At 70.9% G+C, this 57,671-nt stretch carries 42 protein-coding genes and 1 pseudogene (2 of these 43 running past the window's edge); 15 read left to right on the top strand and 28 right to left on the bottom strand.

Features of this window, described 5'->3' with window-relative positions; all coding sequences use genetic code 11:
• The 3 genes from treS to K3769_RS20385 form a co-directional block, all read right to left on the bottom strand.
• Positions 1-517, bottom strand: the start of a protein-coding gene (gene treS / locus K3769_RS20395; RefSeq protein WP_267027834.1) for a maltose alpha-D-glucosyltransferase. The gene continues 1,217 nt to the left of window position 1, outside the view; 517 of the gene's 1,734 nt are visible here — the first part of the coding sequence; it begins with the start codon at positions 515-517; its stop codon lies off the left edge, out of view.
• Positions 514-2,562, bottom strand: coding sequence for an alpha-1,4-glucan--maltose-1-phosphate maltosyltransferase (locus K3769_RS20390; RefSeq protein WP_267027833.1), 2,049 nt, complete (start codon positions 2,560-2,562; stop codon positions 514-516). Before K3769_RS20390 ends, treS begins: the two co-directional genes overlap by 4 nt.
• Before the next feature lie 69 nt (positions 2,563-2,631).
• Complete coding sequence (locus tag K3769_RS20385) at positions 2,632-2,922, bottom strand: DUF5133 domain-containing protein (protein ID WP_267031466.1); 291 nt, start codon at positions 2,920-2,922, stop codon at positions 2,632-2,634.
• A gap of 311 nt (positions 2,923-3,233) precedes the next feature.
• Between K3769_RS20385 and K3769_RS20380 the strand changes: the two genes are divergently transcribed.
• Positions 3,234-3,746: a pep a2 gene (locus tag K3769_RS20380; RefSeq protein WP_267027832.1), complete on the top strand. Its 513-nt coding sequence runs from the start codon at positions 3,234-3,236 to the stop codon at positions 3,744-3,746.
• Between the two features lie 118 nt (positions 3,747-3,864).
• Here K3769_RS20380 and K3769_RS20375 read toward each other — a convergent pair whose 3' ends face one another.
• The 5 genes and pseudogenes from K3769_RS20375 to K3769_RS20355 all read right to left on the bottom strand — a co-directional run bounded on the left by K3769_RS20375 (position 3,865) and on the right by K3769_RS20355 (position 12,904).
• Positions 3,865-6,876: a glycosyl hydrolase gene (locus K3769_RS20375; RefSeq protein ID WP_267027831.1), complete on the bottom strand. Its 3,012-nt coding sequence runs from the start codon at positions 6,874-6,876 to the stop codon at positions 3,865-3,867.
• 193 nt (positions 6,877-7,069) lie between these two features.
• Positions 7,070-7,678: a hypothetical protein gene (locus tag K3769_RS20370; protein ID WP_267027830.1), complete on the bottom strand. Its 609-nt coding sequence runs from the start codon at positions 7,676-7,678 to the stop codon at positions 7,070-7,072.
• Between the two features lie 61 nt (positions 7,679-7,739).
• Positions 7,740-9,653 (bottom strand): AMP-dependent synthetase/ligase, encoded by a 1,914-nt coding sequence (locus K3769_RS20365; protein ID WP_267027829.1) that lies wholly within the window; start codon positions 9,651-9,653, stop codon positions 7,740-7,742.
• A 129-nt stretch (positions 9,654-9,782) separates the two neighbouring features.
• Positions 9,783-10,628 (bottom strand): annotated as a pseudogene (locus K3769_RS20360) (ThuA domain-containing protein); the annotation flags it as partial.
• Between the two features lie 35 nt (positions 10,629-10,663).
• Positions 10,664-12,904 carry a pectate lyase-like domain-containing protein gene (locus tag K3769_RS20355; protein ID WP_435369366.1) on the bottom strand — a complete coding sequence of 747 codons (2,241 nt, stop codon included), beginning with the start codon at positions 12,902-12,904 and terminating at the stop codon, positions 10,664-10,666.
• Positions 12,905-13,202: 298 nt separating this feature from the next.
• Here K3769_RS20355 and K3769_RS20350 point away from each other — a divergent pair, with 298 nt between their 5' ends.
• Positions 13,203-14,045: an alpha/beta fold hydrolase gene (locus tag K3769_RS20350; protein WP_267027828.1), complete on the top strand. Its 843-nt coding sequence runs from the start codon at positions 13,203-13,205 to the stop codon at positions 14,043-14,045.
• Positions 14,046-14,063: 18 nt separating this feature from the next.
• On the opposite strand, the gene K3769_RS20345 is transcribed toward K3769_RS20350, so the two are convergent.
• Positions 14,064-14,858 carry an NPP1 family protein gene (locus K3769_RS20345; RefSeq protein WP_372514994.1) on the bottom strand — a complete coding sequence of 265 codons (795 nt, stop codon included), beginning with the start codon at positions 14,856-14,858 and terminating at the stop codon, positions 14,064-14,066.
• A gap of 201 nt (positions 14,859-15,059) precedes the next feature.
• Between K3769_RS20345 and K3769_RS20340 the strand changes: the two genes are divergently transcribed.
• Together K3769_RS20340 and K3769_RS20335 are read left to right on the top strand one after the other, a co-directional pair.
• A complete protein-coding gene (locus K3769_RS20340) occupies positions 15,060-16,856 on the top strand; it encodes a phospholipid carrier-dependent glycosyltransferase (RefSeq protein ID WP_372514992.1) in 1,797 nt (598 codons plus the stop codon).
• Positions 16,857-17,020: 164 nt separating this feature from the next.
• A complete protein-coding gene (locus K3769_RS20335) occupies positions 17,021-17,665 on the top strand; it encodes a DUF6629 family protein (RefSeq protein WP_267031462.1) in 645 nt (214 codons plus the stop codon).
• Between the two features lie 61 nt (positions 17,666-17,726).
• On the opposite strand, the gene K3769_RS20330 is transcribed toward K3769_RS20335, so the two are convergent.
• From K3769_RS20330 to K3769_RS20310, 5 genes are all read right to left on the bottom strand, one after another.
• On the bottom strand, positions 17,727-18,731 hold the full coding sequence (locus K3769_RS20330; RefSeq protein WP_267027827.1) for a helix-turn-helix transcriptional regulator: 1,005 nt from the start codon (positions 18,729-18,731) through the stop codon (positions 17,727-17,729).
• Positions 18,732-18,854: 123 nt separating this feature from the next.
• Complete coding sequence (locus K3769_RS20325; RefSeq protein WP_267027826.1) at positions 18,855-22,712, bottom strand: S8 family serine peptidase; 3,858 nt, start codon at positions 22,710-22,712, stop codon at positions 18,855-18,857.
• Between the two features lie 145 nt (positions 22,713-22,857).
• Complete coding sequence (locus K3769_RS20320; RefSeq protein ID WP_267027825.1) at positions 22,858-23,808, bottom strand: TauD/TfdA dioxygenase family protein; 951 nt, start codon at positions 23,806-23,808, stop codon at positions 22,858-22,860.
• A gap of 130 nt (positions 23,809-23,938) precedes the next feature.
• Complete coding sequence (locus K3769_RS20315; RefSeq protein ID WP_267027824.1) at positions 23,939-24,412, bottom strand: carboxymuconolactone decarboxylase family protein; 474 nt, start codon at positions 24,410-24,412, stop codon at positions 23,939-23,941.
• A gap of 139 nt (positions 24,413-24,551) precedes the next feature.
• Positions 24,552-24,992, bottom strand: coding sequence for a MarR family winged helix-turn-helix transcriptional regulator (locus K3769_RS20310; protein ID WP_267031461.1), 441 nt, complete (start codon positions 24,990-24,992; stop codon positions 24,552-24,554).
• 251 nt (positions 24,993-25,243) lie between these two features.
• On the opposite strand from K3769_RS20310, the gene K3769_RS20305 reads away from it, so the two are divergent.
• Positions 25,244-26,212, top strand: coding sequence for an alpha/beta hydrolase (locus K3769_RS20305; protein WP_267027823.1), 969 nt, complete (start codon positions 25,244-25,246; stop codon positions 26,210-26,212).
• A 188-nt stretch (positions 26,213-26,400) separates the two neighbouring features.
• On the top strand, positions 26,401-26,898 hold the full coding sequence (locus K3769_RS20300; protein WP_372514991.1) for a MarR family winged helix-turn-helix transcriptional regulator: 498 nt from the start codon (positions 26,401-26,403) through the stop codon (positions 26,896-26,898).
• 6 nt (positions 26,899-26,904) lie between these two features.
• On the opposite strand, the gene K3769_RS20295 is transcribed toward K3769_RS20300, so the two are convergent.
• From K3769_RS20295 to K3769_RS20275, 5 genes are all read right to left on the bottom strand, one after another.
• Positions 26,905-28,659 (bottom strand): PP2C family protein-serine/threonine phosphatase, encoded by a 1,755-nt coding sequence (locus K3769_RS20295; protein ID WP_267027821.1) that lies wholly within the window; start codon positions 28,657-28,659, stop codon positions 26,905-26,907.
• A 151-nt stretch (positions 28,660-28,810) separates the two neighbouring features.
• Positions 28,811-29,194 (bottom strand): STAS domain-containing protein, encoded by a 384-nt coding sequence (locus tag K3769_RS20290; RefSeq protein WP_267027820.1) that lies wholly within the window; start codon positions 29,192-29,194, stop codon positions 28,811-28,813.
• Between the two features lie 239 nt (positions 29,195-29,433).
• Entirely contained in the window at positions 29,434-31,833 is a 2,400-nt protein-coding gene (locus K3769_RS20285; RefSeq protein WP_267031460.1) for a SpoIIE family protein phosphatase, read from the bottom strand.
• 178 nt (positions 31,834-32,011) lie between these two features.
• Positions 32,012-36,289 carry a HAMP domain-containing protein gene (locus K3769_RS20280; protein ID WP_267027819.1) on the bottom strand — a complete coding sequence of 1,426 codons (4,278 nt, stop codon included), beginning with the start codon at positions 36,287-36,289 and terminating at the stop codon, positions 32,012-32,014.
• Positions 36,290-36,755: 466 nt separating this feature from the next.
• Complete coding sequence (locus K3769_RS20275) at positions 36,756-37,634, bottom strand: SigB/SigF/SigG family RNA polymerase sigma factor (protein WP_267027818.1); 879 nt, start codon at positions 37,632-37,634, stop codon at positions 36,756-36,758.
• A 494-nt stretch (positions 37,635-38,128) separates the two neighbouring features.
• Between K3769_RS20275 and K3769_RS20270 the strand changes: the two genes are divergently transcribed.
• The 5 genes from K3769_RS20270 (at position 38,129) to K3769_RS20250 (ending at position 41,948) form a co-directional block, all read left to right on the top strand.
• Complete coding sequence (locus K3769_RS20270) at positions 38,129-38,992, top strand: SigB/SigF/SigG family RNA polymerase sigma factor (protein WP_267031459.1); 864 nt, start codon at positions 38,129-38,131, stop codon at positions 38,990-38,992.
• Positions 38,993-39,087: 95 nt separating this feature from the next.
• Positions 39,088-39,366, top strand: a complete 279-nt coding sequence (locus K3769_RS20265) for a DUF5133 domain-containing protein (RefSeq protein WP_267027817.1) — start codon at positions 39,088-39,090, stop codon at positions 39,364-39,366.
• 192 nt (positions 39,367-39,558) lie between these two features.
• Positions 39,559-40,503 carry a sensor histidine kinase gene (locus K3769_RS20260; protein WP_267027816.1) on the top strand — a complete coding sequence of 315 codons (945 nt, stop codon included), beginning with the start codon at positions 39,559-39,561 and terminating at the stop codon, positions 40,501-40,503.
• A gap of 359 nt (positions 40,504-40,862) precedes the next feature.
• Entirely contained in the window at positions 40,863-41,234 is a 372-nt protein-coding gene (locus K3769_RS20255; RefSeq protein ID WP_267027815.1) for a PRC-barrel domain containing protein, read from the top strand.
• A 231-nt stretch (positions 41,235-41,465) separates the two neighbouring features.
• The gene (locus K3769_RS20250; protein WP_308216375.1) at positions 41,466-41,948 is read left to right on the top strand and encodes an ATP-binding protein; all 483 of its coding nucleotides are present in this window, start codon (positions 41,466-41,468) and stop codon (positions 41,946-41,948) included.
• Between the two features lie 91 nt (positions 41,949-42,039).
• Here the strand turns inward: K3769_RS20250 and K3769_RS20245 are convergent, their stop codons facing one another.
• Entirely contained in the window at positions 42,040-42,474 is a 435-nt protein-coding gene (locus K3769_RS20245) for an ATP-binding protein (RefSeq protein ID WP_267027814.1), read from the bottom strand.
• A 287-nt stretch (positions 42,475-42,761) separates the two neighbouring features.
• Here K3769_RS20245 and K3769_RS20240 point away from each other — a divergent pair, with 287 nt between their 5' ends.
• The gene (locus K3769_RS20240; RefSeq protein WP_267027813.1) at positions 42,762-42,938 is read left to right on the top strand and encodes a hypothetical protein; all 177 of its coding nucleotides are present in this window, start codon (positions 42,762-42,764) and stop codon (positions 42,936-42,938) included.
• Positions 42,939-43,037: 99 nt separating this feature from the next.
• On the opposite strand, the gene K3769_RS20235 is transcribed toward K3769_RS20240, so the two are convergent.
• From K3769_RS20235 to K3769_RS20210, 6 genes are all read right to left on the bottom strand, one after another.
• Complete coding sequence (locus K3769_RS20235) at positions 43,038-44,780, bottom strand: dolichyl-phosphate-mannose--protein mannosyltransferase (protein WP_372514990.1); 1,743 nt, start codon at positions 44,778-44,780, stop codon at positions 43,038-43,040.
• A gap of 45 nt (positions 44,781-44,825) precedes the next feature.
• Positions 44,826-46,880, bottom strand: coding sequence for a glycoside hydrolase (locus K3769_RS20230; protein WP_267027812.1), 2,055 nt, complete (start codon positions 46,878-46,880; stop codon positions 44,826-44,828).
• Positions 46,881-46,964: 84 nt separating this feature from the next.
• On the bottom strand, positions 46,965-49,019 hold the full coding sequence (locus K3769_RS20225) for a beta-galactosidase (RefSeq protein ID WP_267027811.1): 2,055 nt from the start codon (positions 49,017-49,019) through the stop codon (positions 46,965-46,967).
• A gap of 94 nt (positions 49,020-49,113) precedes the next feature.
• The gene (locus K3769_RS20220) at positions 49,114-50,454 is read right to left on the bottom strand and encodes an ABC transporter substrate-binding protein (RefSeq protein ID WP_267027810.1); all 1,341 of its coding nucleotides are present in this window, start codon (positions 50,452-50,454) and stop codon (positions 49,114-49,116) included.
• A gap of 80 nt (positions 50,455-50,534) precedes the next feature.
• Complete coding sequence (locus K3769_RS20215; RefSeq protein ID WP_267031456.1) at positions 50,535-51,503, bottom strand: carbohydrate ABC transporter permease; 969 nt, start codon at positions 51,501-51,503, stop codon at positions 50,535-50,537.
• 15 nt (positions 51,504-51,518) lie between these two features.
• Complete coding sequence (locus K3769_RS20210) at positions 51,519-52,445, bottom strand: carbohydrate ABC transporter permease (protein WP_267027809.1); 927 nt, start codon at positions 52,443-52,445, stop codon at positions 51,519-51,521.
• Between the two features lie 208 nt (positions 52,446-52,653).
• Between K3769_RS20210 and K3769_RS20205 the strand changes: the two genes are divergently transcribed.
• Positions 52,654-53,733 carry a LacI family DNA-binding transcriptional regulator gene (locus K3769_RS20205; RefSeq protein WP_372514989.1) on the top strand — a complete coding sequence of 360 codons (1,080 nt, stop codon included), beginning with the start codon at positions 52,654-52,656 and terminating at the stop codon, positions 53,731-53,733.
• A 79-nt stretch (positions 53,734-53,812) separates the two neighbouring features.
• Here the strand turns inward: K3769_RS20205 and K3769_RS20200 are convergent, their stop codons facing one another.
• A complete protein-coding gene (locus K3769_RS20200) occupies positions 53,813-54,178 on the bottom strand; it encodes a DUF6281 family protein (protein ID WP_267027808.1) in 366 nt (121 codons plus the stop codon).
• Positions 54,179-54,398: 220 nt separating this feature from the next.
• Between K3769_RS20200 and K3769_RS20195 the strand changes: the two genes are divergently transcribed.
• Positions 54,399-55,193 carry an aminotransferase class IV gene (locus tag K3769_RS20195; protein ID WP_267027807.1) on the top strand — a complete coding sequence of 265 codons (795 nt, stop codon included), beginning with the start codon at positions 54,399-54,401 and terminating at the stop codon, positions 55,191-55,193.
• Positions 55,194-55,409: 216 nt separating this feature from the next.
• On the opposite strand, the gene K3769_RS20190 is transcribed toward K3769_RS20195, so the two are convergent.
• Positions 55,410-56,891, bottom strand: coding sequence for a hypothetical protein (locus tag K3769_RS20190; protein ID WP_267027806.1), 1,482 nt, complete (start codon positions 56,889-56,891; stop codon positions 55,410-55,412).
• A 201-nt stretch (positions 56,892-57,092) separates the two neighbouring features.
• On the opposite strand from K3769_RS20190, the gene K3769_RS20185 reads away from it, so the two are divergent.
• On the top strand, positions 57,093-57,671 hold the 5' portion of the coding sequence (locus tag K3769_RS20185) for a MarR family winged helix-turn-helix transcriptional regulator (protein WP_267027805.1). The gene runs 486 nt beyond the window's last position; the window shows 579 of its 1,065 coding nt (coding positions 1-579); the start codon lies at positions 57,093-57,095; its stop codon lies beyond the right edge, outside the window.

Raw genomic sequence — 57,671 nt, 5'->3', positions numbered from 1 at the left:
TGGGGTCGAAGGTCCAGTTGGAGGCTTCGGTGTCGACGAAGATGATGCGGGCGTCGGCGTATTGCTGGTCGTCGTCGGCCCACATGTAGTAGTCGCCGTAGGGGCCGGTGGGGTCGTTGCGGGAGGCCTGGAACCAGGGGTGCTGGTCGCTGGTGTGGTTCATGACGAAGTCGATGATGACGCGCATGCCGCGTTGGTGGGCGGCGTCGACGAATTCGACGAAGTCGGCGAGGTCGCCGAATTCGGGGAGGACGGCGGTGTAGTCGGAGACGTCGTAGCCGCCGTCGCGGAGGGGGGATTTGAAGAAGGGGGGCAGCCAGAGGCAGTCGACGCCGAGCCATTGGAGGTAGTCGAGTTTGGCGGTGAGGCCTTTGAGGTCGCCGATGCCGTCGCCGTTGCTGTCCTGGAAGGAGCGGACGAGGACTTCGTAGAAGACGGCGCGTTTGAACCATTCGGGGTCGCGGTCCTTGGCGGGGGTGTCTTCGAACTTGTCTTCGACGGGTTCGTTGACGGTCATGTGGGTGACCCTCCGGTGGGCGGTGAGGACGGTCGCAGGACGGTCAGTACGTGTGCGGCCCGGTCGCCGGGCGTCAGGCGTACGTAGTTGGTCCTGCCCCAGGGGTAGATCTCGCCGGAGAGCTCGTCGCGCACCGGGAGTGAGTCGTGCCAGTCGAGGCCGAGTCGTGGCATGTCCAACGAGACCGTGGCTTCCTGGGTGTGGTGGGGGTCGAGGTTCACGACCACCAGAACCGTGTCGGTGCCCTCGCGTTTGCTGTACGCGATCACGGCGTCGTTGTCGGCCCGGTGGAAGTGGAGGTTGCGGAGCCGGCGCAGCGCGGGGTGGGCCCGCCGGATCCTGTTCAGCGAACCGATGAGCGGAGCGAGGGAGGTGCCCGCCCGTTCGGCTGATTCCCAGTCCCGTGGCCGGAGCTGGTATTTCTCCGAGTCGAGATAGTCCTCGGTGCCGGCCCTCGCCGCGGTGTTCTCGCACAGCTCGTATCCCGCGTACATCCCCCAGGTGGGCGAGAGTGTCGCCGCCAGTACGGCCCGGATCTCGAAAGCGGGCCGGCCGCCGTGCTGCAGGAACTCCGTGAGGATGTCGGGGGTGTTGACGAAGAAGTTGGGCCGCATGTGGGCGGCGGCGTCACCGGAGAGTTCGGTGAGGTATTCGGTGAGTTCCTCTTTGGTGTTGCGCCAGGTGAAATAGGTGTAGGACTGCTGGAAACCGATCGCGCCGAGCGTGTGCATCATCGCCGGGCGGGTGAACGCCTCGGCCAGGAAGATCACATCGGGATCGGTGCGATTGATCTCCCCGATCACTTCCTCCCAGAACATGACCGGTTTCGTATGCGGATTGTCCACGCGGAAGATCCGCACCCCGTGGCCCATCCAGAACCGCAGAATGCCGAGTGTTTCCTCGATCAGGCCCGGCATGTCCTCGTCGAAGGCGATCGGATAGATGTCCTGGTACTTCTTCGGCGGGTTCTCCGCGTATGCGATCGTGCCGTCCGCCCGGTGCTGGAACCATTCCGGGTGCTTCTCCACCCACGGGTGGTCCGGGGAGCACTGGAGGGCGAAATCAAGGGCGACTTCGAGTTTCAGAGCGGTCGCGGTGCGCACGAACGCGTCGAAGTCGTCGATCGTGCCGAGGTCGGGGTGGACGGCGTCGTGCCCGCCCTCCGGTGAGCCGATCGCCCACGGCACCCCGACATCCTCGCGATGTGCCGAGAGGTTGTTGTTGGGGCCTTTCCGGAAGGTCGTGCCGATGGGGTGGATCGGCGGCAGGTAGACGACGTCGAAACCCATGGCGGCGATCGCGGGCAGCCGCCGGGCCGCCGTCTTGAACGTACCGCTGACCGGTGGCTTTCCGGGCTCGACCTCCGCGCCCTCAGAGCGCGGGAAGAACTCGTACCAGGAACCGAAAAGAGCCCGCTCCCGTTCCACCAACAGGGGGAGCGCGGCCGACCGGGTGATCCGTTCCCGCAGCGGGTGGTCGGCGAGTGCCGCGTCCACGTCCGGGGTCAGGGCGGCGGCGAGACGGGCGGACGGGGGCCGGGAATCGTCGCGCAGGGCGTTCGCGGCGGTCAGGACCGCGGCGCGGCCGGCGTCGTGCGGCACTCCGGAGGCGGCCCGCTCGTACAACGCGGCACCCTCCTCCAGGACCAGGCCCACGTCGAGGCCGGCCGGGATCTTTATGCGGGCCGACCGGCGCCAGGCGGAGACGGGGTCCGACCACGCCTCCACCCAGTAGGTCCACTCGCCCACGGCCGTGGGCGTGACGTCGGCGCCCCAGCGGTCCGTACCGGGGGCCAGTTCCCGCAGGGGAGTCCACGGGCCGGTGCGCCCGTCGGGGCCGCGCAGCACGACGTTCGCGCCGACCACGTCATGGCCCTCGCCGAACAGCGTGGCGGTGACCTGGAAGGTCTCACCCACCACCGCCTTCGCGGGGCGGTTGCCGCGGTCGACGGCCGGACGGACATCGACGACGGGGACGCGGCCGATCGGAACGACGGTCGTGCGGCCAACAGGGGGGACGTGGCCGCCGGCCGGGTTCTCGGTCATGTGATTCATCTCCGTCGTCGAGGTCCTTGTCCGGTCCGTGGTCGCCCACGGGGCGAAGGGCATGTGTTCCTAGGTCGCGGGGCTCACCGCGAGTCCGTCGGAATGCCCTGGAATCGCGCCGATCGGCGGGCCGTACCTGGCCCGTTCGCGGCGCCGGGCCGAAGTGGCCGACACATAGCGCTCTGCGGCCTGCACGGCCTCACGTGCGCAGCGTTTGCCCATGAGGACGCAGAGCGTGTAGCCCGTGTCCTCGAAATTGCCTCGCGCGCCATGGTCGGCGGGGGCCGCGAGCATCATGCGTTCCCAGGCCCGGTAGCGCTCCAGCAGCCTGGCGACCTCGTCTTTGGCAGGCAGCAGCATCTCACTGGTCACCTTCCATTCCCTCGGATGCGCACGGTTCGCCCGGTTGTGCGTAAGGACCGTGCACGCGGAGGCGCCGGCCGACTGCTGCGGCCGACACCCTCACTCATGGTGCACGTGCGGCCACCCAACGTCCTGTTGTCGTTTCAACGACATCGGGTCGGCGCTCCGGTTGCACGAATGGAGTACCGCTCGCACGCTGGGAATGACTCAGAAGCGATCACTGCTCACGCTCCGCTGTCGGAGCCCGTCCCGCCGGGGCGAGATGAGGAGCGAGAGCTTCGCCGGTTGCCGGTGAGGAGCCAACGACGATGAAGACCGTAGTCCCCTGCTACTACCACCTCGACGTGGAGGTCAGTCCGGAGCGGGTCGATCAGGTCAGCCGCATTCTGGCCGCCCACCTCCGGTACTGGAACCTGGAGAACCTCGTCGAGCCCGTCTGTCACTGCGCCGAGCTGCTGCTGCGGACGATCGACGCCCACGCGACGGACAAGAACACCACGCTGGAGATGTGGTGGAACGGCCAGCACCTGATCACCGCCATCGCGGACATCGACGGGAAGTCCCACCCGGAGTCCGCGACGCGGGGATGGCTGGCCCGTGTCGCCGCGCTGAGCGACGGCTGGGGGTGCTGTGCCACGGGCGACGGCGGACGGATCGTCTGGTTCTCCCGCCGGGCCCGCGCCATGGAGCGCGCCCCGCTGGTCCCGACCGCACCCGCGCCCAGCCTGCGCGAAGCCCGGCACGCGCCCCGCGAGCTGCCGGTACCGGTCCTGGCGGCGCCGGTGCCCGAAGCGCCGCTCGTGGGTGCGGCGCCCGAGTAGTGACGACACATCGGCCCGCGACCGCCTCCCCCGGTGGTCACGGGCCGGTGTCCTGCCGTACGCGGGGGTCGGGCCGACCGGACGCCGTATACGCGGCCCCGGTCGGCCGTTGACCCGATCAGGCGATCCGGACCTCCCCGTACGGGACCAGTCGCACCGGACCCAGGAGGCCGTACGCCGCCCGGGTCAGGCCGCCGTACACGGCCGGGTCGCTGACCCGCAGGCGGTTGGCGAGCGGGGTGGCCACCTCGACCTCGATGGTGTTCGTACCGCGTTCGAGCAGGCCGCCGAGGTCCACCACGGGGTGGATCTGGTCGACCGGGTCGAGCCGGTGGCCGTTGACCGTGACCCGGCAGGTGTCCGTGACCGAGCCCAGCTCCAGACGTGCGCCGTGCCCGCCGGTCCAGCCGCGGCCGAGCGTGACGGTGGCGCGGTAGCGGCCGATGCCCGAGACGTCCGCCAGTTCGGGGATCTGCGACCAGGGCACCAGCGCGTCCAGTGTCAACTCGTGCTCGACGACGGTGGTCCTGGTCGCCGAGGCCCCGGGCCGCCAGTCCTGCACCCTCAGACGCCATGACGTCAGTTCCATCGGCTCCGGGATGTCCTTCAGCGTGACGCTGACGGCGCGTCCCCTGGAGAGCGAGGTCCGGTACGTGCCCGAGGCCGTGGCCCGGACGGTGAGACCCGCGTCGGTGAAGCGCACCTCCTCGGCCTCGCCGGCGACGGCGTACGGGCGGGAGCCGTTGCGGTCACCGAAGAGCCCCGGCCTGCCGATGGCCACGACGAGGGTCTCCGCGGGCTGAAGGGTGACCCGCACGGTGACCGAGTCGCCGTCCTCGGTGTAGCGGGCGACGCGCTCCGCCTTCCCGGTCCACGGATCCAGCAGGTACGGCACACCCTTGGCCGTGGTGCGGTGCAGGGTGACCTCGTGGTCGATCGCGGCGACCGCCGGCTTGACCGTCTCGGCGTGCTTGCCGTTGCACAGATAGTAGTAGTCGACGCCGTCGGCCACCCGGTGCGCGTTGAGGAGGGTCGACGCACTCGCGTACGTGACGTCGGGCCGCACTCCGAGCGCGGTGAGCGCGTCGCCGACCAGGGTCTTGTCGGTGACCGTGCGGACCAGCGGCCGGGCCAGCAACTCCTTGACCACGGACTGCAGTTCGGCGCTCTCGCCGGTGTCCGGGAGCCCCGGCGGCACCACCGTGTCCCAGGCGCCGAGCAGCACGATCGGCAGTCCGGCCCGGCTGAACCGCAGCAGGGCGCGCGCGTCCCGCAGGGCGAGCGTCACCGTGGACCCGTAGAAGAAGTCGCCCTCGACGAACAGGGCCTTGTACGCGGGGCCGTCCGGTGCGAGCCGTCCCTTGCGCACGACGGCGGAGGGCAGGTCGAGGAGCGGGCCGCTGAGGAACTGGTGGCTCCAGCCGAGGGTGACGCCCGTCGAGGTGAACCAGGACGCGCCGATGCCGGTGGCCGTGTAGCCGGTCTGCCGGAACACCGCCACGTCCGCCTTGGCCCTGCCGGTCTGCAGCACCTGGTGGACCCGGCCGAGGTAGCCGGAGACGTCGGAGACGTGCTTCCAGGTGGGATGTCTGGGACCCCAGGACTCGCCGTACCCGGCCACACCCTTGTACGGGGTGAAGGCCGCGTATCCGGGCCACTTGACGCCGGGGAACTCGGCGTAGGAGAAGCCGTGGACGACCGTCTGGTTGACCCCGGCGGCATAGGCGCCGCCCATGGTGCGCAGGAACCTCTGCCAGGTGGTGCTGTACGCGCCGCCCGCGTAGGCGCCGGCCTCGCACGAGAGCACCGTGTTCCCGGCCATGTCACGGCCGCCGGCCAGGCAGCGGTAGTCGTCGAGGTTCTTGAAGCCCAGTGACTCGCCCTCGGGGATGTCGAGGATCGCGGCCGAGGCGATGGCGTCGGTCTGCAACCCGTAGGGCTGCGACCGCAGTTGCAGACCGAGCGAGTGGGCCCAGGTGCGCAGTGCCGTGACGTGGTGCTTGTTGAAGAGGGTGGAGACCGTCTCCCAGAAGTCGTGCCGGATCTGGCGGGTGACGGCGGCCTCGAAGGCGTACACCTGGTTGCTGTTGTCCAGGACCAGGGCGGGCAGCAGCGGCAGCAGGGAGCGGCCGGTGTGGTCGCGGAACGCGTCGGGCAGGCCCGGTGTCCACTGCAGTCCGTCGGTCTCCAGCTCGATGGAGTCCTCGAAGAGCGCGCCGCCGGAGACCTTCAGCAGTCGGCGGACGGACTTCGTGAGGATGTGCTTCTCCCAGAAGTCGGTCACCGCGCGCGTGCCGGCCGCGCTGAAGTGGTCGACGACGTAGGCGGGCGGGTCGGTGTGCGGTCCGGCCTCCGGGGTCTGGCCCGAGCCGCGTACCCAGTACGAGATCACCACCCAGGTGCCGTCGTCGGGCGCGGTCCAGTCGAGGGCGCCGCCGGTGACGGTGGAGGTGAGGTCGCGCACCGAGTCCAGGTCGAGGCCGGTCTCCTTACGGGTGGAGTTCGCGGTGTTCACCCGGGCCGCCTGCACCAGGAGCAGCCGCCGCGCGGTCACACCCGGCGCGGCCTCGTGCACGGGCTCGGGGACGGGGCCGGAGAACGAGGCGCCCGGAGCCAGGGTGGCCGCTCCGTGGGCCAGTTCCTTGACGGCCGCGTCGCTGTCGGGGGTGATGCCGGGTACGGCGGCGGGCCAGCTGGGCCCGACGGTGAGGTCCACGGTGAGACCGCGACGGGCGGCCTGGCTCAGCGCGGCCTCGACTCCCGCGACCCAGGCGGCGGTTCCCCAGCCGCGGCGGGCCGTGTCCAGGGAGGAGGTGTCGCTGACGCTGTGGTGGACGGCGGCTATCTCGGCACCGCCGAAGCCCGCGTCGGCGATCTGGTCGATCTCCCGTCTGATCTCGTCCGGCTGCACCAGGCCGTCGGGCCACCACCAGCGGAACTTCGGGCGCACCGCGCGGCCCGGGTCGGCGAAACGCGGGGCGGAGGAGCCGGTGGCTCCCGCGGTGGCGGCCGAGGCGCTGCCGGGCGCCGCCCGGTCGAGGACGCCGGCGGCGGCTGCCGTGGCCGCCGCCGCGGCGAGGACGGTACGGCGCGGGAGACCCGCCCGGGGAACTGCGGTGTGGTCGTTCATGGTTCTTGTCCACTCTTGGAGCTCGGAGGGCAGCACAAAGAGGACCCCCTGAAGGGCCCGGGGAGTTGAATCGTTTTAATCGCTGCGACGCTGCGAAAGTAAGTCGCTCGATCAAGAGGCGTCAAGAAGCGCGTACGACACAAATTCTCCCGCGCACGGTCACGAGACGTGGTCGGAGGCGGTCGGCGCAGTCTTAGGACGGATTCCCGCGGCGGATGTCCTCGACCTCGCCGAAGCCGCCCGTCGGGCTCCAGCGCAGGCGCGTGAGCCACTCGGTGGACGATCTCGTGAACAGCAGGTCCTCGGTGCCGGGCACGGACGCGGCCTTCTCCCAGCCGTCGAAGTCCTCGGTCGACTTGGTGTCCCAGGCCGCCAGTTTCCTCGTACCCACCGCCGCGACCGACTCCGTCGGCGGTTCGCCGTCCGCGCAGTACACACCCCAGTCGGCGATCGCCGTGACCGTGTCGCCGAAGGCCTTGAGCGTGATGCTCTGGCAGGCGTCACCCTCCGTCGCGTACACCAGACGGGGCCTGCTCCACGGTCCGCCCGCGGTGTTCTTGTGCTGCTCCATCAGCCCGCGCCCGGCCGCGTAGTACATGCCCACGCGCCCGCCGTCTGACCACGGGATGTCCGCGACGAAGCGGGCGTGCGACGGGGCGGGTGAGGCGCTGCGGGATTCCCCCGTGCCCTCGCCGCCGGCGCCCGCGTCCGTGCTCCCGCAGGCGGCGGTGCAGATCAGGAGCGCCGCCGCTGCCGCCGTCGCCGCCCGGAGCGACCAGTGGGCGCCCTGTACTCGTCGCATGTGTCTCCCCAGGCTCCCGGCTCCCGGCTCCCGGCGCGTGGCACGAGGTGCCGGCGCCGGATCACCCGAAGACGTTGTCCGACTCGTCCCAGCTGAGGGGATCGTTGGCGGGCGCGGGCGGCAGGGCCCGGGGAGTGCGCGACGACGACTGGTACATCGCCTCGATCTCGGCCGCGTACCGCTCCGCGATGGCGTCCCTGCGCAGCTTCATCGATGGCGTGAGCAGCCCGTTGGCCAGGTCGAACGCCTCCGGCAGCACCCGGTACACCCGGATGGACTCCGAGCGCGACACGGTGGAGTTGGCCGCGCCGACGGCACGGTTGATCTCCTCCCGCAGGGCGTGCTCCTCGCGCAGTTCGCGGTCGTGGGCGTCACCCGGCACCGCGTGCACCGAGCGCCAGTGGGCGAGGTACTCGGGGTCGAGGGTGATCAGGGCCCCCACACACGGCCGGTTGTCCCCCACGACGACCGCCTGGTGGACCAGCGGATGGACCCGCAGACGCTCTTCGAGAGCGGCGGGGGCGACACTCTTGCCGCCGCTCGTGATCACGATGTCCTTCTTGCGGCCGGTGATGCTCAGATAGCCCTGTTCGTCGAGCCTGCCGATGTCACCGGTGGCCAGCCAGCCGTTGTACAGCGCGGCCCGGTTGCCCTCCTCGTCGTTGACATAGCCCTGGAACACCGACGGCCCCCGGACGAGGATCTCCCCGTCCTCGGCCACATGGATGTCCGTGTCGGGCAGCGGCTGTCCCACCGTGCCGAACTTCTCCCGGCCGACGGGCTGGGCCGTGATGCCGCCGCTCGTCTCCGTGAGCCCGTAACCGTCGTGCACGAAGATGCCGATGCCCGCGTAGAACAGGGCCAGGTCACGGTTAAGGGGCGAGCCGCCCGAGACGGCCCCGCAGACCCTGCCGCCGAGGGCCGCCCGCAGCTTGCGGTACACCGTCTTCTCGTAGACGGCGTGCTGCAGCCGCAGATCGAGGCCGGGGCCCGCACCGGTGCCCAGCCGCTGCCGCTCGGCCGCCGCCGCGAACTCCTGCGCGGTACGGACGGCACGCTCGAACAGGGCGCCCTTGCCCGCCTCCTCGGCCTTGCGCAGGAAGTTCTTGAACAACTTCTCGAAGACGAACGGCACCGCGTAGACATAGGTGGGCCGGAACGACAGCAGGGAGTCGACCAGTGTCTGCGCGCGCAGATCGGGTTCGTGGCCCATGAGGATCCCGCCGCGCATGCACAGCCCCTGGATCATGAGGCCGTACACGTGTGAGAAGGGCAGGAAGGCCAGGACGGCCGGCTGCTGCCCGGGCGGCGCGGCGGTGTGCCCCCATCCGGCCAGCAGGGTGTCGCACGGGCTCGCCAGGCTGCTGTGGCTCAGTGCGCAGCCCTTGGGATGCCCCGTCGTGCCCGAGGTGTAGGCGATGACGGCCGTCGAGTCCGGCAGCACGATCCGGCGCATCGACTCGACCGTGGTGACCGGCACCGACAGGCCCGCCTCGGCCAGGTCCGCCAGCGCCCCGGCGTCGAGCTGCCAGACGTGCCGCAGGGCGGGCAGCGTGGCGCACACCGAGCCGACCGTCATGATGCCCTGCTCGTCCTCCACCACCACGGCGACGCAGCCCGCGTCCTTGAGGATCCACGCGACCTGCTCGTGCGAGGAGGTCGGGTAGATCGGGACGATCTCGGCGCCCACCGTCCACAGGGCGTAGCTGAGCACCGTCCACTCGTAGCGGGTGCGTGCCATGACGGCCACCCGGTGGCCGGGGAAGATCCCGGCCGCGATGAAGCCCCGTGCCACGTCCACCACCTGGTCCCGCAGCTCGATCGCGGTGACCTGCGACCAGGCTGCGGGAGAGGTGTCGGAGCGGCGTGCCAGTTGTGGCAGGAAGGGATCGCGTTCGGCTGTCTCGAAGAGACTGTCCGCGAGCCCTCCCTGCATCAGGGGCGAGGCCTGTCTGGATACTTCCAAGGGGTGCATGTGCCGCTCCAGAATCTCCTCAGAGCGCCCCTCCGATGGAGTCCGGAATCGAGGGCGTTCGAAATCTAGCCCACGACGGCGGGAGTTGGGTCACGAACGGACGATCGGCCTGTCCTGATCTCGTTGCGCTGCGCCACCGAGCCACTTCAGACCGTCGAGCAGAAAACGGTTCTGGGAGGCACTGGCGAAGGTGGACGACAGCGGGGTGTCCGTCGCGTAGTCCATCGCGTTGTGACCGACGTTCGCGTACAGCATCCGGTACTTCGTGTTGGTCCACAGAACCGGGTAGTAGCCGCTGTACCAGGTCTGGTTCGGATCAGTGCCCACCGGGAAGCTGCTCTGATCGATGGAGGCCAGGATCCTGATGTCCGGATTGCGTCGTAGGTCGTTCGACCAGCTGTACCACTCGTTGACCGGCGACGCGAAGGTGGCGGGCAGGCCGCCGGTGGCGGGGTGGGTGCGGTCCTCCACGCGCAGAGTGGCCGACGTCGGGCCCCAGGTGTTCGACTTGAAATTGCCGCTGCCGAGGAACTGCTGGTGGTACCAGGGCCATTGCTGCGCCTCGGTCGTGAAGGCGCAGACGTGGAAGCCCAGCCAGCCGCCGCCCGCGCGCATGTACCGCTCGAAGCCGGACCGCTGGGCGGCGCTCTGCGGCAGGTCGTCCAGGAAGAGGACGACCTGGTACGCGTCGACGCCCCCGTTGGCCAGCAGGTTCCAGTTGGTGCTCGCCGTGTAGGTGAAGCCGTTCTCGGCGGCCCGGGCGGGGAACCACTGGTTGGCCTCGCGGACGAAGCTGATGTGCGCGGCGTCCCACGTGCCGCTGTAGAGGGCGAGCACCTTGAAGGGGGCCGCCTTCGGTGCCGTGTCCCGGGCCGCGTGGGCGGGTGGCGCCGCCAGTCCCAGCAGGGTGGCCAGCAGCACGAGCAGTTGCAGGGCGATGCGTACCGGTCCGGACGTTCTGATGCCGTCGTTCATGAGGTGCCCCTTCCTGGCGGCTTCCCCGTGTGTGGTCACGGGTAGCTGACGAGATTGGCGACGTTGGTCGCGGAGTTGGACGGGCCGCCGCGGTCGTTGACGACGTGGCGGATCGTGCCGGTGCCGCCGAGCGAGACCGTCACCATGCTGCGGAAGCGCACGTTCGCCGAGTTCGGCGCCTCGATGGCGTGTTCCGCGGTGACGGCCGGGTTCACGTTGAAGTAGCAGTAGCTGCCGAAGCCGTACACCTGGTGGCCGGTCACGGAGTTGGCGACCTTGTAGGCGGCGTAGCCCTGCGTGGAGCCGTTCATCCAGGCCGCCTGGTTGGGCGGGTCGTAGGGCATCTCGTTCTGGTAGAAGTACGTGCGCCCGCCGTTGCCGTTCCAGATCGTCTGGTGCTTCTGGTAGTGCTCGACGAACAGGCCGTACATGGTGACGTCGTCGCCGTTGACCACGAGCCCGGTGTCGGCGGTGTTGGTGTTCCAGCCGACGCCGTTGCCGTGGTCGGCGCGCCAGATCCACAGATGGTCGCCGATGACGTCGTCGCTGTTGACCGTGAGACTGGTGGTGGCCTTGCCGACGGCCGCGCCGCCGACCCGGAAGAACACGTCGTGCAGGGAGCTGGGGTTGCCGCCGTGGTCGGCGGAGGAGCCGCCCGGGCCCATCTCCAGGAGCTGCGCCGAGTTGGTGGTGCCCGCGTCGAAGAGGATCCCGGCGAGCTTGACGCCGTCGACGTCCGCGACCGTCATCGCCGTGACGCCGTTGTCCGGGATGAACGTGGCGAGGCCGAGGCCCAGTACGACGGTGTCGGGGCGGGTCACCTTCAGGGTCTGGTTCAGGTGGTAGACGCCCGGGGTGACCAGCAGGTTCTTGCCCTGCGCGAGGGCGTCGTTCAGCTGTGCCGCGCTCGCGCCGGGCTTGACGACGAAGAAGTCCGACAGGGGCAGCGAGGTGCCCGCCGGGGTGCCGGCCGCCCAGGTGGTGCCGCGTGAGTCGGTGCGTACGGCGGGGACGAACACCTTGTACGCGCCGGCCGAGTCGACGTACAGGAAGGGCTTCTCACGGGAGACGGGTGTGCGGTCGACCGTGGTGTACGGGGGGCTGGGGAAGGTGTTCGCGGGGGCGTTCTGGGCGCCGACGAAGACCATGTTCCAGTTCGAGCCCGTCCAGCTCGACCAGTCGGTGTTCCGCGACAGCCACTGCTGCTGCGAGCCCGACCTGACCTGTCCGTCGATCTTCGTGTCGGCCATGAAGCCGCCGCTCGACCAGCCGCCGTCGTCGAGCTGGAGGTTGCCGCGCAGATGCATCCGGCGGTACGGGGCCGCCTGCGAGACGGCCCAGCGGTCGGTGCCGGAGGTCGGTGTGACGGACAGGTTCTCCGCCGAGCGCCAGAAGTTCTGGGTGGCGTTGCCCTGGAACCAGTCGGCCTCGGCGTGCACCGCGCCCCGGATGGTGACGTCGTCGGGGGAGAGGCCGAGCCCCGCGACCTGGGTGTAGAAGCCGACGTTGGCGTTCGCGTCGTAGGTGCCCGGCTTGAAGAGGAAGGCTTTGCGGGCCGTGCCGAACTGATTGGTCTCCTGCTGGGCGAAGGCCGCGTTCAGGCTGTTCTGGACGGTGGCGGCGGGGGTGGACGGGTCGAACACGGTGACGTTCGGGCCCAGGTCCGGTGTGCCGGGCGGCTGCTGGACGTCCCCGGGGTCGACGCGGAAGGACTGGGCCGCGGAGCCGTTGCAGGTCCACTGCTGGAGCTGGACGCCGTCGGCGGTCGACGCGCTCGGCACGTCGAGGCACTTGCCGCTGTTGCGGTTCACGAAGTGATAGGTCGCCCCGCCCGCGTCGGCGACCGGCTGCCACTGCTGGTTCGTCCCGCCGCCGTACGTCCACAGCTGCACGGGCGCGCCGTCGGCGGCCGAGACGTCGGCGACGTCCCAGCTCTTGGTGGCGTCGGCTCGGTTGTCGACCCGTACCCGTCCGTCGGAGGTGTCGCGCAGCTGCCACTGCTGGGCCTGGCTGCTGTTGCACGCGTACTGCTGGACGGCGGTGCCGTCGGCCGTCCCGGCGCCCCGGGCGTCGACACACTTGCCGCTGCCCGCGTTGACGACGGTGGCCCAGCCGGTGGGGAGGGCTGCGGCGGCCTGTTCGGCCCGTGGCGCGGGCGGGGCCGCGGCCACGGCGCTCGCCGCCGACGCCACCAGGGCGAGGGCGGTGAGCAGGGTGGGTATCCGGCGGCGGCCCGGTGCTCCGGTCGATCTGGTGGATCCGGTCGGTCTGAACACGGATTCTCCTGTGCGTGGGGGGTGGGGGGTGAGAAGACGACATTCACGAACGAGTTCACGGACGTGAACAGTGGGCGCATTCGTGGAATCTCGGCGATCGGTGAACCTAAAGGTCTGAACCAAGCGCGTCAAGATGTGAAGCAAAGACAGTCGGCAACAGCCGGAGATCCGTGAGGAATTGAAGGCGGCACGGTCTCTGGAGGAGCGGTCCGCGGGACCCGTCATTACGATGAAGGAGATCGTCGCGCCGCCCGAGGGCCGGTGTGCGAGGGGGCCGACCGACGTCAGGAGGGCCGCCGTGAGCGCGATCGCGGTGAAGGCCGCCCAACTGCGGAGCGGGCTCGTCCTCCCGTACGCGGAGGCGGGGCGTCCCGAGGGCGCCCCCGTCGTCTTCGTGCACGGCCTCGCGGACTCCTGGTGGGCCTTCGAGCCGCTGCTCCGACAGCTTCCCGCCGCGTTGCGCGGGTACGCCCTCACCCAGCGCGGCCACGGTGACGCGGAACGGCCCGAGGACGGCTACGATCCGCAGGACTTCGCCGCCGACCTGGTGGAATTCCTCGACGCCGTGGGCATCCGCCGGGCCGTCCTGGTCGGCGCGTCGAGCGGCGGTGTGGCCGCGCGGCTGGTCGCGGGCAGTCATCCCGACCGGGTGGCGGGCCTGGTCCTGGCGGGCGTCCCGGCCACCCTCGCCGACAAGCCGGCCGCCCTCGCCCTGGGGGAAAAGGTCAAGGACCTGACCGACCCCGTGCCGCGCGCCTTCGTCGAGGAACTGCTCGCCGGTCTCACGGCCCGCCCGCCGGGGCGCGGACTCCTCGCGACGATCGCCGGGGAGAACCTGAAAGTGCCCGCGCGGGTGTGGCGGGCGACCCTGCGCGGCCTGCTGGAGACGGACCTGGCGGCCACCTTGAAGGGGATCCTCGTCCCCGCGCTCGTGCTCTGGGGCGACGCCGACGGCCTCCTGCCGCGCTCCGACCAGCAGCGGATCCTCGACACGCTCTTCGACGCGCGGCTCGTCGTGTACGAGGGTGCCGGTCACGCCCTGTACTGGGAGCAGCCCGAACGGCTCGTCCAGGACGTCGCGGCCTTCGCCGCCGAGGTGCTGCCCGACCGTCCCGACGGCCGGGCGGCACCTCGTACCTGACGCGCAATCAGACGCCGGTCAGGCGTTGGGGTCGAACGCGATCCCCGACGGCTTCGCCGACGAGAGGTGGGAGTTGAACGTGCTGTCCTTGATACCGAGCGTCGCACTCCCGAAGTTGTACGAGGTGAGGGTGTCGCGCAAGTTGCCCGGGTAGCCGTTCCAGCCGACCAGCGGGGGACGCTGCCAGGTCCCCTTGTGGTTCTCCGGCGGCTCGTCCCCCGCGGTCGCGGCACGGAAGCAGTGCGTGCTGATCCCGTCCTTGTGGTAGACGACCTTGGCGTGGGTGCCGTCCCAGCGGATCGCCGAACGGTTGTGGACCGTGAACGAACCGTGGTTGGACGTCGAGACGTACTGGGCCTCGTTGTTCTGCACCCAGACCACCACGTGCTCCCAGTCGTGCCGGTGCCCGCCGAGACCGCTGCCGGGCAGGGCCTGGTCCTTCTCGAAGTAGGAGCCGTAGACGATCGCGCACCAGCCGTTGTTGCACTTGGAGCGCGAGTAGGTGTTGACGCTGTCCAGGTCGGAGGCGTCCCGGCACTGGCCGTTCAGCGCGCCGCTCGGGTTGAGCCCGCCGTTGACCGACCCGTCGGGGCCGATGGCAGCCGTGGCGTAGCAGCCGTCCGTGTCGTAGTCGTAGGTGGGCTGGAACGTCGAGTCCAGCGCCTCCGCGTTCGCGGGCAGCGCGGGGGGCGGCGCCGCCAGGGCGGTGGACGGGAACACGAGGACCAGAGCCGCGGCGCCCGCCAGCGCGCCGAGCGACTTCCGGCCCAGACGCCGCGATCCGGGGAACTTCGATGCCGGTCTGCCGTTCACAGGTGTCCTCCTCATCGGCCCCGTGCAGGCCAACGCCCTTTGTGACATGTGCAGTTCAGAGTCTGCGGTTCAGAGTCGCGGATTTTCACTCGCGTGCCAAGAGGCCCCAGCGGTCGCGACGGTTACGGAGCGCCCAACACTTGTCGCTCGACCGGCCCAAGAACGTCACACACAAGGAGGGTTGGTGGAAAGCTGTGGCGCATGAGCGCGTCACAGGTCGCCCGCCCGACGGGTGACGGGCCCACCACCCCCGGCCCGCCGGAACCGGCGACCGAGGGCGAACGACCGGGCCGCCGCGGCGGGTTGCCGCGGTGTCTCCGGTCGGCGAGGTGCCGGCGGTGGCTGTACGCGCTGGCCGTCCTCGCGCTCCTCGCCGAGATGGCGGTCGCGATGGTCAGCACGGCCGTCGAGCAGACCCCCACCATCGACGAACCCGTGTACGTGGCCTCGGCCGAGGTGTACCTCAAGGAACGCAGCTTCCGTTACAACCCCGAACACCCGCCCCTGGGCAAGCTGGTCATCGCGTCCGGCCTGGTGTTCACCGACGCGCACCTCGACGCGGACTTCGTCGGAAGCCAGACGGCGCTCGGACGGCACGTCCTGTACGAGTCGGGCAACGACCCCGGCCGGCTGATGCTGTACGCACGCCTACCGGTGATCGTCCTGACGCTGCTGTTCGGGCTGGTCGTCCTCGCCTTCGCCCGCGACCTCACCGGCCCGCCGGGCGGCCTCGTGGCCCTGGCCCTGTACGCGTTCTCCCCGGACGTCATCGCCAACGGCTCGCTGGCCACGCTCGACGTGCCCGCGACCGGGTTCCTGCTCACCGCCCTGTGGCTGCTGTGGCGGGCCCGGCTGCGACCGTACCTCTGCCTCCCGCTCGCCGGCGTGGCCCTGGGCGCGGCGGTGGCCACCAAGATGAGCGTGCTCCCGGTGGTCCCGGTGCTGATGCTGCTGGGCGTCCTGTCGCACTGGCACGCACACCGGACCCAGGAACCCGACGCGCGGCCCCGCACCCAGGAACCCGACGCGCGGCCCCGGCGCCCGGCACTCGACGCCCGCGCCCTGCTCAAACTCCTCCTGTACGGAGCGTCGGCCGCCGTCGGCATGGCGCTGATCGCGGTCGCCGTCGTATGGGCCACCTATCTCGTCGTCGACCCGCGGATGCGCTGGGCGGCGCCCGAGAACGTGCCGGACATCCGCGGGACACGCGGCCGGATCGCGGCCTGGCTGCCGTTCCCCGAGGCCTATCGCGACGGCATGCGCATCCAGTTCGGCTTCGAGTACGACATCTGGAAGGGCTTCCTGTTCGGGCGGCTCTACGAGGGCTCGCTCTGGTACTACCTGCCCGCCGCGCTCCTGGTGAAGACCCCGCTCGGCATGCTCGCACTGTGGACCGCGGGCTCCGTCGCGATCCTCGCCGCACGCCCGCTGCGCCCCGCCGCCCCGTACGTACTCGTCCCCGCCGCCTTGCTCCTGGCCGTCTCCATGCACGGCGCCCGGGATCTCGGCGTGCGCTACGCCGTGTTCATGCCGATGTTCCTCGCGGTCGCCGCCGCCGGAGTCACGCTCTCGCGGTGGCGAGCGGCCCAGTGGGCGACGGCGGCACTGGTCTGCTTCGTGGCGGTCAGCTCGCTGCGCACCTACCCGTACTACCTGCCGTACTCCAACGAGGCGTTCGGCGGCCCGTCGAAGACCCATCTGCGGCTGCACGACTCGAACGTCGACTGGGGCCAGGATCTGGGCCGCCTCGCGGACCACCTCGGCCGGCGCCATCACGGTGAGCGGGTCTGGCTGGTCTACAAGGGCGCCGGCGTGCCCTCGTACTACGGCATCGACGCGTCCGACCCGCTCAAGGCCCCCCTGGGCGAGGTGCACGGACTGCTGGTGGTGTCCGACTCCGCGGTGGCGAAGGCGGACGGGCGGCTGGCCGCACTGCTCGACACCAGCACGCCGATCGACGACGTCGGCCACTCGATCACGGTGTTCCGCCGCCGCTGACACCGACCGCCAGGGACACGAGGCGAGCGGCCCGCGTGGGACCGGACCGCCGTCCAGGTGCCCGAACGGCCCGAACGGCCGTATCGCCCATGATGTTCCGAGGCCCGGGCCGTAGCGTGACCACGACAAGCTCGGATTCCGTGACCCGAACCCCTGGTGGCGCGATGTGCTTCAGTGCGACGGCCGATCTCGTGGCGGGCTGCGGCATCGCCGCCGTCGGCGTGGCCTGCGTGGCGCGGACCCGCACGGCGGCCGACCTGCCGATGGCCGCACTGCCCCTGATCCTGGGCGTGCACCAGATCGTCGAGTCCCTGGTCTGGCGCGCCGGCGGCGGTTCGGGCCCCGCCACCGTGGCGTGGGCGGCGATCGCCCTGCCACTGCTCGCGGTATGGGTGCCGGCGGCCGTGCTGTGCGTGGCGCCGCCGAGCGCGCGGCGACGGCTGACGATCCCGCTCGTCGCGGGACTCCTCACCGCGGCCGTTCTCTCGTACTGCCTCGCCACCCACGGGGTGACGGCGGAGATCCGCGGCCACGCCGTCGGGTACGCCGTCTCCCTGCCCGCCTCGGAGCTGCTCGTGGCGGGCTATCTGCTGGCCACGATCGGCTCGCTCCTGCTCTCCGGCGACCGGCACCTGCGCGTCCTGGGCATCCTGGTGACGGTGGGGGCGGCGACCTGCTGGGTCCTGTGGGAGGCGGAGTTCATCTCGACGTGGTGCGCGTTCGCGGCGGTCTGTTCCTTGGTGATGTACGGCTGGGTGCGGGGGCGGTCCGTGCCGGCCCGCGTCTCCCGGGTGTCCGTCGGACGGTGACGGCGCGCGACGCCCGTGTCCCGCCGGGGCCCACCACCGCGCCCGGTCGGCCGTCCGTCCGTCACAGCCAGCCCCGGCGCGCCGCCTGCCAGGCCAGTTGCATCCGGGTCGCCGCGCCGGCCAGTTCCATCATGCGCTGGATGTGCCGCTGCACCGTGCGGCGGCTCAGGCCCAGTTGGGTGGCCACCGCCTTGTCGGTGACTCCGGCCACCAGCAGGGCGAGCAGCCGCCGGTCGACCGCGGACAGCGGATCGGGGCCGCCGACCCCGTCCGTCCCGGCGACCGCTCCCGCGTCGTCGACGTCCAGCGGGACGGCGTCCTCCCAGTAGCGCTCGAACAGGGCGACGAGAGCGGCGAGCAGATTGCTGTCCCGTACGAGTGCGGCGGTGGGCTCGTCCGGGTTGCCCTGCGGGCCGCCGGGGACCAGCGGGCAGACCGCGATGGCCCGGTCCGCGACCGCGAGCCGCAGCGGCAGATGCGGCACCGCACGGGCGGTCTCCCCGGCGCGCACCCCCGCAACAACGTTGTCAACGGCTCCCTCGTCGTCGAAGAACGCCTTCTCGTACAGCACCCGGTAGCGCACACCGCGCGCCAGTGCCTCGAACTCCGAACTGTTGCTGCCCGACGGCATCGCCACGTACTGGGCCTTGCAGAACCACAGCATCTCGTCCTGGGCGCTGGCCTGGATCTGCCGCAGGTGCTGGCGCAGCGCCTCGGCGCCCGTGATGACCTCGATCAGCTCGCCCGCGTCGCGCCGGCGCATCGTGTCGCGGTACACCTGCAGCAGGCTGGTGGCTTCGGCGCGGGCGAGGTCGAGCGCGTCGGCGTTCCGCTTGAGCCGGGGGATCAGCGCCACGTCCGGGGGAGTGGCCCGGAAGTGCCGGGGCAGCACGTCGGTGTGGCTCGCCATGCCCTTGACGGCCAGCGCGTCGAGCACTGCCTCGGCCTCCGCCGGGCTCAGCCCGGTGCGCGCGGCGACGTCGCCCGCCGATGCCTGGCCGGCCGTCACCAGATGCCGGTAGACGGACTCCTCGGCGTCCGACACCCCTGCAGCCTCCAGCGTCATGGCGCCCTCCCCGAGACCGACCGGTTCACTGATCGGACGACACCGTACTCCACGGGTGTTACAGGCGGTGAGGGTGAGCGGGACGGTTTGCGCCCCGCTCACCCCCGCTGTGCGCCCTGGCGCCTATCCGCGGTGCAGGTAGGCCCGTTGCACGGTCTGCCGCACGGAGTTTCCTGCCGCGTCCCGGGCCGTCACCCTCAGTGTCACGTACGCGTCACCGCGTACCCGTGAAGGCTTCTTGACGGCGGCCTCGAACACGTTGTGCCCGCGGTCCCGCACGGTCGCCCGGATCCAGCTCGCGCCGCCCTCGTACGACGCCTCCACCTGGACGCTCGCCCCGCGCGGTGCGGCCAGTCCGTCCTGGGCGCGGACCGACACTCCCACCGAGTGCGTACGGCCGGGGCGGACGGCGTTGTCCGCGTCGACCGGGACGTCGTAGTCGAGCTGGAGCAGCGGCAAGGCCGTCGCCGCGCCCGTGCTGCCCGAGCGGAACGACCAGGACGTCTCGGTGCCGGTCCCGTACACCCACTCCGGCGACACCCGCGAGGTCGTGAGGTCCAGCCGGTAGCCGGCCGCACCGGACGGGACCTCGAAGTCCGCGTACCCGCCGTCGGCCTCCGCGATCTTCCGGCCGTCGCGGTACAGCACGGCGGCGGCCGAGTCGCCCTGCGCCGCCTTCGCCCCGCCCGAGGTCCCGATGCCGCCGCTCCCTTCGAGCAGCCGCGAGCGGTGACCCGCCTGCGAGTCGGTGAACTCCGGTATCCGCAGGCTCAGCACATCACCCGAGCGCACGGACGGAAGCGTGGTGCCGCGAGGGATCGACGGCCGGACGACGGCCCCCTGCCAGGTGTCGCTCGTCCGCTCGCCCGCCCGGTAGGTGCGCACGGCGTCCGCCATGCCGACGACCAGCGGGGTGTCCACGTCGAACGTGGTCTCGTGGTGCACGAAGTGCTTCCACTCGGTGTCACCGGAGCTCACGTACTCGGTCCGGTCGAAACCGGTCGGCACATAGCGCGTGTACTGCAGCCACGCCGTGTCCTGGTACGGCCGCCGGGCGAAGCGCTGCTCGGCGGCCCAGTGCGTGCCGCCGTTGTCGGCGTACCTGGCCGTCACCACCGCGCTGTTGCGGTCGGACACCGTGTGCACCACCTTGTCCGGGACCCGCTGCGACGACACCTGCATGACGTCGTACAGGTACGGGCTGCGGGCCGTGCCGGTGAAGTCCACCGTGGTCCGGCCCTTGCCGATCCTCTTCAGCAGCGCGGCTCCCGCCTTGGCGCCGATCCGGACCGTCGGTACGCCCCAGCGGTCGCCCTCGGGATGCCAGCGGGTCCACGCGATGTCGTCGAAGTGGACCAGCACGATGCCGCGTACTCCGGCGGCTGCCGCCTGCGCGGCCAACTCCCTCTCGTTGACGTTCTGTTCGTTGGTGAGGACCGCGAGCTTCCCACGGGCCCGGGCGAAGAACGGCGCGGCGGCGTCACCCGCGGCGACCGCCGTCAGACGCGTCCCCTTCCCGGCGGACGTCTCCCCGTCGGATGTCTTCCCGCCGGACTCCTTCTCGTCGAAGAGCGGCGAGGAGGGCATGTAGTAGGCGTCCGGCGTCTCCTTGGCGCTTCCCCCGCCCGACACCGCCATGTCGAGGAGCGGCGCGACGAACTGCCAGCGCGAGGCGAACTCGAAGGTGCCGTCGGTGACGGCGGCGGTGGGACTCACATACAGACGCTTGCCGACGTCGAAGTACATCGTCCCCTGGAGCAGGCTGTGCCCGTCGATCTTCCGGTACGTCTGGTAGCTGAGGATGCCGCGCTGCTCGGCCGGCCGGGGCGTACGGATGTCGACCAGGGTCGTCCTGCGCGCGTCGAGCGTGACGGCCGTGTCCTTGGTGACCTTCACCTCGGGCAGGACCACGTGCCGCAGCTCCTGTCCGTCGGCGGCCGTGTCCAGGGACGAGTGGTCCACCTGGTAGGTGCCCTCCTCGACCTCGGCGACGGCGGGTTCGGTACCGGAGCCCGGGTCCGTGTAGCCCACGAAGCCGTCGGTGCCCCAGATCGTCGGCATCGCCTCGATCTGCTTGCCGTTGAGGTCGACGGTCCTGACGGTGAGCCGGTGGGTCGGTCCCTGCACGGCGAGGCTCACCGTGGTGTGCACGCCTGCCTTGCCGTCCGCGGAGGCAGCGGTCACATAGCCGTAGTAGTCGCCCCGCTCCACCCTGGCCGGATCGACCGTCAGCGGAACCTCGGCGGTGGCACCCGCGGGTACGCGCACCGAACCGGAACCGAGCTTCACCGCCCCGTCCGCCGGCGTACGGCCGCCCGCGGTGGCCAGCCGGACACCGAGCGCCAGCGTGACAGCGGCGCCGGAGGTGTTCGTGTACTTCAGCTGCGTCGTACGGGTCTCGCCGTCGCCGGTCCGGAACGGGCCCAGGGCGACGGTGCCCGTGGCCGTGACCGGGCCGAGCGCCGCCGCGGCCACGTCGATCAGCCCGCCGCCCTGCTCGGTGACCTCCTGGCCGGCCGCCGTACGGGCGGTGCTGACGAGCGCGTCCTTCAGCTGCCGGGCGCTCCAGTCGGGATGCCGCTGGGCGAGCAGCGCGGCGGCGCCCGCCACATGCGGGGTCGCCATCGACGTACCGGAGGCCGCCACGTGCTGTGCGTCGACCGGGTCGCCCATGGTCGTGCCGGCCGCGCGGGCCGCCACGATGCCGACGCCGGGAGCCGTGACGTCGGGTTTGACCGCGTCGTCACCGGAGCGCGGACCACGGCTGGAGAACGGGGCGAGGGCACCGGCGCGGTCGACCGCGCCGACGGTGAGGGCGGCGTCCGCGGCACCGGGGGAGCCGATGGTGCTCCTGCCCTGCTCACCGCTGTTGCCCGCCGCCACGACGAACAACGCGCCCGTGCGCTCGGTGAGTTCGTTCAGTGCGAGGCTCATCGGGTCCGTGCCGTCGCTCGGACTGTCCGAGCCCAGGCTCATGTTGACGACCTTGGCACCCGAGGCCGCCGCCCACTCCATACCGGCGATCACCTGGGACTCGCTGCCGTAGCCGTCGTCGCCCAGCACCTTGCCGACGAGCAGGTCGGCGCCGGGCGCCACGCCCTTGCCCCCCTTGCCTCCGCCGTCGGACGCGGCCCCGCTGCCGCCGACGATGGCCGCGACATGCGTACCGTGTCCGAAGGCGTCCCCGGTCCCGGAACTGCCGGAGAAGTCCTTGGCCTCAAGGACGCGTCCGGCGAGGTCGGGGTGGGACCGGTCCGCGCCGGTGTCCAGGACGGCGACCTTGACGGACTCGCCCCGCTGCCCGGCCTGCCACACGGCGGGCGCGCCGATCTGCGGGACACTGCGGTCCAGCGAGGCGTTCACCCGGCCGTCGAGCCACACCTTGGGGGTCTCCGCGGCCCGTGCCGTGTCCAGGGTGTCCTTGTCCGGGACCAGTTGCTTCCAGAACCGGCGGAGATCGTCCTCGGCGACCCGCACCGACCGTGCCCCGATGCTGTCCAGGCGGCGGACCGGCGACCCGTCCTCGGCGAGCGAGGTGAGCCGCCGGACGGCGGACTCCGCCGCGCCGTCGCCGCCCGCCACGATCAGCGGGAGCGCGTCGCTGTGCGCCTCGTCGTAGCGCTGGGCGAGGAGCGCGCCCACGTCGAACAGCCCGCGGTCCAGGCGTCCCGCCGAGACCAGGTCCCCGGCGTCGGACGGCAGGACCGTCAGCCGCCCGTCCTGCTCGTAGGTCCGGAAGACGATGTGCCGCCGCCCGGGCCCGGGCGTGACCGACGCGGTGCGCCGCCCCTCCGAGTCGGCGCCCACGGTCACCCGGTCACCGGTGATCAGGCGCACGGTGCCGGGGCTCTTCGGCGCGGGAATGCCGGCCGCCGCCGTCGCCGTGGGCCCCGTGCCGCCGCGAGCGGCCACCGGCGCCACCGCGCCGGCCGCCAGGGCGAGTCCTGTCGATATCGCCGCCACCAGGCGAATCCGTCTCATCAGTGCCGTGCCTTCCGTCGTACGCACAGAGAAGTTCATGCGCTGGACAGAATCCGGTGGCGCGGAATGTCATGTCACTCGATTCCGGTGGCACAGGTGGGACATGTCGCAAGCACGACACCCGGGCGACCGCCCCGAGGGGTCCTCACCAGATGCCCGGTTCGCTCCCCACGACCGGCTCCGAGGGCTTGCCGTCGACCCCGAGGGGAACGTCGCCCGCGAGCATCACCCGATGCATCACCCGGGGATGGTCGACCTGCGTGGTGTCACCCGGAGCCAGGTGGATGGTGGCCCGGTTGTCCCAGAAGGCCACGCTTCCCGGCTCCCAGCGGAACCGCACGGTGTACTCGGGCCGCGTGGCCTGTCCCAGGAGCATCTCCAGCAGGGGCGTGCCCTCCGCCCGGGAGAGGCCGAGGATCTGCTCGACGTAGTAGCCGTTGACGAAGAGCAGCCGCTCGCCCGTCTCGGGATGCACCCGCACCAGCGGATGCTCGGTGGCGATCTGCCGGTCCAGCAGATGGCGTGCGTACGCGTCCTCGCCGGGCCGTGCCTGGTAACCGACCCCGAGGCGGTGCTCGGCACGCAGCCCGTCGACGAAGTCCCGCAGCGGCGCCGAAAGACCGGCGTAGGCGGCGGCCAGGTTCGACCAGGTGGTGTCGCCGCCGTACGGGGGCACGGTCTCGGCGCGCAGGATCGTCGCCGCCGGCGGATCGACACGGGCGCCGTGGTCGCAGTGCCAGCCGCGCAGCAGCGAGTGGCGGCGCCTGCGCAGCCACTCGTCGTGCTCCATGCCGTAGCGCCCGCCGAGTTCCAGCCGGTCGGCCGTCGTCTCGATCTCCGGGACGCCGGCGGGTGACGCGCTGCCGCGCCGGCGCAGCCGGACCGGCTCGCCGAACCGGCGGGCCAACGCGACGTGCGAGGCGTGGTCCAGGCGCTGCCCCCGGAAGAACACCACCTTCCAGCGCAGCAGCGCCGCCCGGATCCCGGCGACGACCGCGTCGTCCAGGTCGCCCGCCAGATCGACGCCCGCCATCTCGGCGCCGATGTGGCCGGCGACCGGCCGGACGTCGATCCGCGTACCCCTGTCGGTCGTCATCCGCGCTCCGTTGATCGTGCGGGCCAACTGATCGTGCGGGCGTCCTGATCATGTGCGACGCCCCGCCGGGGTCAGCATGCCCCGTCCGCCTCTGGGGCGACAGTGCGCCTCCGGGGCCCCTGCCCGCCGGCTAGCCGAACTGGCCGACGCGGTAGTCCCCGGCGGGCTGCCGCACGAGGACGTTGGCCCGGTTGAAGGCGTTGATGAGGGAGATCAGGAACACCAGACCGGCCAGTTGCGCCTCGTCGTAGTGCTTGGCGGCGTTCTCCCAGGCCTCGTCCGTGACCCCGCCGGCCGCGTCGGCGATACGGGTGCCCTGCTCCGCCAGTTCCAGCGCGGCACGCTCGGCCTCGGTGAAGACGGTGGCCTCGCGCCAGGCGGCGACGAGGTTGAGCCGGGCCGGGGTCTCGCCGGCCGCGGTGGCCTCCTTGGTGTGCATGTCGGTGCAGAAACCGCAGCCGTTGATCTGGCTGGCGCGGATCTTCACCAGCTCCTGCGTCGAGGCCGGCAGCCCCGAGTCGGAGACGACCTTGCCCGCCGAGGAAAGGTGCTTGACGAACGTGGCGGCGGTCGGGCTGCCCATGAGGTTCAGACGGGCTTCCATGATGTGCTCCTCTGTCGTGTGTCGGTGCCGGGAGTTGCACATACCTGACGGGCAGCAGAGCGCGCACTGTGACATGGAGGGAATGTGACCTGTGTCTCCCGGGCCCTCGTGCCACGCCGGTCTCAGGGGGTGACTCGCCCTACGGGAGGCTGACGTTCGTGGTGAGCAGGCGGAGCAAGTGCTTGGCCGTGGCGTCCTGTTCGGGGGTCAGGGCCATGGCGTCGCCCATGGCGAGGGGGACGGAGTCGGCCCGGTCCCGCAGGCGTGTCCCGGCCTCGGTGAGGTGCAGGGCGACGGAACGCTCGTCCTCCGCCCGGCGTTCGCGCCGCAGCAGCCCGTTCGCCTCCAGGCGCTTGAGGAGCGGTGACAGGGTGCTGGACTCCAGTTGCAGCGTTGTGCCCAGGTCGCGGACGGAGATCGAGTCCCGCTCCCACAGCGCGAGCATCACCAGGTACTGCGGATAGGTCAGTCCCAGCTCGTCCAGCAGGGGGCGGTAGCGGGCGGTCACCGCCCGGGAGGCCGCGTAAAGGGCGAAGCAGAGCTGGTCCTCCAGCAGGAGAGAGCCCTCCCGGGGTGACACGGGTGCGTCCCCCTGTGCCGATTCGTCGGCTCCGGCGGTGCTCACGGCGTACCTCCGTACTCGGGGATCTCCCTCGATCCACCTCGGTGGTCCCTACCCTATCGCCGAGTCCGCCATCGAGTCCCCCCGATCCTATCGCGCCCAAATAAGTTGTGCACGACTTAATCGTGAGCTACTGTCCTGGCAGTGCCGCCGCTCCCGGCGAAGCCCGCGAGGAGCGTGCCCACGGCACCGGATCCGAGGAGACCGTCATGACCGACACGCAGGGTGTCCGCCCCGTCCTGGAGCCCGCCGCCGCGGCCTTCGCCGAGGCCACCGCCAACCCGCCCTACCTGTTCGACCTCGGCCCGGCCGAAGGCCGCAAGACCGTCGACGAGGTCCAGTCGGGCGAGATCGCCAAGCCGGCCGTCGACGAGGAGTGGATCACCGTCCCCGGCGGCCCCACCGGCGAGGTCCGCACCCGGATCGTCCGCCCCGCGGGAGCCACCGGCGCCCTTCCCGTGATCATCTACATCCACGGCGCCGGCTGGGTCTTCGGCAACGCCCACACCCACGACCGCCTGGTGCGCGAACTCGCCGTCGGCGCGGGCGCAGCGGTCGTCTTCCCCGAGTACGACCTCTCGCCCGAGGCGCGCTACCCCGTCGCCATCGAGCAGAACTACACCGTCGCCCAGTGGATCGCCACCACCGGCGCCGACCACGGACTCGACGCCTCCCGCACCGCGGTGGTGGGCGACTCCGTCGGCGGCAACATGGCCGCGGCCCTGACACTCATGGCCAAGGAGCGCGGCGACGTCGCGCTCGTCCAGCAGGTGCTGTTCTACCCGGTCACCGACGCCTCCTTCGACACCGGCTCCTACCACCGGTTCGCCGAGGGCTACTTCCTGCGCCGCGACGGCATGCAGTGGTTCTGGGACCAGTACACGACCGACGAGAAGCAGCGCGCCGAGATCACCGCGTCCCCGCTGCGCGCCACCACCGAGCAGCTCACCGGACTGCCGCCCGCCCTCGTCATCACCGGTGAGGCCGACGTCCTGCGCGACGAGGGCGAGGCCTACGCCGACAAGCTGCGCGAGGCCGGCGTCCCGGTCACCGCCGTCCGCTACCAGGGCATCATCCACGACTTCGTGATGCTCAACGCCCTGCGCGAGACCCACGCCGCCGAGGCCGCCATCAGCCAGGCGATCACCGTCCTGAAGGGCGCGCTGACCGCCGGCTGACCGTCCCGGTCCCCGCGAACGGCCCGGCCCTCCCCTCCCGCACCACACCCGCGGGAGGGAAGGGCCGGGCCGTTCGCGGTTACGGGGGAGAAACGGGCTGTGTACGGGCCGTTTGTTCGGGTAGGGCCGACGTACGAGGCCACTGGCCTGGCCGGATCCGGAGCCGAACCGCGAGAACCGAAAGAGACATGCGTGTGACCACTGACGTGCCCGATCGCCCGCAGCGCGCCGGCCACCCGCCGGACACGCTCACCGATCAGGTCCTCGACGCGGTGGAGAGCGTGGTGTCGCTGTGGTGGGCGGCGGCCTCGGCCGCCCCGCCCCGGCTGCCCACCCGGCAACTGCTCGCGCTGCGGACCGTCCGAAGGCCGCCCGAACTCAATCTCACCGCCCTGGCCGAGCACCTGGGCATCGGCCTGCCCACCGCCAGCCGGCTGTGCGGCCGTCTCGAAGCCGCCGGGCTGCTGCAGCGGACGGTCCAGCCGCACAACCGCCGCGAGGTGCAGCTCGTCATCACCTCCCAGGGGCGGCGGCTGCTGGCCGACGTCACCGAGCACCGCTCCCAGGGGCTGACCGGTGTGCTGGCGGCGATGACACCGGGGGAGCGGGCCTCCCTGAAACAAGGGCTGCACGCCTTCCACCGGGCCCACGCCCGCGTACGCCCGCAGCCGCCGCGGCTCGGCTGAGACGGCTCAGAAGGCCAGCTCGGTGGGGGTCCTCACCAGCTCGGCCGCCCGGCTGTGCAGATGGCACAGCAGCAGACACACGTCGTCGTCCCGCTCGGAATCGCTCAGCAGCGGATGCAGCAGCCTGTCGGCCGAGGCGTCCAGGTCGGCGTCGAGGTCCTCGGAACGGAACGTCCCGAGCGCCGCGGCGAGCCGCCCGATGCCCGGGTCTATGCCCTGGGCCCGGCGTTCCACCAGACCGTCCGTGTAGAGCGCCAGGGTCGAACCGGGCGTGAGGGTCACGGTGTGGTCCCGGATCACCTGCTGCAGCGGAATGCCGAGCATCGCGCCGGGCTTCGCGTCGAGCGTGTGCACCTGGCCGTCGGGGGTGCGCAGCACGGGCGGCGGATGACCCGCCGCGGCCCAGGTCAGCGTCGGTTCGTCGGGATGGAAGCGGGCGATGACGGCGGTGGCGTACAGATCGGGCTGCAGGTGGTGCAGGAAGATGTGCAGCCGGGTCAGGAGCTGGCCGGGGGTGCCGCCGTCGACGGCGTACGCGCGCAGCGCGGTGCGCAGCTGGCTCATCATGACGGCGGCGTGCAGTCCGTGCCCGGTCACGTCGCCTATGACGGTGATCAGGCTGCCGTCGGGCTGGCGGAAGGCGTCGTACCAGTCGCCGCCGATGTTCAGACCGTGCGTGGCCGGCAGATAGCGCGCGGCCAGCTGCAGCCCCGGAGTGGCGGGCAGGTCCGTGAGCAGGGCCCGCTGCAGCGTCTCGGCGATGTCGCGGTTGTGCTCGAAGCGCCGGGCGTTGTCGATCGCCACGCCCGCCCGGCGGGTGAGTTCGATCAGCATGACCACGTCGTCGGCGTCCCACCGCGCGCCCGGCGGCGCGAGGGTCAGCACACCCTGCGGGGTCCGCCGGGTCCCCAGCGGAATGCACAGCAGGGGAGTCGCGGGGCGCAGCGTCGAGAAGGGATGGTCGTCGACACCGGGCAGGTCGCCCGGGTGGTCGGCCGCGTACTGGGGGCGCCCGGTGCGGGCCGCGACCACGGCGGCGGCCGGACGCGGCGCGTTCACCCGGTCCTCGTCACCGTCGAAGAGCCATACGTCGACACTCGCCGCGTACTCCGGAACCAGCAGGCCCTGCAGCCGGCGGACGACCTCGTCGTGGTTGAGCGATGCCGTCAGCACCGCGCTGGCGTCGGCCAGGAACGTCAGCCTGCGGCGGGCGGTCTCCGCCTCGCCGCGGGCCTTCCGCTCCGCGGCCAGCAGGTCGCGCTGGGCCCGGCCGGCCGCGTCCAGCTCGGCGTGCAGAGCCAGTACGCCCAGATTGGTCTGTTCCAGCTCCTCCCGGTGGAAGGTGACCAGATCCTCCTGCTCGCCGAGTCTGTCCACCACCCGGGCCGTGTCCTCGTCGGCGACCAGCAGCGCCTCGGCCAGCGTCTCGTGGTCGTCCGCTGGGCCGCCGGCGTCCGTCGTGGGCGCGTCCTCGGCGCAGGCGACCGTCAGCTGCCACGTCGGCCGTTCCGCGGCGTCCACCTCGTCACCCGAGGTCACGCGGGCCCGCAGCAGGACACCCTCGGGCGGCTCCCCGGCCGTCTCCAGCTCCAGCCGCCAGGCGCCGCCCTGCGTGAGGCACGTGCGCAGCTGTGCGCCGAGCGAGGTCGTCAGCCGGGTCCGTTCCATGTCGGAGACCCCGAGCGCGGCGGCCAGGCGTGCCGTGTCGACACGGGCCCGCGCGGCGTCGGGGACGGTGGAGATGTGCCAGGTACGAATCATGGTGTGCGGTCCGACGGGGTGGGGGCCGGTGCGGCGACGGTGATGGCGTCCCCTGTGGGCCGAGCGGAAATGTTGCTGAACAACAACTGTTGTCGAACAACAACTGTTGTACCTGACTGCGCTCCGCCGTCCCCCGAGGGCGGGGCGGGGCTCAGGCGGAGTCGTCGGACCGCTGCTTGTCCACGAGGGCCAGCGAGTCCTCGACGCTGTCGGACACGGGCACGGTGATGCTCACACCGGTGAGGTCGAGGATCCGTCGCACGGGCGGCGTCGGCGAGATGATGTGCACGCTCCCATCGAGCTCCCGCGTCTGCTGGTACGCCCTGATGATGATGTTCATACCGGACGAGTCCATGAAGGGGACGGCCGCGAGGTCCAGCAGGAAGTGACGACGACCGTGCTGGAACTGGTTCGCCAGATGGTGCTGGAGTCCCGTCGCGGTGTCGATGTCCAGATGTCCCTCGACCGTGAGCAGGACGACGTCCTCGCGAGGCAGCGAGACCTCTACGGACAACGGGTTCTGGGCTATGGACACAAGTACCTCCCACAAAGTCATGACGGTCCGGGGCGCCTACCCCCGTACGCGCATTCGATGCCGTCGCTGACGGCACGCGCGACGTGATCAAGCTCTCGTCGGCGTTTCTTCGCGGCACGCGCAGGCTGCGGCCTCACCAGCGGGTCTGTGTGTCTCGTCGCACATGCCCGCCCGTCTACCCCCGCTTCCCCTCCGCATGCGGGCTTTCTCGCCCATGATCGCGGAAGCCGCGCGCCGGTCTACGACACGCGGATGCCCACGATGCAGGTGTCGTCGTCGGTGTCCGACCTGCTGTACGTGAGGAGCCTGTCGAGCTGCTGGTCGAGCGTGCAGGGCGCCGCCCGGACCGTGGTGAGCAACTGGGTCATGGACTCCTCCATCGTGCGGTCCCGCCGCTCGATCAGGCCGTCCGTGTACATCAGCAGCGTGTCGTCGACCGCCAGTTGCACCTCGTCCTCGCCGTACGCCACCTCGGGCACCGCGCCCAGCAGCAGGCCCTTGAGGAGGGGCAGGGACACCGCCTCCCCGTCCCGCACCAGTACGGGTGGCAGATGACCCGCCCTGGCCCAGCGCAGCGTACGGCTGTCCGGGTCGTAGATGCCGCAGACCGCGGTGGCCGTGATGGAGCCCGTGAGATGGTGCGCCACGCTGTTGAGCCAGGTCAGCAGCTGGCCGGGGCCCGCCCCGGTCACCGCGAGCCCGCGCAGGGCGTTCCGCAGGACCACCATGCTCGTCGCGGCCTCTATGCCGTGCCCGGCCACGTCCCCCACGCACAGGAGCACCAGACCGGACGGCAGCACGACCGCGTCGTACCAGTCGCCGCCGACGAGTTGCTCGGTCTCGGCGGGCCGGTAGCGGACGGCCACGTCGAGCCGGGGGGCCCGCAGCGGCGCCTGGGTCGGGGGCATGATGGCGTGCTGCAACTGAAGCGTCAGCCGGTTGCGTTCGGTCGCCTGCTGCTCGGTGTGCGCGAGCTGGTCACGCGTGGCGGCCAGCGCGACCTCCGTCCAGTGCTGGGCCGAGATGTCCTGATAGGCCCCGCGCAGCACGAACGGCCGGCCGTCGGCGTCGAGCACCGGTTCCGCCACCACGCGGATGTGACGGGTCACCTCGTCGGGACGCTGCAGCCGGAAGGCGGCGGCCGCCGGCCGCCGGTGGTGGAGCAGGGTGCGCAGGAATCGGCCGATGGCGACGGCGTCGTCCGGGTGGGCGTGCAGGGCCAGCTCCTCCAGCGGCACGGGACCGCTGGCGGGCGATCTGCCGTACAGGCTGAAGAGCTGGCCGTTCCAGGTGATCTCGCCGGTGAGCAGGTTCTCCTCGAAGCCGCCGATGCGGCCCAGGCGCTGCGCGTGCTGGAGCAGGCTCGCCAGCCGTGCCGTCTCGTCCTCGACGCGCCAGATCAGCAGCACGCTGTTGCCGTGCCGGCTGATGCTGATGTCGGCCACGGACGCCAGTGCCACCTGGTCGACCAGGGCCGTGAGGTTCATGCGCTGCGCGCGGAACGGCTCCCCGGTGGCGTAGACGCGCTCGACCCGCTGGAAGAGTTCGCTCTCCCCGGCGGCCATCGGGTAGGCCTCGAGCAGCAGGGCGCCGTTGACGAGGCCGCGCGGCCGGCCGGCCGGATCCAGGAAGCGGCTGTTCACGTGATGGATGTGGAAGTCGACGAGATGCCCGTCGTCGAGGTAGGGGACGAGGACCAGCGCGGGATCCTGCAGCCCGTCGGCCAGGTCCACCAGTTCGGCCGCGTCCGGCAGGACACGGGGCTCACTGACGGTGTCGCCGTCGTGCACGAACGCGTACGTCTCCAGGGTGTGGGCGCACAGTTCCGCCAGCGCCTCGACCTGGCGGATCACCTGGGGCGACTGCGGTTCCAGGGGAGTGGGCCAGACGACTTCGAGGACTCCGTGGACACGCCCGCCGGTGCCGGCGGGCAGGGCGGCCCGTCCTCCCTCGGGGAAGTGGTGCTGGCCGATGGAGGGCAGACCGGTCTTGGCGAGGGAGCCGATCCACTGCCCCCTGCGCTGGGTGAGACTCGTACGGGCCGCCGTCACCACGCCGGGGGGCACATAGCGCCAGCGCCCGGCCTCCGCGGGGGAGAACCCGGCGCTGCCCGCGAGCGTGAGCGAACCGTCGCTCCCCGCGGTCCAGATGGCCACGGCGACCGCGCCGAGCGGGGTCAGCGCGTGCTGGAGGAGGGAGTCGGCGACGGCCTGGGTGTCGGGAGCCGCCAGCGCGCCGCTCTCCGCCTCGCGCAGCCGGACCGCGGCCGAGCGTTCGCTCTCCGCGCGCGGGGCCGAGGGGCTCTCGTTGTCCTGGGCGCCGGCCAGGAAGGCGCCGGTCACATCCGAGAGGCGGTCGCGGGCGGACTGGTTGATGACGTCGACGGCGAGTTCGAGCGGTGTCACCTTGGCCTGGTCGGCCAGCTCGGCGAGTTGCCGTGCGGCCTGGGCCGGGCCGCATCCCAGCCGCTCCACCAGGATGCCCTTGGCGAGCTCGATCAGGGCGCGCCCGTCGGCCTCGGCCTGGGCCGACCGCACCTCATGGCGCAGCCGCTCCACCGTCGCGGCCAGCCTGCCCACGGGGTAGCCGGTGGCGAAGGCCTTCTGCTTGTCGAGCGATGAGTCGGTGGCCGCGACCACGTCCACGTCCGTGCCTGCGTCTGCGTGCGCGGCGGCGTCGCCGGTGATCTCGTCGGCCGGATCAGGGTGTTCTTCTGGAAGGCTCACGATGCCCTTGCTCCTCGGCGGGAATGCCCATGGGGGCGGTTCGCGGGGACCTGCGCCCGGCCGGTGCTCGCGCACGGCCGGGCGCGGTCGCTCACGCAGGCAGCCAGCGGCGGACGCAGGCGATGAGGTCCTCGGTGTCGACCGGCTTGGTGACGTAGTCACTGGCCCCGGAGGCCAGCGACTTCTCCCGGTCGCCGGGCATCGCCTTCGCCGTGACGGCGATGATGGGCAGACCCGCGTACTGGGGCATCTTGCGGATCTCGGCCGTGGCGGTGTAGCCGTCCATCTCCGGCATCATCACGTCCATCAGGACGAGGGCGATGTCGGGGTGGTTGACCAGCGTCTCGATGCCCTTGCGGCCGTTGTCCGCGTGCAGGACGTGGAAGCCCTGGAGTTCCAGGATCCCGCTCAGCGCGAAGAGGTTGCGCGCGTCGTCGTCGACGACCAGGACCGTACGCCCGAGGAAGGCGTCCTCGACGGCCCGGGGTGAACTGGCCTGCGGCTCCTCCACGCGGGCCAGGGACGGCACGTCCCCCAGTTCCTCGGCCGACAGATGCAGGGCGATGCGCTCCCGCAGTTCGTCGAGGCTGGACAGGAACTCCAGGGCGCGGGTGCCGGAGCGGGCCTGCAGTTCCTGTTCCTGCGCCAGATCCGCGCGGTGGCCGCTGTGCACGAGCACCGGAACGTTCGCAAGCGCGGAGTCGCCCTGCATCGCGTCCAGGAAGCGGGGCGCCTCGCCGCCGGGCATGCCGAGTTCGAGCACGACGCAGTGGCACGGACCCGCGGCCAGCGCGCTCGCCGCCTCGTGCGCCCCTGACGTGGTGATGACGTCGACCGTGCCGCGTGGGTCACCGGCGTCCTGGCCGCGGGTGACGTCCGAGACCGCGCTCTCCGCGACCAGGGTCAGCAGTCCGCGCTGCCGCTCCTCGACGACCAGCAGCCGGCGCCGCCGGCGTTTGGCGGGGCCGGCCGTAACCGGTACCGGAACGTTCGCCGCGGGCTCCTGCGAGGACGGGGCGTCCGGCGCGGGCTCCAGCACGCGGTCGCCGATCACCAGGTTCTCGAAGTCGGGGCGCGCCACGGGCAGGAACAGCGTGAACGTGCTGCCCCGGCCCGGCGTGCTGTCGACCGTGACGGCGCCGCCGAGCAGATGGGCGATCTCGCGGGTGATGGACAGACCGAGGCCGGTGCCGCCGTATTTGCGGCTCGTGGTGCCGTCCGCCTGCTGGAAGGCGCCGAAGATCGTCTCCAGATGCTGCTCGGGAATGCCGATCCCGGTGTCCTGCACCCGGAAGGCGACGATGGTGCCGCCGCGGAACACCCCGCCGGGCACCTCGTGGTCGGCCGCCGGCTCGATCCGCAGTTCCACACCGCCCTGCTCGGTGAACTTGACCGCGTTCGACAGCAGGTTGCGCAGCACCTGGCGCAGCCGGGAGTCGTCGGTGAGCAGGTCGGCGGGTGCGCCCGGCGCGGTACGCACGGTGAAGTCGAGGCTCTTCTGGGTCGTCATCGGCCGGAAGGTCGCCTCGACGTACTCCAGGAGCTGGCGCAGTGGCACGACCTCGGGGCTGACGTCCATCTTCCCGGCCTCGACCTTCGACAGGTCGAGGATGTCGTTGATCAGCTGGAGCAGGTCGGAGCCCGCGGAGTGGATGATGCCCGCGTACTCGACCTGCTTCGGGGTGAGGTTGCGGGACGGGTTCTGCGCGAGGAGCTGGGCGAGGATCAGCAGGCTGTTCAGAGGGGTACGCAGCTCGTGGCTCATGTTCGCCAGGAACTCCGACTTGTACTTGGAGGCCAGCGACAGCTGCTGGGCCCGGGTCTCCAGCTCCTGGCGCGCCTGCTCGATCTGAAGGTTCTTCGCCTCGATGTCGCTGTTCTGGGCGGCCAGCAGGGAGGCCTTGTCCTCCAGCTCCTCGTTCGAGCGCTGCAGCTCGTCCTGCTGGACCTGCAACTCCTCGGAGCGGGCCTGCAGTTCGGCGGTCAGCCGCTGCGACTCGTCGAGCAGTTCATCGGTACGGGCGTTGGCCACGATGGTGTTGACGTTGACGCCGATGGTCTCCATCAGCTGCCCCAGGAAGTCCAGGTGGATCTGGGTGAAGCGGGTGACCGAGGCCAGCTCGATGACTCCCAGCACCTGGTCCTCGACCATGATGGGCAGCACCACCAGGGCCGTCGGCACCGTCCGGCCGAGCCCCGAGGAGATGGACACGTAGTTCGGCGGCAGCTCGTCGACGGTGATGGCGCGCTTGCTGCGGGCGGCCTGGCCGACCAGGGAGCGGCCGAAGGGGATGCGGTCGGGCCGGTCGTCCTCGTCGGGGTATCCGTACGAGCCCACGAGCCGCAGTTCGCTGCCGCGGCCGGTCTCCTCCGCGAGGTAGAAGGCCCCGTACTGGGCGGAGACGAGGGGGGCGAGCTCGTCCATGATGAGCTCGGCCACCACGGACAGGTCGCGGTGGCCCTGCATGAGGCCCGAGGCCCGCGCCAGGTTGGTCTTGAGCCAGTCCTGCTCCTGGTTGGCCCGCGTGGTCTCGCGCAGGGACTCCACCATGGAGTTGATGTTGTCCTTGAGCTCGGCGACCTCGCCCGAGGCCTCGACGGTGATGGAGCGGGTCAGGTCGCCCTCGGCGACGGCGCTGGTGACCTCGGCGATCGCGCGCACCTGCCGGGTCAGGTTGCCCGCGAGTTCGTTGACGTTCTCCGTCAGCCGCTTCCAGGTGCCGGAGACGCCCTCCACCTCGGCCTGGCCGCCGAGGCGTCCCTCGCTGCCGACCTCGCGGGCCACGCGGGTGACCTCCGCGGCGAAGGCGGAGAGCTGGTCGACCATCGTGTTGATGGTGGTCTTGAGTTCGAGGATCTCGCCGCGCGCGTCGACGTCGATCTTCTTGGACAGGTCGCCCTTGGCCACCGCCGTCGTCACCAGGGCGATGTTGCGCACCTGGCCGGTGAGGTTGTTGGCCATCGAGTTGACGTTGTCGGTGAGGTCCTTCCACGTGCCCGCCACGTTCGGCACCTGGGCCTGGCCGCCGAGGCGTCCCTCGGTGCCGACCTCGCGGGCCACGCGGGTGACCTCGTCGGCGAACGCGGACAGGGTGTCGACCATGGTGTTGATGACGTCCGCCAGGGCGGCGACCTCGCCCTTGGCCTCGACGGTGATCTTCTGGCTGAGGTCGCCGCGGGCCACGGCCGTGGCGACCTGGGCGATCGAGCGGACCTGGCCCGTCAGGTTCGACGCCATCACGTTGACGTTGTCGGTGAGGTCCTTCCAGGTGCCCGAGACCCCGCGGACGGTGGCCTGCCCGCCCAGGTTGCCCGCGGTGCCGACCTCGCGCGCGACCCGGGTCACCTCGTCGGCGAAGGCGGACAACTGGTCCACCATCGTGTTGAGGGTCTCCTTCAGGGCGAGGATCTCGCCGCGTGCGTCGACGGTGATCTTCTGGGAGAGGTCGCCCCTGGCCACGGCGGTCGCCACCTGGGCGACGTTGCGGACCTGCGCGGTGAGGTTGCCCGCCATGAAGTTCACCGAGTCGGTGAGGTCGCGCCAGGTGCCCTTGACGCCCTTGACGTCGGCCTGGCCGCCGAGGCGTCCCTCGGTGCCGACCTCGCGGGCGACGCGGGTGACCTCGTCGGCGAAGGCGGAGAGCTGGTCGACCATGATGTTGATGGTGTTCTTGAGTTCGAGGATCTCGCCGCGTGCGTCGACGGTGATCTTCTGGGAGAGGTCGCCCCTGGCCACCGCCGTCGTCACCTGGGCGACGTTGCGGACCTGCGCGGTGAGGTTGCCCGCCATCAGGTTGACCGAGTCGGTGAGATCACGCCAGACACCGCCGACGCCGGGCACCTGGGCCTGGCCGCCGAGGCGTCCCTCGCTGCCGACCTCGCGGGCCACGCGGGTGACCTCGTCGGCGAACGCGGAGAGCTGGTCGACCATCGTGTTGACGGTCTCCTTGAGCTGAAGGATCTCGCCGCGCGCCGGCACGTCGATCTTCTGCGAGAGGTCGCCCTTGGCCACCGCGGTCGCCACCTGGGCGATGTCACGCACCTGGGTCGTGAGATTGCCCGACATGGCGTTGACCGAGTCGGTCAGATCGGCCCAGGTCCCGGAGACGCCCGGCACCTCCGCCTGGCCGCCGAGGGTGCCTTCGGTGCCGACCTCGCGCGCGACGCGGGTGACTTCGGAGGTGAACACGGACAACTGGTCGACCATGCCGTTGAAGACGGTGGCGATGTCGCCGAGCAGGCCCTCCCCGTCGTCCGGCAGACGGGTACCGAAGTCGCCGTCCCGCACGGCCGTGAGGCCGGCCAGCAGCTGCCGCAGCTCCTGGTCGCCCGGCGTGCGGTCGACGGTGTCGGTCGTCTGGCTGGTCATGCGCACCCTCGTTCCATGCCTCTGAGGTCCCTGTGCGAGAGGGACTCGGAACAACAGGCCCACTGCCGGACCACATCCTCGTCGGACAGCCTGTTGCACGGGGCCGTCCGGCGAGGAAATACGCCGCAGGCTAACCCGTAAGTGAGGTTGTGAACAAAGTGTGGTGCCAAAATCGCCAAGCCGGGGACAAGGCAGGGCCGAGCAGGTGACAAACCGGGGCGGGAGGGGTCGGCGGGAGGCGTGAGCCGGACGGTGTCAGAGGTGACACGGGGACCTGATCCGAGGGGGGCCGACGACCGCGAACGGCCCCCCCGACCCGCCCGACAGGCCCTCGCACGAACGGTGGGCCACACACGACCGAGCCCGCCGTCGCGGTCCGGTGAGCGGGGGGGGGGGGCTCATGAGGACCGCGGCGGCGGGCTGGGTCACCGGCGGGGGGATGCCGGTCAGGGGGGGGCTTGGGGTGTCAGGCCACCGAGGGGTCGAGCAGGCCGGCGCGGAGCCGCTTGATGATGCGGCTGATCAGACGCGACACGTGCATCTGGGAGATACCGAGCAGCTCACCGATCTCGGCCTGGGTGCGCTCCTCGACGAACCGCAGGTGGATGATGCGGCGCTCACGCTCGTCGAGCTCGGCGACCAGCGGCGCCAGCGAGTGCAGGTCCTCCACCAGTTCGAGCGACCGGTCGTCCTCGCCGATGAAGTCGGCCAGAACGGACTCGCCGTGCGAGCCGTTCTCGGAGGTCAGAGCCGCGTCGAGCGAGGAGGAGTTGTAGCAGTTCGCCGCCTTGCGGGCCTCGATGACCTCCGCCTCGGGCAGCGACATCAGGTTCGACAGCTCGGCGGTCGTGGGAGCGCGGCCCAGTCGGGTCCGCAGTTCCTCCGTGGCCTTCGCCAGCTCGACCCGGGCCTCCTGAAGACGCCGCGGCACATGGACGGCCCAGCTCGTGTCACGGAAGAAGCGCTTGATCTCGCCGACGATGTACGGAACGGCGAAGGAGGTGAACTCCACCTCGCGCGTCAGCTCGAACCGGTCGATGGCCTTGATCAGCCCGATGGTGCCGACCTGGACGATGTCCTCCATCGAGTCGCCCCGGCCGCGGAAGCGGGAGGCCGCGTACCGGACGAGGGAGAGGTTCATCTCGATCAGGGTGTTGCGGGCGTACTGGTATTCGTGGGTGCCTTCCTCCAGCACGGCGAGCCGGTCGAAGAACTGCCGCGACAGCTCGCGGGCGTCCTTCGGCCTGACGCGCGACGGGTCCTCGATGAGAGGGAGTTCCGTCTCGTCCGTCGTCCGGCTCCCCTGTGCCGTGGCCGTCGCCACGTCTGCCGTCACGGCTGCCATGCCGCCCACCCCACTCACCGTCGCTGTTGATGACACACGCCGTGTGCCCCGCATGACGCGGGGCATGCCACCCAATTTCAAAAGAGATCAGGACCACCGGGGATCTGGCCAGAAGTCGACTCTCCGACGAGGCCGGCGCCCGCCCGAGAACCCTCGCACGAGCCGGCCGCCGACCGTACGCCCGGGTGGGCCGTGCGCCGGTGACGCGGGCGAGGGACGGCGTCCCGAGGGCGCCTCGACGGCACCCTGACGTGCCGTCGATTTTGAGCCGGTGTGTTTCCTCCGCCGAAGCAGGGGCAAGCGGAACTCGTGCTTCGGACCGGAGGCACGCCCGCAGGAACGGCTCAGCCGGCTGCGGTGAACCTCCGGCACCCCCGGAAGTCATCGTCCCTGCGGCAGTCCCTCACACGCCACTTGTTCAGGAGCGAATCCGCATGAGCATCGACTTGTCGATAAACAGCCCGGAGGCGTCCGTACCTGCCGAGGCGCGGTCCATGTCCACCGCGACGACAACCGCGTCGGGTCCCTCGGCCCGGTCCGCATCGGCGAGGCACCCGCACGACGACGCCCCTGACTCGGCGACCGACTTCGCCCGGCTGGCCGCCCTTGAGGAGGGTCCCGAGCGGGACGCGGTGCGTGACGAGTTGACGAAGGCCTGGCTGCCCATGGCCCATCGCATCGCCGGTCGCTTCCGTGACCGGGGCGAGAACATCGAGGATCTGCGCCAGGTCGCGGCCGTCGGCCTGGTGAAGGCGATCGACCGGTTCGACCCCTCCCGCGGGGCCTTCGAGAGCTACGCGGTACCCACCATCACCGGTGAGGTCAAGCGGCACTTCCGGGACCGCATGTGGGCGCTGAGGGTGCCCCGCCGGGTCCAGGAGCTGCGCAACAAGGTACGGATCGCCCGGCGCGACCTCACGATGAACCCCGGTGCCCCCGAGCCGACGGCAGCCGAGATCGCGGCGCACGCCGGGCTCACGGAGGACGAGGTGAGCGCGGGGATGGAGGCGATGGAGAGTTTCAGCACCCTGTCCCTGGACGCCGAACTGTCGTCCGCCGACGACAACTACAGCCTCGCGGACACCCTGGGCGATCAGGACCCCGCCTACGACATGGTCGTCGACCGCGAAGCGGCGAAGGAGGGACTTCGCCGACTGCCGGAACGCGAGCGGAACATCCTGTACATGCGCTTCTTCGAGGACATGACGCAGAACCGCATAGCCGACCAGCTCGGCATCTCCCAGATGCACGTCTCCCGGCTCATCACCCGCAGCTGCGCCAAGGTGCGGGACGAGGCGCTGGGTGCCCAGGCCCGCCCCGGCCGCGGCGGCGCCGACGGCAGGACGGGAGCCGCGTGACGCGGCACCGAGGTCCCGACGCCACACCCACCGCCCCGCAGGGCACTCCCGAACCCACCGGGGAACCGGATTCAAGTGATCAAGGAGCGAACCGCATGCTGATGCCCCATCCCGCGACCCTGCGCAAGCTCGTGGGGGAGTACGAGGCACTCGTCGCGCGGCAGGACGGGAGCGGCGCGGCGAAGGCGGACCAGCGGGCACAGGACCTCGCCTACACCCTCTGCGTGTCGACCGGCACCAGGGACGTGAACCTGGCGCTGAAGAAGGCACGCAGCCATATCGCCGCCGCGCGGGGACCCGTGGCGCCGACGCCCCTGCGGCCCCCCGGGCCAGGGCCGGCCGAGTCCCATGAGGCGGGAGAGGCCGTCGCGTAACGCGTCCCCGGGTCGGTCGCACGCGGTGCGACCGACCCGGCGTGCGTGCGGGGAACACATCACCGGCGAGGGAACGTCCGTGCGGCGACGTAGGGTGGGCCCCGGGGTGAGACCGGTGGACCTGAGGGACGGTACGGACGATTCGTGGTCGATGTGGCCGCCGGGCCCCACCGCGCCGACAGGAGCGCCGACGTGACGCCGACAGCCGTAGGGCCGGCCACCGGGTCGCCCTTCGCGCACCCCGCGCTGTTCTACCGTGACGACCAGGAGTACCTGGCGGGCACGGTCCCCTTCGTACGGGAAGGCCTGGCGGCCTCGGAGCCGGTGGCGGTGGCCGCTCCCGCCGCGCGGCTCGAACTGATCACGGCGGCACTGGGCGCCGCGGCGGCGGCCGTGCACCTCGTCGACATCACCCTGGCCGGACGCAACCCCGGCCGCATCATCCCCACGGTCCTGCGCGCCTTCGCGGACGCCTGGACCGGCGTCCGCGTCCGTATCGTCGGCGAGCCGGTCCGGCCGGGCCGCACCTCCCCGGCGTATCCCGCCTGCGTCCAGCACGAGGCCCTCATCAACGAGGCGTTCAGCGGCCGGGAAGTGACCATCCTGTGCCCGTACGACGCCCGGTCCCTGCCCGAGGACGTGCTCGCCGACGCCCACGCCACACACCCGGTCCTCATCACCGGGGGACGCGAGTGGTCCAGCACGACGTACGACCCCGACAAGGTGCTCGCGCGCTGCAACGAACCCCTGGCCCCTCCGCCCGGCGCGGCGGCCTTCCACTACGACGCGAAAGCGCTGCCGGCCGCCCGTGACTTCGTACTCGCCCAGGCGAGGAAGCGCGGCACGAGTGAGGTCCGGCTGCAGGATCTGGCCCTGGTCGTCGCCGAGTTGACCACCAACAGCGTGGTGCACGCCGGTGGCACGGGAACGGTGCGCCTGTGGGCGGAGGACGAGCAGATCGTCTGCCAGGTACAGGACTTCGGCCGGCTGGCCGACCCCCTCGCGGGCCGCCGCCCCGCCGACCCCGGCCAGATCGGCGGTCGCGGCCTCCTGCTCGTGCACTGCCTCTCGGATCTGGTGCGCCTGCACACCGACGACGCCGGCACGACGATCCGCACGTACGTCTCACGCGTCTGAGACACGGGTGTGGGGCCCGGATCCGCGGTGGATCCGGGCCCCACACCTGTGACCGTCCCCGTTACGAGGCCCCGTCCCCGAGGGCCGAGCGCGCGGCGTCGGCCTCGGTACGAGCGCCCGCCGTGGCGAGGTCAGTTCCCGCCGTCCTGGACGCTCTCCAGGGCCTCTGGTTCCCTGCTTCCCAGGGGTACGCCTGCTCTCCCGGGCGGCCCGCGTGGGCGCGGCGCGGGCCGGTGCCGGGAAAACGCCGGGAATGCGGTCCGGGCGGCAGGGTATTGGCTGCCCCAGGAGGACGGCGGGCGGCGCACACCGGCCGCGGTGCTCCGTTCGCGACTCGACCATGGGAAGGAAGCAGCGACGTGACCACCGACAGAATCTGGTTGTACGCGCCGGCCAGCGGATTTGCGGAGGGACTGCTGCTCACGGGGTTCACGGTCACCGCGGCCGACGGGACCGTCGGGCATGTGGACCGGCAGGTGGACGAATCCGGGATGCGGCACCTGATCGTCGACACCGGGGGATGGGTGTTCGGCAGAAGCGTGCTCATCCCGGTGGGCCTGGTCACCTCCATCGACCCGGAGGCCCGGGAGATCAAGGTGGCGTGCACCGAGGACGAGATCAAGGCCGCGCCCCGGTTCAGGACCGACAGCGAGACGCTGGACCCGGAGTATCTCTCCGGAGTCGGCGACTACTACCGCGGCCTGCCTCCGCGACAGGCGACCACGACCTGAGCCGGGTGACGCGTCCGCTGCAATGGATGGGGATTCAGCGGGAAGGCGGATCCCGAAGGGGCGCGGACGTGGGGACAGCGATGATGCCGATCACGACTGCGCGGCCACTCGTCCCCTCGACGAGGCGCAGGTGAAGGCGGTGCCGGGGACGGTGCCCGGTCCGGGAAGCCGCTCGACGGCTCCGGGCCGGCGCCGGGCACCGAAGATTCAGAGTGCAGGGACACGACGCATATGGACCGAACCGACACGACCGCCATCGCGTCCGCGGCCGGCCCGCCCGGGATGATGTCATGGGCGCCTGCCCCGGTCACGACGGCGGCGCCGGGACCGGCCCCCGTCACGACCGCGGCGATGGCCCGCGCGTACGCACGGAGCGTGGTGCTGGAGCATTGGAACAACGCCGACCGCACGGCGACGGAGGCGGCCCTCATCGATCTCTCACTGGTCGTCTCGGAGCTGGCCGCGAACGCCGTCCGGCACGGGGGCGGGCTGGCCGGGTTCGAGGTGACGCCCACACCTCAAGGGGTACGGCTGGCCGTGCACGACAACAGTGACGTCGTCCCCGACGCCGCCTTCGGGCCGGGAAACCTGCCGACGAAGCACCACGGCAGCGGTTACGGCTGGCCGGTCATCCTCCGGCTGGCCCGTGACATCGCCGTCGACCCGCGTCCGGGCGGCGGCAAGACCGTCAGCGTGCTGGTACCGCTCGTCTGACACACCGCACGGGCGGGACGCCGAACGGCCCCGGACGATTTCCGTCCGAGGCCGTACCGGGAGGGTTCCCGCCGAACGGCGGTGCTGGTTCTCACCATGGCAGGAACACGTGGATGTCCTTGCCCTTGTCGGTCACCACCACGCTCACCTGGTCGCACAGTGTGTGGATCAGATGCCATCCGACACCCCCGTCGCCCCGGCCGGGATGGAACGGGCGAGGGGCGGGCGGTGTGGTGCTGGTGTCGTGCATGGTCACGTGCACGCCGTCGAACGTACGCCGCAGACGCAGCTCGAAGGGGCCCGGCGCGTACTGCACCACATTGGCCGCCAGTTCCGTGACAACCAGCAGGATGTCGTCCCAGTGCTCGGGGGCCGCCGGTGGTGACGTACGCGTGAGGGCAAGGAGGAACTCCTCCGCGGCGAGGCGTGCGCCCGTCACGTTGGGCAGTTCGCCGGGAAAGGTGGTCGTCCGGGTGTACATCTCTTCAGAAGGCAGTTTGTCGTCCCCACGCGGCTCGATCGCCATTGCGCCTTCCCCAGCCCGTTCCCCACGGGGCTGTGCTGATCCTCTGCTTCCACCGCTGCTGTTTCCCGACGACGAGGGGTCTACTCGTCCGGGTCCGGTGGGGATGGTGGGTGAACCGGAACGCAGTGGTCTCTGGTGAATCCTGTGTGATCGGCGAGTACCACGATCGGACCGACTCATGGGTGCTTGGCCACGGCGGATTACCGCGTCTGTTTCGGCCGGGCCGGGGCATACGGAGGTCTGGGACGGGAGCCGCTCCCGTCCCGCAACCGGAAAGAGGAGAATCCGTGCTCGGCATAGCAGCTGCAGTCCTGTTCTTCATCGCGTTTCTGATCAACGCCGCGGACATCGCGACCAACGACACCTTCACCTCGACGAACGTGATGCTCATCGGTCTGACCGTGCTGGCCCTGCACGTCTCCGGCGTGGGCACCGGGTGGGGGAGCAGGGGCCGCAGGCGGTGAGGTGCGAGACGCCCCCAAGGCTCGCACACAGCACGAGAACGGACCGCACGGTGACGTCCCGTCGCCGTGCGGTCCGCGCGTGAGGGCCGGTCCGCCCGGTCATACCCACGTGTCGAACCACATCCTGGCGTGCCACTCGGAGTACGGGATCGTCGCACCCGTGTAGACCGGGAAGAAGTAGACGAAGTTCCAGATGATCAGCAGCACCACGGCGCCCGCGGCGACCGTGCCCGGCGTCCGGCGTCTGGTGCCCGCCCCGGGCGGCCCCACCAGCGCGCCCGCCGCCATCGCGACCGCCAGGCACAGATACGGCACGAAGACGACCGCGTAGAAGGCGAAGACCGTGCGGTCCTGGTACTGGAACCACGGCAGGTACCCCGCGGCCACCGCGCACAGCACGGCCCCCGCCCGCCAGTCGCGGCGCATGGCCCACCGGAAGAGCAGATACAGCAGCGCCAGACACGCGGACCACCACAGCAGCGGTGTGCCCAGCGCGAGGACCGCCTGCGAACAGCCCGAGGCCGTACGGCAGCCGTCCTGGACGAAGTCCGTCTCGTAGGAGTACGCCACCGGACGGCCCTGCACCAGCCAGCTCCAGGGGTTCGACTCGTACCGGTGCCAGGAGCTGAGACCCACGTTGAAGTCGTAGACCCGGCTCTCGTAGTGCCACAAACTGCGCAAGGACGCCGGGATCCACGACCACGGACCCCCGCGCCCCTCCGCCCAGTGCCGCCCGTAGCCCCCGTCGGACAGGAACCAGCCGGTCCAGGTGGCGAGATAGCCCGCCACGGCGACCGGCACCACGGAGAGCACCGACCAGCCGGCGTCCTTGTGCAGCACGGCCAGGTACGGCCGATGGGCTCCGGCCACGCGGCGTGCGCCGACATCCCACAGCAGGGTCATGACCATGAAGAAGACCAGGAAGTAGAGGCCGTTCCACTTGCAGGCGGCGGCCAGGCCGAGAAGGAGCCCGGCCGCGATACGCCACGGCCGTACGCCCATGCCCGCCTGCTCGGCCGTGTGCGCGTCGGGGCCCGCGAACCCGTCCTCGCCCACGGGCAGACTCGCCGCGAGACGGGCCCGCGCCCGGTCCCGGTCGATGAGCAGGGCCCCGAACGCCGCCAGCACGAAGAACATGACGACGAGGTCGAGCAGCGCCATGCGGCTCATCACGAAGTGCAGGCCGTCCAGGGCCATCAGCAGTCCGGCCAGACAGCCGAGGGCCGTCGAACGGAACAGCCTGCGGCCCGTCCGGCACAGCATCAGCACCGACAGCGTGCCCAGCAGCGCCACCATGAAGCGCCAGCCGAACGGGTTCAGGCCGAACATCCACTCCCCGAGGGAGATCACCCACTTGCCCAGCGGCGGATGCGCGACGAAAGCCCCGGCGTCGGAGAGCGGGACCACCTGCGGGTCCGCGAGAACCTGCGGGTCGGCGACCTTGCGGTCCGGCCAGGTGCCCTCGTAGCCGAGCCGGAGCAGCGACCAGGCGTCCTTGGCGTAGTACGTCTCGTCGAAGACCAGGCCCCGAGGGCTGCCCAGGTGCCAGAAGCGGATCGCTCCCGCCAGGGCGGCCACCAGGAGCGGACCCAGCCAGCCCAGCGCCCTCGCGAGCCGGTGCGCCGCCACCGGGCCGAGACCGAGGGCCTCCCCGAAGCGGGTGCCGGGCTCCGGGAACGGCGGGACCAGAAGGTCCCGGGTGTCGGTGCGCGGGAGTGCCACGAAGCCGAACCGGCGCAACCGCCCCGCCCAGGCGCCGGACTCCGGCTTCACGGTCTCTGTACGCGCGTCGGCGTCGGAGCGGGCGGTGAGGCCCGGCTCCGACGCGGTGTCAGTGGTCACCGGGTCATCGTAGGGAACCCGTGCCGACGACGCCCACGGCGGTGGCTAACCCGCCGGGTTGGACACCTCCGCGACCCTCCAGCGCTGGTTGGCACCGGAGTTGGGGGTCCAGAGCGTCACGGCCGCGCCCTCGTTCGTGGCCTGGCCGCCTACTTCGAGGAGCCGTCCGGTGGCCGCGTTGACGAGGGTCCAGGTGCCGTCACCGGTCGACGACATGATCCACTGGGTGGCCCGGTCGCGTGGGCCGGTGTCGGCCTCCAGCACCGGGGCGCCGTCACGGACGGCCAGCCGCTTGCCCTCCACCGGGTTGCTGAACACGTACCGCTGCCGGTTGCCCGTGTCGCCCGAGATCTGGCGCAGCGTCCACTGCTGACCCGGCGCGCCGGCGGTCGCGTTCCTGATGACGAGGCCCGTGCCGTTGTCGGCGACGGTGAGCGCCTTGCCGCTCTGCACGCCGGTCAGCGTGTAGGAGTGGCCCTTGCGCAGCTCGGCTGCGTCCTTCGCGACCCCCGAGACACCCTTGACCAGGAACGAGGTCACGGACTGTGCGGGCACGGTGAAGGTGGCCCTGCGGTCGCTGACCTCGACGGCCTCGCGGCGGTCCAGTTTGCCGTCGGCGCTGGTCACCACGGGGGTGACGGTGGCGTGGCGGCCGACCTTGCCGAACTTCGACAGATCGACCGTGACCGTACGGGCCTCGGTGGCGCTGTTGACGTGGACGACCGTCGCCCGGTCGCCCTTCTTCGAGACGGCGGCGGCGCTGGACGTGTCGTCCGTCTTGATCAGGCGGTCACCGGGCTTGATGTAGTGCGTGAAGTTGCGGGCCGTGTCGAACTTCGTGTTCGTGTATATCGGGCACGACTTCAGGGTGTCCTTCGAGGTGCAGCTGAACGAGAGCTGGATGCTGCCCCAGTTGCCGCCCTTGGCGGACTCGCCGCCCGGCTTCATGTTGTCGTAGTCCTCGACGGGCTGCCAGAACACCCAGGCCGTGGGCTCCAGTTCCCGCAGGTCGTCGACGATGTGCTGGGCGAGGCCGAGTCCCGGACGCATGTCCGTGAAGCTCTGCCCGTCACCCCAGTCGCCCTCGACCTCGCTCATCCACAGCGGCTTGTCGGCCGCCTTGGCCAGGTCCCGTACGGTGGTGCGCTGCCCGGTGCCGTAGGTGTGGACGTTCAGCCGGCCGACCAGGTCCCGCACTTCCTGCGGGTAGGTGTTCCAGTTCGTCGCGAAGAGGGACGGGTTGGTCTCGTCCATCGCCGAGATCTCCGCCTTGGCCTTCGCCTTCTTCAGCGCCGGGGCGAGGGCGGCGATCACCTTCTGCTGGAGCTCGGGGCCGATATGTGCCCCTTCCTGCCGGCCGCCGACGGGCTCACCGTCGGCGCCCAGGCGGGTGCTCCAGTAGTTGGTGTTGGGTTCGTTGAACGGGTCGATCGTGTCGACCTTGATGCCCTCCGCCTTCTCGAGGCGCTTGGTGGCGCCCGCCAGATAGGCGGCGAAGTCGTCCACGGACTCCGTCCTGAGCTGGTCCTCGGTGGCGTCGAACCCGCCCGACACATAGCCGCTCTTCGTCATGAACCACGGCGGGGAGTTGCTGAAGGTCTCCCAGCGGTCGATGTCGTCCTTGATCCGGTCGACCCACCAGCGCTGGGTGGCGTCGGCGTCCTTGTTCCAGTCGGCCGGGTCGTCGGCGCTCCACCAGTCGGTGTCCTCCCGGGTGGTACCGGCGGGCGCCCGCCACCAGCCCTCCACCGCACCGCCGGCCCGCAGATAGTCCTTGACGTCCGGGGCGTTGCCACCGCCGATGTTGTACCGGGCGATGTTCAGCGCGAGCCCGTCGTCCCCGAAGAGGAGCTTCGCGAGCTTCTCACGTATCTCCTTCGGGTAGCCGCCGGTCGCGTTGGCGAACCAGACCAGGCTGGTGCCCCACCCCTCGAACTTCTGCTGCTCGTACGAGGGGTCGGGCCGGACGGTGACCGACGGGGTGTCAGCCGCCGGGGCCTGCGCGGTGGACGGGGGCGCCAGGGTCAGCGCGGCCCCGGTGGCCAGTGCGGTGAGTCCGGCGGCTCCGAGGAGACGTCTGCTGCGGGTACGGCGTGCCATCGTGTGCTCCCAACTGAGGTGTGGTCGCTGCGCGGTGGAGGTCAAAGGTGCGGGGGAGATGCGGGGAGGGCGGAGCGTGTGCGGTCAGGCGGTGGGCTGGTGCAGTACGGCGACGGCCCTCGGCCCGAGGACGAGACCGCCCTCGGTGCCGGCACCGGTTTCCGCGCCACCGACCAGGACCTCTCCGGCGAGACCCGCCAGGGGCACGTCCTCGTCGGTCCGGTTGACCAGGAACAGGAAGCGGCCGTCGGGTCCGCGGCGCACGGTCTGCTCGACCGATCCCCTTGCCGCGGCGGGCAGTTCGCTCTCGACGCCCGCCGGGCCGAGCAGCGCGGGCAGTAGTCCCGCGAGCCCTTCGGCACCGAGCCGGGTGGAGACGTACGCGGCCGAGCCCTGGCCCACCGCACGGCGGGTGACCGCGGGCCGCCCGGCGTACGCGCCGCTGCGGTAGTGGGCCAGCACGTCCACCGCGGGGTCGGTGACGTCGATCCGGTCGGTCCACAGGGTGCCCTTGGCATCGCCGTCCAGCTCGACCCAGTCACCGTCGAGCAGCGGGCCGAACTCCTCGATACGGATACCGAGCAGTTCGCGCAGGGCGCCCGGGTGACCGCCGAGCCAGATGTGGTCGTTCTCGTCGACCACACCCGAGAAGTACGTGGTGACGAGATGGCCGCCGGCCTCCGCGTACCGCGTGAGTTCCTTGGCGAGCGGTGCCGGGACCACGTGCAGCACCGGGGTGATCAGGACGTCGTACCGGTCGAGGTCGGTCGTGGTGGTCACGACGTCGGCGCGGATGCCGAGGGTGTGCAGCGCCGAGTACCAGTCCAGGGCCTCCTGGCGGTAGTCGAGGAGGGCGGAGGGGTGCGAGTCCTGCTCGCTCGCCCACCAGGAGTCCCAGTCGTAGACGATGCCCACGCGGGCCGGTTCGCGCTCGGAGCCCGCGACCGGTGCCAGCGCCTTGAGGGTCTGCCCCAGCTCGACGACCGCGCGGAAGACCTCGCTGTCGGCACCGGCGTGCGGCACCATCGCGGAGTGGTACTTCTCGGCGCCCGCGGCCGACTGGCGCCACTGGAAGTAGCACACGGCGTCGGCGCCGTGCGCGACGTGCAGCAGCGAGTCGCGGGCCAGCTCCCCGGGCCGCTTGGCCACGTTGACGGGCTGCCAGTTGACCGCGCTGGTGGAGTGCTCCATCAGGAACCACGGCTGCCCGCCCGCTATCCCGCTGGTGAGGTTGGCGGAGAAGGACAGCTCGTCGCGGTCCTGCGGGCCGGGGTGGACGTAGTGGTCGTTGGAGACGAAGTCGATCTCACCAGCCCAGTCGGGGTAGTTCATGCCCTTGGTGTTGCCCATCACCATGAAGTTGGTGGTGACCGGCACATTCGGCGTGATCTCCCGCAGCACGTCGCGTTCCGCGATCAGGTACTCCTTCAGCGCGTCGGAGGAGAAGCGCTTGAAGTCGAGCTGCTGCGTCGGGTTCGGGTGGGAGCCGGCCAGCCGGGGCGGCAGGATCTGGCCCCAGTCGCTGTAGCGCTGCGACCAGAACGCTGTGCCCCAGGCGTGGTTGAGGGCGTCGAGGGTGGTGTAGCGGGCGCGCAGCCAGTCACGGAAGGCACGGGCCGCGTCGTCCGAGTAGTCGTAGACGTTGTGGCAGCCCAGCTCGTTCGAGACGTGCCAGGCCACCAGCGCCGGGTGGTTCGCGTACCGCTCCGCCATCGTGCGTACCAGGCGCAGCGCGTGGTCGCGGAAGACGGGCGAGGTGGGCCGCCAGTGCTGGCGCGCTCCCGGCCACACCGTCTCGCCCGAGGCGGTCACCGGCAGGATCTCCGGGTGCGCGGTGGTGAGCCAGGGCGGCGGGGACGCGGTGGCGGTGGCCAGGTCGACGCCGATGCCGCCGGCGTGCAGCAGGTCCATGACCTCGTCGAGCCAGCCGAAGTCCCATTGGTCCTCGGTCGGCTGGATGCGGGCCCAGGAGAAGATCCCCACGGAGACCAGGTTGACACCGGCCTCCCGCATCAGCCGGACGTCCTCCTCCCACACCTCGCGAGGCCACTGCTCGGGGTTGTAGTCGGCGCCGTACGCGAGACGCGGGGTGCGGTCACCGTCCGGCCCGTCCAGCTGGGACAGGAGGGTGGAGATCATCGTGGTCCTTCCGGGTTCACAGTCCCGCTGTCGCGTTCCCCGGTGGACGGGAACGCGACGGCAGGACCTGGGGGAGACGGCGGGGCGGGCTCGTCTATTCGACGGTGAAGCCCTGCTCCTTGCCGTACTTGACGGAGGCGTCCTGCCAGGACTTCAGACCGTCGGTCAGCTTGGTGTTGCCGACATAGGCCTTGCCGACGGTGTCGTTGAAGATCGAGTTGGCGTACTGCTGGAAGGGCAGGTACGACCAGTCGTCGGCGACGTTGGCGGCGGAGTCCGCGAAGATCTTGTTGGCCTTCTGGCCGCCGAAGTACTTGAACTCGGTGTTGAGGAACGAGTCCGCCTGGAGCTCCGCGTTGGTCGCCGGGAAGGCGCCCTCCTTGACGCGGCTCTGCACACCGGCGCCGGAGTTCGCGTACTCGACGAAGGCGTAGGCGAGTTCCTTGTTCTTGCCGAGCGCGGGCAGGGTCAGCGAGCTGCCGCCGTTCTCCGCGCTCGCCTTGTCACCCTTGGTCCAGGCCGGCATGGGCGCCGCGCGCCAGTCACCCGCGGCGTTCGGGACGCCGGTGACGAAGTTGGCGGGCATCCAGGCACCACTGGGCAGGGTGGCGAGGGTGCCGTCGCCCAGGCCCTTGTACCAGTCGTCGGTCCAGCCGTTGATCGGCGCGACGAGCTTCTCGTCGATCAGCTTCTGCCAGACGTCGGTGTACTTCTTGGCGCCCGCGTCGGAGAAGTCGACCTTCACGTTGGTGCCGTCGACCTTGTAGGGGCGCGAACCGGCCTGCCACAGCAGGCTGGTGGTCAGGCCCGCGTCGCCCGCGTCGTTGGCGATGTAGACCTTGGGGTCGGCCTTGTGCAGCTTGCGGGCCGCGTCGAGGTACTCGTCCCAGGTGGTCGGCACCGCGATCTTGAACTTGTCGAAGACCTTCTTGTTGTAGTAGAGCGCCATGGGGCCCGAGTCCATCGGCAGGCCGTAGACCTTGTCACTGCCCTGGGTCACGGCGTTCCACGGGCCGGCGGTGTACTTGGACTTCAGCTTGTCGGCGCCGTAGGGGGCCAGGTCGCTGAGGCCCTTGGTGAGGGCGTACTGCCCGAGCGCGAAGTACTCGACCTGGGCGACGTCGGGGACGCCCTTCTCGGCCGAGATGGCGTTCGACAGCGCGGTGTAGTGCTTGTCGCCCGAGCGCTCGGCGACGAGGTTGATCTTGACCTTGGGGTACTTCTTCTGGAAGTCGGCGGCGACCGTCTTCAGCGTGGGCTCCCAGGCCCAGACCGTGACCGAGCCGCCCTTCTTGAGGGCCGCCTGGACGTCGCCGGCGGAGACCGGCTTCGAGCCGGAGCCGTCGTCGTCGGAGCCACCGCAGGCGGTCGCGCCCAGGGCGAGGACGGAGAGGACGGCAAGGCCGCGCATCAGGCGGTTGGTCGTTCTGCGCATGGAGGTGCTTCCACTTCTTCGTGGGCGGGACAGGGTGAGGGTGGAGGTGCGGCTCAGGGGGGTGGTGGCTTGTGGGTCGGTCATTCCTTGACGCTTCCGGCGGCGAGGCCGGACTGCCAGTACTTCTGCAGCAGCAGGAACGCGGCGATCAGCGGCACGATGGTGAGCAGTGAACCGGTGATCACCAGGTTGAAGATCACGTCACCGCCGATCGTCTGGGCCTGGTTGTTCCAGGCGTCCAGGCCCAGGGTCAGCGGGTACCAGTCCGGGTCCTTCAGCATGATCAGCGGCAGGAAGTAGTTGTTCCAGGTCGCGACCGTGGTGAAGAGCAGGACGGTGACGATGCCGGGAGCGAGCAGGGGCAGGGCGACCTTGAAGAAGGTGCGTGCCTCGCCCGCCCCGTCGATCCGTGCGGCCTCCAGCAGTTCGACGGGGATCGCCTCGGTGGCGAAGACCCACATCAGATACAGGCCGAAGGGCGAGACCAGCGAGGGGATGATGACCGCCCACGGGGTGTCGGTCAGTCCCATCTTGCTGAACATCAGGAAGGTCGGCACCGCGAGCGCGGTGCCCGGCACGGCGACGGCACCGATGACCACGGCGAACACCCCGCGCTTACCGGGGAAGTCGAACTTGGCCAGCGCGTAGCCGCCGAGGATCGCCAGGAAGGTGGCGCCGCCGGCCCCGAGTCCGACGTACAGCAGGGTGTTCAGCAGCCAGCGGACGAAGATGCCGTCGTGGTACGTGAACGTGTCATGGATGTTGGACCAGAGGGCGAAGTCGTCGGCGAACCACAGTCCGGACGAGTCGGCGAGCCCTTCCTGGGTCTTGGTCGCGCTGATCACCAGCCACAGCAGCGGAACCACGGTGTAGACCAGGATCAGCCCGGTGAGCACGGTCAGCAGGACGCTGCGCTTCGGGCGCCCGGCGGAGTGCTCACGGCGCTTGCGCAGCCGGGGCACGCTCTTGGCCGTACTGGCGGTCCTGCCGGTGGCCGGAGCGGATGCGGACGGGGAGGCGGAGGTGGCGGAACTGCTCGTGCCGCTCATGCTGCTCATTGCTGGTCACGCTCCCTTGCGCATGCCGCGAAGCTGCACGACATAGGCGATGACCATGGTGATCAGCCCCATGATGATGGCGACCGCCGCGGAGTAGTTGTGCTGCTGTCCGTTGAAGGACAGCGAGTACGTGTAGAAGTTCGGGGTGAAGTCGGTCGTGATGGCGTTGCGGGCCAGCGGACGCAGGATGCTCGGCTCGTTGAAGAGCTGGAAGCTGCCGATGATCGAGAAGATCGTCGCGATCACGAGGGCACCGCGGATCGCGGGGAGCTTGATGGCGGTGATGACCCGGAGCTGCCCGGCCCCGTCGATCTCCGCGGCCTCGTAGAGCGAGTTCGGGATGACCTTCAGCGCGGAGTAGAAGATCAGCATGTTGTAGCCGATGAACTCCCAGGTCACGATGTTGCCGATGGAAGCCAGCACCAGGTCGCTGGAGAGCGGGTCGGGCAGCGTGACACCGAACGCGCTGTTGATGTCACCGACCAGCCCGTACTTGGTGCCGTACATGAAGCCCCACATGAGGGTGGCCACCACGGCGGGCACGGCGTACGGCAGGAAGATCGTGATGCGGAAGAAGTCCGTGCCGTAGAGACGGCCGCTGTCCAGCGCCAGGGCGATCAGCAGGCCGATGAAGAGCATGATCGGGACCTGGACTGCGAGGAAGAGCGAGACCCGGCCGAGCGAGTCCCAGAACCGCTCGTCCTGCAGCGCCTGCTGGTAGTTGTCGAAGCCGACGAACTGGGTGCCGCCGATCAACTGGTCCCGGAACAGGCTGAGATAGATCGAGTACGCGATCGGTGCCAGGAAGACGAGGGCGAAGACGGCCACGAAGGGACCGATGAAACCCCACCCCGTCCAGGAGCGGCGGTCACCCTGTGCCGGAGGCCGTGACCTGCGCGGCTTGGCGGCCACCGGCGGTTGTAGCGTCGTCATGTCGTTCCTCGCTCGTCCCTCTCGCGAAAACCCGGCGTCCCGCGCCGATGATGTTTGCGTGAACATGGAGGTCCGCAGGAGCTCGCCGCCTGTTATGTTTACGTAAACATCTGATGGCGGCATGTCTACACTGCCCCGTTGACGGTGGTCAAGGGTCATGTGGGGAAACTGCGGTTCGGCACGACGAAGGACACGACGAGGGGGACGGGTGGACACAGCGGACAGCGCCTCGGCGAGCAGGCCGCAGGCGGCGGCGCGTCCCAGGAAACGGGCCTCCCGCCGGACGGCGAGCGCTTCCATGGCGGACGTGGCCCGGCTGGCGGGCGTCTCCTCGCAGACCGTCTCGCGTGTCTCCAACGGTTACGCGGGTGTGAACGAGGAGACCAGGCAGCAGGTGCTGGAGGCCATGCGCGAGCTGGGCTACCGGCCCAACAGTGCCGCCCGCGCGCTCAAGCGTGGAGAGTTCCGCACCATAGGCGTGATCACTTTCGGCCTTTCGACCACCGGTAACGTCCGCACGCTGGAGGCGATCGCGACCTCCGCCGCGCACGAGGGGTACGCCGTGACGCTGCTGCCCGTCGCCGTGCCCACCCAGGATGAGGTGCGCGGCGCGTTCTCCCGGCTGGGGGAGCTGGCCGTCGACGCCGTCATCGTCATCCTGGAGGTGCACCTCCTCGACGCCGTGACCCTCTCCCTGCCGCCCCACATCAAGGTGGTGGTGGCCGACTCGGACGCGGGTGACCGGTACACCGTGGTCGACACCGACCAGGCGGGCGGCAGCCGGGACGCCGTACGGTATCTGCTCGGCCTCGGCCATGAGACGGTCTGGCACCTGGCGGGCCCCGAGGAGTCCTTCGCGGCACAGCGCCGCGCCGACGCCTGGCGCGCCGAGCTCACCGGGGCGGGCCGTCCGACGCCTCCGCTGGTACGCGGCGACTGGTCGGCCGAGTCCGGCTACCGGGCCGGTCTCGAACTGGCCGAACAGCCGGACTGCACGGCCGTGTTCGCCGCCAACGACCAGATGGCGCTGGGCCTGCTGCGGGCGCTGCACGAACGGGGCCGGTACGTGCCCGACGACGTCAGCGTCATCGGCTTCGACGACATCCCCGAGGCGGGCTCCTTCCTGCCGCCCCTGACCACCGTCCACCAGGACTTCGCCGAGGTGGGACGGCGCTGCGTCGAGGGTGTGCTGCGGCAGATGGGCCAGGACACCCCGGAGCACGGTACGACGCTGGTGCCGACGCGGCTCGTGGTGCGGGACAGCGCGGGGGCGCCGCGGTCGCGGTAGGCCACGGTGGGTGGCCGGTGCGTGGTTGGTGCTCGGGCCGGGGTCCGCACCGCCTGGCCGCCGCGCCGCCGCGCGACCTCTACCGCTTCGAGTCGAGGAACTTCTTCGCCTCGGCCGGGATCCCGCCGTCGCGCTGCAGGACGTAGAGGCTGAGCCTGTCCCGCCGGCCGGACTCGTCGGGTTCGTCCCGCACGGCGACGGCCGTGCCCGCGTCCAGTTCCTCGATCCGGTACGTCGCGTACGTCTCCGTACCGGCCGTGTCCGATGACGGGCCCTCGCCCGTGTCGTCGCACAGGGTTGGCCGGCTGCTGCCCAGCTCGTCCCGCACGGTGAAGTCCGCGTACCTCACCCGGGTGTAGAGCTCGCCGCGGAAGTGGACGGCGAACGCGCAGGACGCCGCACCGTCGCCGCCGTCCGCACCGGAGGACGCCGCGTCACATGCCACCGCGAAGAAGAGGGACGACGCGGCGAGAAACCCGGACAGCGCCCGGCGGGCACCGTGCGAGACGTGCTCCGCGGCGGCGTACTCGGCCGTCGACGGTCCGGGGTCGATGCTGTCACCTCGTCGTGCCGGCCGGGAGCACTGATCGTGCGATCGTGCCGGAGATGAATCCGGACGCGTCGGCGGACGTACTTACGAGTGTACTGAGAGGAGAGATTCTTTGATGACACAACCGGCAACCGCCGAAGGGCTGTTGGCATGGGTACCCGGTCGCGGACTGATCGCGGGGCTCGCGGCCGACACCCAGCTGCTGGTCGCGGACTCATGGCTGCTCAGGGACGGACAGGTGCGCGGCCTCGACCGGCACCGCGAGCGGTTCCTGCGGTCCTGCGGCGACTGCGGCGGACCATCTCTCCACCGACTCACCGAATTCTGGCGGGACATGACCGCGGCACTGCCCCGCACGGGTTCCTGGTTCCCGCGCGTCGAGCTGGTGGCCGGCTCCCTCCAGCTGAGACTGCTCCTGCGGCACGCCCCGCCCCTCGCGCCGGACGTGCGGGTGTGGGCGGCGGGCCAGCCCGATCCGCGCACCGTGCCGCGCCGCAAGGGACCCGACCTGGACGTGCTGGCCCGGGTCCGGCGGCGGGCGGCCGGACAGGGTGCGCAGGAGGCGGTGCTGATCGCGCCGTCCGGCCTGGTGCTGGAGGCGGCCACCTCCAGCCTCCTGTGGTGGGAGGACGACGTCCTGTGTCTGCCGCCGCCGCGGTTGCCGATCCTGGCCGGTGTCACCACGGGCCTCATCCAGGAGCACGCCCTGAGCGGCGGGATCCAATTGGCCCACCGCGAACGGACCCTGGACCAGCTGGCCGGCCGCGAGGTGTGGCTCGTGAACGCCCTGCACGGAATCCGCCCGGTGGCGCGCTGGGAGGGACGCCCCATGGAGGCGGGTCCGGCTCCGCGGGCGAAGGAATGGCAGGAATGGCTGGACAGCCGTATGGAACCGCTGCCGCCGGACTGACCGGACGACTGTCCGACCGAGTTCCCGGCCGAGTTCCCGGCCCAAGTACCGAGCCGAGTCCCGACCCAAGGGCCGACGGAGGTTCGGGTCGAAAGGGTGTGCCGGACCGGGGTACGGGTCGGAAAGGCGTGCCGGACCGAGGCACAGGTCGAAAAGGTGCGCCGGACCGATGGTGGTCGGTCCGGCGCACCCGGTCGTGTGCCGTGGCGCGTCGCCTCAGGGGGCGATGCCCACGCCGTCGATCCGGCTCCAGGCCCTCTCCTGGCCGGACGTCATGGCCGGCCAGCGCAGCCCGCCCGGCCGGGCGTTGACCTTCGAGGCGTACGAGCCGGGCCGGAAGCCCGGGTCGTAGAAGCAGCCGGTGCTATAGGCGGCGTCGAAGGCGGGGCAGGACGCCGCGACCGACTTCGGCGTCGGCTTCCGGCCGGTGCGCACCCAGGAGTCCAGCGCGGCGATCGAGTTGGCGTACTCGGAGTCGCTCAGCCCGCTGTGCTCGCTCTCCCGGGAGAACGTCTGCACGAGGTTCCGCTCCCGGCCGGCGCCCCGGAGGCTGTCCCGGTACGCCGACTCGTGCTCGACGAACGCCGTCGGATCGTCGATCGCGTGCAGCGTGAGCACCGGAATGTCGACCTTGCCCGTCAGATCGCTGTCGTACGAGAGATCGCGTACGGCGGTGGGGTCGGCGGAGAAACGCTCGACGCCCGCGTTGAGCGCCCTGTCGTCGTGCGAGCCGGAGTAGCGCACCCCTTGATTGCCGAACGGATTGCGACCGCCCAGACGGTTTTGCACGATGTCCCGGAAGGTGAACGTCGCGAACCGCAGATGCGACTCCAGAGTCCGTTCGGGGACCCCTGTCACGCCGAGGATGTCGTCCAGGTTGCGCTGTTGCGCGGCGCTCCGGTCCTGCGGAGCGGACTCGAACCCCGTGCACTCCTGCAACCGGGCGCGGAGCCCGGCCGACGTCATCGTCGAGCCCTCCCGCAGCCCCTCCCACAGCGGGTACTGGACCTCGGTGGGACGAGGATGGTTTTGGCAGTAGTACTGGTAGACCGCCCGCAGATCCACGCGGTAGTCGTAACCGCGCGACCCACCGCCGAGGACACCGTTGGTCAGCAGGGCCCCGTCGTAGGGACCGCGCTTCCCGGCACCGTACGTCTCCACCACCTTCGCGGCGACATCGCCGCCCCAGGACTGACCGTGCACATACGTCCGCTTCGGCTCGCCGAACTCCGCGACGAAGAGCCGGCGCACCTTCTCCGTGTCGGCGGCGGCCATCCGGGTTCCGTAACCACCGCGACGGTACGACGAGCCGGCCCACGCGTAGCCCTCGTCCACCATCACCGACCAGCGCTCCAGGTCACCGGTGCTGCGCTCAGGGTCGGACTCCGCGCCTAGGTCGGGACCGCCGTGCGCGTGCACGACCAGGGACCTGTTCCAGTTCTTCGGGACGGCGATCGCGTAGTAGGCGCCGTCGGCGTCCCGGCCGGTGTAGCAGGTGGCCTTGCCCGTGAGGTTCGCGGGGCATGTGACGGCTGCCGGTGCGTCCGTGCCGGTGCCGGTGCCCGTGGTCGCGGCGGCCGGCCCGGAGAGTGTGCCGAGGAGGATTCCCGCGATGCCGGCGGCCACCGCCGCCCGGCGGCGCCCGAGGAAACCGGACCCGCCCCGGATCCCCGCCGTACTCGGCCTCGTCCTGTCCATGTCGTGCTCTCCCTCTCCTGGTCGGCGCCCCGTTGCGCGACGGGGCCGATGCTAGGGAGGGGCGCGGCCAAAACCCATGGCTTGATCATTGCGTTCATTGAGTTCGTGACCGGACCGTGCACGACCGCGGCTCCTGGCCGGCGCCGTGGCCGTGAGATCCTGCCCCTGCGCCAGGAGCTCCGTGACTCGGGGGGATCATCCGTGCTCCACATACATTTCTCCACGGCGGATCTGAGCCGGATCCGCATCGCCCAGGAGCCGGATCCGGCCTGGGAGATCCTGCTGAGCCTGCATGCCCTCGGCGGCCCGGCCGATCACGTGGTGTTCGGCCCGTGGAAGTCCCGGACGCTGCCCCGTCTCGACTCCTCGGCGCGCATGCTGTTCGCACTGGCGCCACCCCGCGGGTACTCGCCCGACTTCCTCACCCCCGCCGGTACTCCCGACCTGCACTCCGCCGTCGACGCCGTGCTCAGCACCCGCCGCGGGCGGCTGCGGGCCGACCTCGCACAGCTGGCCGGCCGGCGCCGGACACCCTCCTGGACACGGCTGCTGGCGGAGGGCGACGCCGAGACGATGCGCAGGCTCGGCAGTGCCCTGCACGGCTACCACGACCGCGTGCTCGCCGGCCGCTGGCACCGCATCCGCGCGGTGACCGACGCCGAACGGACCCTGCGCGGCCGTGACCTCCTGGACGGCGGAGTCGAGAAACTGCTCGGCGGCCTGGGCCCGCGGACCCGCTGGGAGTCCCCGGTGCTGAGGGTGGACTACCCCGTGGACCAG

The organism is Streptomyces ortus, assembly GCF_026341275.1.
In the GTDB taxonomy this organism is placed as follows: domain Bacteria; phylum Actinomycetota; class Actinomycetes; order Streptomycetales; family Streptomycetaceae; genus Streptomyces; species Streptomyces ortus.
The sequence above is the reverse complement of the archived record's forward strand: the minus strand, read 5'-3'. Positions and strand labels throughout refer to the sequence as shown.

Coding starts and splice junctions, on each gene's coding strand:
- K3769_RS20295 (WP_267027821.1), bottom strand. CDS start 28,659: ATGATTCGTACCTGGCACATCTCCACCGTCCCCGACGCCGCGCGGGCC.
- K3769_RS20210 (WP_267027809.1), bottom strand. CDS start 52,445: ATGACGACGCTACAACCGCCGGTGGCCGCCAAGCCGCGCAGGTCACGG.
- K3769_RS20340 (WP_372514992.1), top strand. CDS start 15,060: ATGAGCGCGTCACAGGTCGCCCGCCCGACGGGTGACGGGCCCACCACC.
- K3769_RS20365 (WP_267027829.1), bottom strand. CDS start 9,653: ATGCACCCCTTGGAAGTATCCAGACAGGCCTCGCCCCTGATGCAGGGA.
- K3769_RS20190 (WP_267027806.1), bottom strand. CDS start 56,891: ATGGACAGGACGAGGCCGAGTACGGCGGGGATCCGGGGCGGGTCCGGT.
- K3769_RS20315 (WP_267027824.1), bottom strand. CDS start 24,412: ATGGAAGCCCGTCTGAACCTCATGGGCAGCCCGACCGCCGCCACGTTC.
- K3769_RS20305 (WP_267027823.1), top strand. CDS start 25,244: ATGACCGACACGCAGGGTGTCCGCCCCGTCCTGGAGCCCGCCGCCGCG.
- K3769_RS20390 (WP_267027833.1), bottom strand. CDS start 2,562: ATGACCGAGAACCCGGCCGGCGGCCACGTCCCCCCTGTTGGCCGCACG.
- K3769_RS20250 (WP_308216375.1), top strand. CDS start 41,466: ATGGACCGAACCGACACGACCGCCATCGCGTCCGCGGCCGGCCCGCCC.
- K3769_RS20380 (WP_267027832.1), top strand. CDS start 3,234: ATGAAGACCGTAGTCCCCTGCTACTACCACCTCGACGTGGAGGTCAGT.
- K3769_RS20330 (WP_267027827.1), bottom strand. CDS start 18,731: ATGACGCTGGAGGCTGCAGGGGTGTCGGACGCCGAGGAGTCCGTCTAC.
- K3769_RS20270 (WP_267031459.1), top strand. CDS start 38,129: ATGTCCACCGCGACGACAACCGCGTCGGGTCCCTCGGCCCGGTCCGCA.
- K3769_RS20320 (WP_267027825.1), bottom strand. CDS start 23,808: ATGACGACCGACAGGGGTACGCGGATCGACGTCCGGCCGGTCGCCGGC.
- K3769_RS20225 (WP_267027811.1), bottom strand. CDS start 49,019: ATGATCTCCACCCTCCTGTCCCAGCTGGACGGGCCGGACGGTGACCGC.
- K3769_RS20385 (WP_267031466.1), bottom strand. CDS start 2,922: ATGCTGCTGCCTGCCAAAGACGAGGTCGCCAGGCTGCTGGAGCGCTAC.
- K3769_RS20375 (WP_267027831.1), bottom strand. CDS start 6,876: ATGAACGACCACACCGCAGTTCCCCGGGCGGGTCTCCCGCGCCGTACC.
- K3769_RS20275 (WP_267027818.1), bottom strand. CDS start 37,634: ATGGCAGCCGTGACGGCAGACGTGGCGACGGCCACGGCACAGGGGAGC.
- K3769_RS20265 (WP_267027817.1), top strand. CDS start 39,088: ATGCTGATGCCCCATCCCGCGACCCTGCGCAAGCTCGTGGGGGAGTAC.
- K3769_RS20195 (WP_267027807.1), top strand. CDS start 54,399: ATGACACAACCGGCAACCGCCGAAGGGCTGTTGGCATGGGTACCCGGT.
- K3769_RS20215 (WP_267031456.1), bottom strand. CDS start 51,503: ATGAGCGGCACGAGCAGTTCCGCCACCTCCGCCTCCCCGTCCGCATCC.
- K3769_RS20335 (WP_267031462.1), top strand. CDS start 17,021: ATGTGCTTCAGTGCGACGGCCGATCTCGTGGCGGGCTGCGGCATCGCC.
- K3769_RS20220 (WP_267027810.1), bottom strand. CDS start 50,454: ATGCGCAGAACGACCAACCGCCTGATGCGCGGCCTTGCCGTCCTCTCC.
- K3769_RS20300 (WP_372514991.1), top strand. CDS start 26,401: ATGCGTGTGACCACTGACGTGCCCGATCGCCCGCAGCGCGCCGGCCAC.
- K3769_RS20245 (WP_267027814.1), bottom strand. CDS start 42,474: ATGGCGATCGAGCCGCGTGGGGACGACAAACTGCCTTCTGAAGAGATG.
- K3769_RS20280 (WP_267027819.1), bottom strand. CDS start 36,289: ATGACCAGCCAGACGACCGACACCGTCGACCGCACGCCGGGCGACCAG.
- K3769_RS20325 (WP_267027826.1), bottom strand. CDS start 22,712: ATGAGACGGATTCGCCTGGTGGCGGCGATATCGACAGGACTCGCCCTG.
- K3769_RS20230 (WP_267027812.1), bottom strand. CDS start 46,880: ATGGCACGCCGTACCCGCAGCAGACGTCTCCTCGGAGCCGCCGGACTC.
- K3769_RS20370 (WP_267027830.1), bottom strand. CDS start 7,678: ATGCGACGAGTACAGGGCGCCCACTGGTCGCTCCGGGCGGCGACGGCG.